50 protein-coding genes and 1 pseudogene (2 of these 51 running past the window's edge) are annotated in these 56,413 nt (G+C 67.6%); 30 read left to right on the forward strand and 21 right to left on the reverse strand.

The window, feature by feature from the left end; translation table 11 throughout:
* Together aspA and VXM69_RS06820 are read left to right on the forward strand one after the other, a co-directional pair.
* Positions 1-898, forward strand: the 3' portion of a protein-coding gene (gene aspA / locus VXM69_RS06815; RefSeq protein WP_034185910.1) for an aspartate ammonia-lyase. The gene continues 509 nt to the left of window position 1, outside the view; the window shows 898 of its 1,407 coding nt (coding positions 510-1,407); its start codon lies beyond the left edge, outside the window; it ends in the stop codon at positions 896-898.
* A 76-nt stretch (positions 899-974) separates the two neighbouring features.
* On the forward strand, positions 975-2,480 hold the full coding sequence (locus VXM69_RS06820) for an amino acid permease (protein ID WP_034185911.1): 1,506 nt from the start codon (positions 975-977) through the stop codon (positions 2,478-2,480).
* Between the two features lie 52 nt (positions 2,481-2,532).
* On the opposite strand, the gene VXM69_RS06825 is transcribed toward VXM69_RS06820, so the two are convergent.
* Entirely contained in the window at positions 2,533-3,216 is a 684-nt protein-coding gene (locus VXM69_RS06825; protein WP_124668965.1) for an alpha/beta hydrolase, read from the reverse strand.
* A 269-nt stretch (positions 3,217-3,485) separates the two neighbouring features.
* Between VXM69_RS06825 and VXM69_RS06830 the strand changes: the two genes are divergently transcribed.
* The 7 genes and pseudogenes from VXM69_RS06830 to VXM69_RS06860 all read left to right on the forward strand — a co-directional run bounded on the left by VXM69_RS06830 (position 3,486) and on the right by VXM69_RS06860 (position 9,621).
* Complete coding sequence (locus tag VXM69_RS06830; protein ID WP_049028908.1) at positions 3,486-3,728, forward strand: antitoxin; 243 nt, start codon at positions 3,486-3,488, stop codon at positions 3,726-3,728.
* Positions 3,725-4,118 (forward strand): annotated as a pseudogene (locus tag VXM69_RS06835) (type II toxin-antitoxin system VapC family toxin). The gene VXM69_RS06830 and the pseudogene VXM69_RS06835 overlap by 4 nt, the downstream one beginning before the upstream one ends.
* A gap of 400 nt (positions 4,119-4,518) precedes the next feature.
* Positions 4,519-6,906, forward strand: coding sequence for an MCP four helix bundle domain-containing protein (locus VXM69_RS06840; protein ID WP_367189192.1), 2,388 nt, complete (start codon positions 4,519-4,521; stop codon positions 6,904-6,906).
* Between the two features lie 10 nt (positions 6,907-6,916).
* Positions 6,917-7,657 (forward strand): methyl-accepting chemotaxis protein, encoded by a 741-nt coding sequence (locus tag VXM69_RS06845; RefSeq protein WP_124609801.1) that lies wholly within the window; start codon positions 6,917-6,919, stop codon positions 7,655-7,657.
* Positions 7,654-8,244, forward strand: a complete 591-nt coding sequence (locus VXM69_RS06850; protein WP_049028897.1) for a hypothetical protein — start codon at positions 7,654-7,656, stop codon at positions 8,242-8,244. Before VXM69_RS06845 ends, VXM69_RS06850 begins: the two co-directional genes overlap by 4 nt.
* Positions 8,245-8,266: 22 nt before the next feature.
* Positions 8,267-9,226 carry a chemotaxis protein CheX gene (locus VXM69_RS06855; RefSeq protein WP_059558246.1) on the forward strand — a complete coding sequence of 320 codons (960 nt, stop codon included), beginning with the start codon at positions 8,267-8,269 and terminating at the stop codon, positions 9,224-9,226.
* A gap of 29 nt (positions 9,227-9,255) precedes the next feature.
* Entirely contained in the window at positions 9,256-9,621 is a 366-nt protein-coding gene (locus VXM69_RS06860; protein ID WP_006486240.1) for a response regulator, read from the forward strand.
* 37 nt (positions 9,622-9,658) lie between these two features.
* Here the strand turns inward: VXM69_RS06860 and VXM69_RS06865 are convergent, their stop codons facing one another.
* Positions 9,659-10,180 carry a DMT family transporter gene (locus VXM69_RS06865; RefSeq protein ID WP_049028900.1) on the reverse strand — a complete coding sequence of 174 codons (522 nt, stop codon included), beginning with the start codon at positions 10,178-10,180 and terminating at the stop codon, positions 9,659-9,661.
* 90 nt (positions 10,181-10,270) lie between these two features.
* Here VXM69_RS06865 and VXM69_RS06870 point away from each other — a divergent pair, with 90 nt between their 5' ends.
* The 4 genes from VXM69_RS06870 (at position 10,271) to VXM69_RS06885 (ending at position 13,480) form a co-directional block, all read left to right on the forward strand.
* Positions 10,271-11,176: a LysR family transcriptional regulator gene (locus VXM69_RS06870; protein ID WP_059558245.1), complete on the forward strand. Its 906-nt coding sequence runs from the start codon at positions 10,271-10,273 to the stop codon at positions 11,174-11,176.
* Between the two features lie 154 nt (positions 11,177-11,330).
* Positions 11,331-11,912, forward strand: a complete 582-nt coding sequence (locus tag VXM69_RS06875) for a hypothetical protein (protein WP_059558244.1) — start codon at positions 11,331-11,333, stop codon at positions 11,910-11,912.
* A 10-nt stretch (positions 11,913-11,922) separates the two neighbouring features.
* Positions 11,923-12,375: a DUF3592 domain-containing protein gene (locus VXM69_RS06880; RefSeq protein ID WP_034185920.1), complete on the forward strand. Its 453-nt coding sequence runs from the start codon at positions 11,923-11,925 to the stop codon at positions 12,373-12,375.
* 151 nt (positions 12,376-12,526) lie between these two features.
* On the forward strand, positions 12,527-13,480 hold the full coding sequence (locus tag VXM69_RS06885; RefSeq protein ID WP_034185921.1) for a hypothetical protein: 954 nt from the start codon (positions 12,527-12,529) through the stop codon (positions 13,478-13,480).
* Between the two features lie 15 nt (positions 13,481-13,495).
* Here VXM69_RS06885 and VXM69_RS06890 read toward each other — a convergent pair whose 3' ends face one another.
* Positions 13,496-14,377: a LysR family transcriptional regulator gene (locus VXM69_RS06890; protein WP_034185922.1), complete on the reverse strand. Its 882-nt coding sequence runs from the start codon at positions 14,375-14,377 to the stop codon at positions 13,496-13,498.
* 136 nt (positions 14,378-14,513) lie between these two features.
* On the opposite strand from VXM69_RS06890, the gene VXM69_RS06895 reads away from it, so the two are divergent.
* Positions 14,514-15,923 carry an MFS transporter gene (locus VXM69_RS06895; protein ID WP_367189193.1) on the forward strand — a complete coding sequence of 470 codons (1,410 nt, stop codon included), beginning with the start codon at positions 14,514-14,516 and terminating at the stop codon, positions 15,921-15,923.
* Between the two features lie 117 nt (positions 15,924-16,040).
* On the forward strand, positions 16,041-16,835 hold the full coding sequence (locus VXM69_RS06900; RefSeq protein WP_367189194.1) for an enoyl-CoA hydratase: 795 nt from the start codon (positions 16,041-16,043) through the stop codon (positions 16,833-16,835).
* 93 nt (positions 16,836-16,928) lie between these two features.
* Here the strand turns inward: VXM69_RS06900 and alr are convergent, their stop codons facing one another.
* Positions 16,929-18,050 (reverse strand): alanine racemase, encoded by a 1,122-nt coding sequence (alr, locus tag VXM69_RS06905; protein ID WP_367189195.1) that lies wholly within the window; start codon positions 18,048-18,050, stop codon positions 16,929-16,931.
* A 299-nt stretch (positions 18,051-18,349) separates the two neighbouring features.
* On the opposite strand from alr, the gene VXM69_RS06910 reads away from it, so the two are divergent.
* On the forward strand, positions 18,350-18,721 hold the full coding sequence (locus VXM69_RS06910; RefSeq protein WP_226251792.1) for an MAPEG family protein: 372 nt from the start codon (positions 18,350-18,352) through the stop codon (positions 18,719-18,721).
* A gap of 39 nt (positions 18,722-18,760) precedes the next feature.
* Here VXM69_RS06910 and VXM69_RS06915 read toward each other — a convergent pair whose 3' ends face one another.
* Entirely contained in the window at positions 18,761-19,711 is a 951-nt protein-coding gene (locus VXM69_RS06915; protein WP_367189196.1) for a LysR family transcriptional regulator, read from the reverse strand.
* 118 nt (positions 19,712-19,829) lie between these two features.
* Here VXM69_RS06915 and VXM69_RS06920 point away from each other — a divergent pair, with 118 nt between their 5' ends.
* From VXM69_RS06920 to VXM69_RS06950, 7 genes are all read left to right on the forward strand, one after another.
* Positions 19,830-23,369 (forward strand): ABC transporter ATP-binding protein, encoded by a 3,540-nt coding sequence (locus tag VXM69_RS06920; RefSeq protein WP_059558237.1) that lies wholly within the window; start codon positions 19,830-19,832, stop codon positions 23,367-23,369.
* A gap of 395 nt (positions 23,370-23,764) precedes the next feature.
* Positions 23,765-24,517: a glutamine ABC transporter substrate-binding protein GlnH gene (glnH, locus tag VXM69_RS06925; protein ID WP_367189197.1), complete on the forward strand. Its 753-nt coding sequence runs from the start codon at positions 23,765-23,767 to the stop codon at positions 24,515-24,517.
* Positions 24,518-24,532: 15 nt separating this feature from the next.
* The gene (gene glnP / locus VXM69_RS06930) at positions 24,533-25,240 is read left to right on the forward strand and encodes a glutamine ABC transporter permease GlnP (protein WP_175027885.1); all 708 of its coding nucleotides are present in this window, start codon (positions 24,533-24,535) and stop codon (positions 25,238-25,240) included.
* Entirely contained in the window at positions 25,237-25,965 is a 729-nt protein-coding gene (gene glnQ / locus VXM69_RS06935; protein WP_034185930.1) for a glutamine ABC transporter ATP-binding protein GlnQ, read from the forward strand. The genes glnP and glnQ overlap by 4 nt, the downstream gene beginning before the upstream one ends.
* 20 nt (positions 25,966-25,985) lie before the next feature.
* A complete protein-coding gene (locus tag VXM69_RS06940; RefSeq protein ID WP_367189228.1) occupies positions 25,986-27,035 on the forward strand; it encodes a C45 family autoproteolytic acyltransferase/hydolase in 1,050 nt (349 codons plus the stop codon).
* A gap of 15 nt (positions 27,036-27,050) precedes the next feature.
* Positions 27,051-28,385: an aspartate aminotransferase family protein gene (locus tag VXM69_RS06945; protein ID WP_367189198.1), complete on the forward strand. Its 1,335-nt coding sequence runs from the start codon at positions 27,051-27,053 to the stop codon at positions 28,383-28,385.
* Positions 28,386-28,410: 25 nt separating this feature from the next.
* Positions 28,411-28,965, forward strand: coding sequence for a carboxymuconolactone decarboxylase family protein (locus VXM69_RS06950; protein WP_226193626.1), 555 nt, complete (start codon positions 28,411-28,413; stop codon positions 28,963-28,965).
* Between the two features lie 68 nt (positions 28,966-29,033).
* Here the strand turns inward: VXM69_RS06950 and VXM69_RS06955 are convergent, their stop codons facing one another.
* A complete protein-coding gene (locus VXM69_RS06955) occupies positions 29,034-30,053 on the reverse strand; it encodes a fimbrial protein (protein ID WP_367189199.1) in 1,020 nt (339 codons plus the stop codon).
* Between the two features lie 693 nt (positions 30,054-30,746).
* Here VXM69_RS06955 and lpxO point away from each other — a divergent pair.
* On the forward strand, positions 30,747-31,646 hold the full coding sequence (lpxO, locus tag VXM69_RS06960; protein ID WP_034185934.1) for a lipid A hydroxylase LpxO: 900 nt from the start codon (positions 30,747-30,749) through the stop codon (positions 31,644-31,646).
* A 159-nt stretch (positions 31,647-31,805) separates the two neighbouring features.
* On the forward strand, positions 31,806-32,564 hold the full coding sequence (locus VXM69_RS06965) for an extensin (RefSeq protein WP_367189200.1): 759 nt from the start codon (positions 31,806-31,808) through the stop codon (positions 32,562-32,564).
* Between the two features lie 86 nt (positions 32,565-32,650).
* On the opposite strand, the gene ahpF is transcribed toward VXM69_RS06965, so the two are convergent.
* The 4 genes from ahpF to VXM69_RS06985 all read right to left on the reverse strand — a co-directional run bounded on the left by ahpF (position 32,651) and on the right by VXM69_RS06985 (position 36,493).
* Entirely contained in the window at positions 32,651-34,249 is a 1,599-nt protein-coding gene (ahpF, locus tag VXM69_RS06970; protein ID WP_124609756.1) for an alkyl hydroperoxide reductase subunit F, read from the reverse strand.
* 119 nt (positions 34,250-34,368) lie between these two features.
* Positions 34,369-34,932, reverse strand: coding sequence for an alkyl hydroperoxide reductase subunit C (gene ahpC, locus VXM69_RS06975; protein ID WP_049035363.1), 564 nt, complete (start codon positions 34,930-34,932; stop codon positions 34,369-34,371).
* Between the two features lie 263 nt (positions 34,933-35,195).
* On the reverse strand, positions 35,196-35,561 hold the full coding sequence (locus tag VXM69_RS06980; RefSeq protein WP_049035366.1) for a type II toxin-antitoxin system VapC family toxin: 366 nt from the start codon (positions 35,559-35,561) through the stop codon (positions 35,196-35,198).
* A 35-nt stretch (positions 35,562-35,596) separates the two neighbouring features.
* On the reverse strand, positions 35,597-36,493 hold the full coding sequence (locus VXM69_RS06985) for a LysR substrate-binding domain-containing protein (protein WP_034185939.1): 897 nt from the start codon (positions 36,491-36,493) through the stop codon (positions 35,597-35,599).
* A gap of 178 nt (positions 36,494-36,671) precedes the next feature.
* Here VXM69_RS06985 and VXM69_RS06990 point away from each other — a divergent pair, with 178 nt between their 5' ends.
* Genes VXM69_RS06990 through VXM69_RS07000 form a run of 3 tightly spaced genes read left to right on the forward strand, consistent with a single transcriptional unit; the run spans position 36,672 to position 39,631 of the window.
* A complete protein-coding gene (locus VXM69_RS06990) occupies positions 36,672-37,838 on the forward strand; it encodes a branched-chain amino acid ABC transporter substrate-binding protein (protein ID WP_034185940.1) in 1,167 nt (388 codons plus the stop codon).
* 25 nt (positions 37,839-37,863) lie between these two features.
* Positions 37,864-38,388: an L-2-amino-thiazoline-4-carboxylic acid hydrolase gene (locus tag VXM69_RS06995; protein WP_226226744.1), complete on the forward strand. Its 525-nt coding sequence runs from the start codon at positions 37,864-37,866 to the stop codon at positions 38,386-38,388.
* On the forward strand, positions 38,381-39,631 hold the full coding sequence (locus VXM69_RS07000; RefSeq protein WP_367189201.1) for a Zn-dependent hydrolase: 1,251 nt from the start codon (positions 38,381-38,383) through the stop codon (positions 39,629-39,631). Before VXM69_RS06995 ends, VXM69_RS07000 begins: the two co-directional genes overlap by 8 nt.
* Before the next feature lie 82 nt (positions 39,632-39,713).
* On the opposite strand, the gene VXM69_RS07005 is transcribed toward VXM69_RS07000, so the two are convergent.
* The 11 genes from VXM69_RS07005 to VXM69_RS07055 all read right to left on the reverse strand — a co-directional run bounded on the left by VXM69_RS07005 (position 39,714) and on the right by VXM69_RS07055 (position 54,006).
* Positions 39,714-40,193 (reverse strand): GNAT family N-acetyltransferase, encoded by a 480-nt coding sequence (locus VXM69_RS07005; RefSeq protein ID WP_367189202.1) that lies wholly within the window; start codon positions 40,191-40,193, stop codon positions 39,714-39,716.
* A gap of 29 nt (positions 40,194-40,222) precedes the next feature.
* Entirely contained in the window at positions 40,223-41,059 is an 837-nt protein-coding gene (locus VXM69_RS07010) for a cytochrome c (protein ID WP_069705095.1), read from the reverse strand.
* Positions 41,060-41,229: 170 nt separating this feature from the next.
* Entirely contained in the window at positions 41,230-42,498 is a 1,269-nt protein-coding gene (locus VXM69_RS07015) for a hypothetical protein (protein WP_367189203.1), read from the reverse strand.
* Positions 42,495-44,318, reverse strand: a complete 1,824-nt coding sequence (gene glmS, locus VXM69_RS07020; protein WP_367189204.1) for a glutamine--fructose-6-phosphate transaminase (isomerizing) — start codon at positions 44,316-44,318, stop codon at positions 42,495-42,497. The genes VXM69_RS07015 and glmS overlap by 4 nt, the downstream gene beginning before the upstream one ends.
* Before the next feature lie 117 nt (positions 44,319-44,435).
* A complete protein-coding gene (locus VXM69_RS07025; protein WP_034185946.1) occupies positions 44,436-44,924 on the reverse strand; it encodes a hypothetical protein in 489 nt (162 codons plus the stop codon).
* Positions 44,902-46,173: a poly-beta-1,6-N-acetyl-D-glucosamine synthase gene (gene pgaC / locus VXM69_RS07030; RefSeq protein ID WP_124668986.1), complete on the reverse strand. Its 1,272-nt coding sequence runs from the start codon at positions 46,171-46,173 to the stop codon at positions 44,902-44,904. The genes VXM69_RS07025 and pgaC overlap by 23 nt, the downstream gene beginning before the upstream one ends.
* Entirely contained in the window at positions 46,170-48,263 is a 2,094-nt protein-coding gene (pgaB, locus tag VXM69_RS07035; protein WP_367189205.1) for a poly-beta-1,6-N-acetyl-D-glucosamine N-deacetylase PgaB, read from the reverse strand. The genes pgaC and pgaB overlap by 4 nt, the downstream gene beginning before the upstream one ends.
* A gap of 14 nt (positions 48,264-48,277) precedes the next feature.
* The gene (gene pgaA / locus VXM69_RS07040) at positions 48,278-50,980 is read right to left on the reverse strand and encodes a poly-beta-1,6 N-acetyl-D-glucosamine export porin PgaA (protein WP_367189206.1); all 2,703 of its coding nucleotides are present in this window, start codon (positions 50,978-50,980) and stop codon (positions 48,278-48,280) included.
* Between the two features lie 104 nt (positions 50,981-51,084).
* Complete coding sequence (locus VXM69_RS07045; RefSeq protein WP_367189207.1) at positions 51,085-51,891, reverse strand: hypothetical protein; 807 nt, start codon at positions 51,889-51,891, stop codon at positions 51,085-51,087.
* Positions 51,892-51,954: 63 nt separating this feature from the next.
* Positions 51,955-52,365 carry a hypothetical protein gene (locus VXM69_RS07050; protein WP_034185951.1) on the reverse strand — a complete coding sequence of 137 codons (411 nt, stop codon included), beginning with the start codon at positions 52,363-52,365 and terminating at the stop codon, positions 51,955-51,957.
* Between the two features lie 645 nt (positions 52,366-53,010).
* Positions 53,011-54,006 carry a LysR substrate-binding domain-containing protein gene (locus VXM69_RS07055; protein WP_124668990.1) on the reverse strand — a complete coding sequence of 332 codons (996 nt, stop codon included), beginning with the start codon at positions 54,004-54,006 and terminating at the stop codon, positions 53,011-53,013.
* Between the two features lie 586 nt (positions 54,007-54,592).
* Here VXM69_RS07055 and VXM69_RS07060 point away from each other — a divergent pair.
* Positions 54,593-56,008, forward strand: coding sequence for a circularly permuted type 2 ATP-grasp protein (locus VXM69_RS07060; protein ID WP_069245928.1), 1,416 nt, complete (start codon positions 54,593-54,595; stop codon positions 56,006-56,008).
* Positions 56,009-56,072: 64 nt separating this feature from the next.
* Positions 56,073-56,413, forward strand: the 5' end (the start) of a protein-coding gene (locus VXM69_RS07065) for an alpha-E domain-containing protein (protein ID WP_069245929.1). It continues 601 nt past the right edge of the window; 341 of the gene's 942 nt are visible here — the first part of the coding sequence; it begins with the start codon at positions 56,073-56,075; the stop codon falls past the right edge of the window.

Here is a 56,413-nt window from a genome sequence, read left to right on the forward strand (position 1 = left end):
GCGCGATGCGTTCGCCGAGCGCGCCGACGCGTTCGCCGGGCTGCTGAAGCTCGGCCGCACGCAGTTGCAGGACGCGGTGCCGATGACGCTCGGCCAGGAATTCTCGACCTACGCTGTGATGCTGACGGAAGACATCGCGCGGCTGCAGGAAGCCGGCTGGCTGATTCGCGAGATCAACCTCGGTGCGACCGCGATCGGCACGGGGATCACCGCGCATCCGCAGTATGCGGAGAAGGCGCTGGCCGCGCTGCGGCGCATCACCGGGCTCGACCTGAGCACCGCGCCGAACCTGATCGAGGCGACGCAGGATTGCGGCGCGTTCGTGCAGGTGTCGGGCGTGCTCAAGCGGATCGCCGTCAAGCTGTCGAAGATCTGCAACGACCTGCGGCTGCTGTCGAGCGGCCCGCGCGCCGGCTTCGGCGAGATCAACCTGCCGCCGGTTCAGGCCGGCTCGTCGATCATGCCCGGCAAGGTGAATCCGGTGATCCCGGAAGTCGTCAACCAGGTCGCGTTCGAGGTGTTCGGCAACGATCTGACCGTGACCTTCGCGGCCGAGGCCGGACAGCTTCAGCTCAACGCGTTCGAGCCGGTGATCGCGAGCGCGCTGTTCCGCAGCTTCAGCCATTTGACGGCCGCATGCACGACGCTGGCGGAGCGCTGCGTGAGCGGGATCACCGCGAATCCCGAGCGGCTGCGCGAAACGATGGAGCGCTCGGTTGCGCTCGCTACCGCGCTGAACCCGTACATCGGCTACAAGCGTGCGACGGCCGTCGCCGCCGAAGCGCACGCCACCGGCAAATCGATCCGCGAGGTCGTGCTGGAACACGCGCTGATGACCCCCGCGCAACTCGACGAGGCGCTGCAACCCGAAGCCCTGATCCGGCCGCGCGTGCTTTGACGCCGGCCGGCGCACGGCCGTACCGAAAGCGCCCCTGAGCGGGGCGCGACACACCAAGAAACAACGGAGACTCTCGATGAAACACACCAGCGAGCGCCCGGCCGATGCGGCCGGCGGCGCGGATTCCCGCCATGCCGATCCCGATGCGATGTTCGCGTCGCACGAAGCCGGCTATGCGAAGCAGTTGAAGCCGCGGCACGTGCAGATGATCGCAATGGGCGGCGCGATCGGCACGGGCCTTTTTCTCGGCGCGGGCGGGCGCCTGCAAAGCGCGGGGCCGGCGCTGGCGCTCGTGTATCTCGTGTGCGGCGTGTTCGCGTTCCTGATCATGCGCGCGCTCGGCGAGCTCGTGATGCACCGGCCGACCAGCGGCAGCTTCGTGTCGTATGCGCGCGAATTCATGGGCGAGCGCGCCTCGTTCGTCGCGGGCTGGATGTACTACCTGAACTGGGCGACGACCGGCATCGTCGACATCACCGCGGTCGCGATCTACATGAAGTACTGGGCCGTATTCACCGACGTGCCGCAATGGGTGTTCGCGCTCGGCGCGCTCGGGATCGTGTCGGTGATGAACATGATCGGCGTGAAGGTGTTCGGCGAGATGGAATTCTGGTTCTCGCTCGTCAAGGTCGGCACGCTCGCGGTGTTTCTCGCGGTCGGCGCCGTGTTCCTCGCGAGCGGCCATCCGGTCGCCGGCCAGGCGACGGGGCTTCACCTGGTCGCCGACCATGGCGGGATCTTTCCGCACGGCATCCTGCCGGCCGTGCTGATCGTGCAGGGCGTCGTGTTCGCGTACGCGAGCATCGAGCTCGTCGGCGTCGCGGCGGGCGAGACCGCCGATGCGCGCAAGGTGCTGCCGAAGGCCATCAACAGCGTGATGTGGCGCATTGCGCTGTTCTACGTCGGCTCGGTCGTGCTGCTGACGATGCTGCTGCCGTGGACCGCGTACAGCTCGCACGAAAGCCCGTTCGTCACGTTCTTCAGCAAGCTCGGCGTGCCGTACGTCGGCACGGTGATGAACGTGGTGGTGCTGACGGCTGCGCTGTCGAGCCTGAACTCCGGCCTCTATTCGACCGGGCGCGTGCTGCGCTCGCTCGCGATGGGCGGCTCGGCGCCGCGTTTCGTGTCGCGGATGAACGCGCGCGGCGTGCCGTACGGCGGGATCCTGATCACGGTCGCGATCAATGCGATCGGCGTGCCGCTGAACTACATCGTCCCGGCGCAGGCGTTCGAGATCGTGCTGAACATGGCGTCGCTCGGGATCATCACGACGTGGGGTTTCATCGTGATGTGCCAGATCCTGTTCCGCCGCGCGGTCAATCGCGGCGAGATGAAGGCCGTGTCGTTCCGGATGCCCGGCGCGCCGTTCACGTCGTGGCTCACGCTCGCGTTCCTCGTCGCCGTGCTGGTGCTGATGGCGTTCGACTATCCGGGCGGCACGTGGACGATCGCGACGATTCCGGTCGTGGTGCTTGCGCTGGTGGTCGGCTGGAAGCTGACGAAGCGCGGTGCCTTGCGCGAGCAGGCGGTTGCCGCGCCCACAGCCGCGCACGTCGTTGCGGATCCCGCGCGGAACGCGTGACGGCATCCGCCGGGAACGCCGGTCCGTGCTCGGGCCGGCGTCCCCGGTGCGGTCAGTTCAACCCGGTGCGCTCGCCGACCCAGCGGCCGAAGTCGCCCGCCATTTCCGCCGTCAGTTCGTGGCCGGCCGCGTACAGCCGCGTATCGTGCGCGACGCCGAGCGCCGTGAGTTTCGCATCGGCCGTGTCGGCCCAGGCGACCGGCAGCTTGTCGTCGAAGCGGCCGTGGACGATCAACGCATGGAGCGGGCGAAGCGCATCGCGTGGCGCGATCAGCGGATCGATTTCCGGCAGGATGCGCCCGCACAGCACGGCGAACGCGCTGACGTCGTTCGGCGAAGTCAGCGCGACGCCGGCGCTCATGATGCCGCCCTGGCTGAAGCCGGCGATCACGGTCGGCAACGCGGCATCCGCGCCATCCCGCGCACGGAAGGCGCGCAACAGCGTGATCAGTTGCATACGGCTGGCGTCGGCGCGGGCCGCATCGATTTCGGGGCCATTCGGGCCGAAGCGCACCGGAAACCACGCGTGCTGATTGGGGCCGAACGTCAGCGGCCCGCGCAGGAACGCGATTTCGATGCGCGGATCGATCACGCTGGCCACGTTCAGCAGGTTGGTTTCGTTGCCGCCGACGCCGTGCAGCAGCAACAGGCGCGCGGCGGGGCGGCCGGCAGCCGGGCGCAGCCGGTACTGGAGGCCCGAATCGGGGTCGGTGGTCAGCGGCAGGACGTCGGTCATCGCGTGAGTCCGGAAAGGGGAACGATGCGACAGTCTAGAGCGGCCGGCGCGGTGAGGGAATCACCGGGATGGCGATTGATTGTTTCCTGTTGGGAATGAATCGGGCCGAGGTTCGTGTTGCCGGCGGATCGTCGGCAGTGCGGCATCCGGTACGGGCCGTAGCGGGAAATCGTGCCCGATAACGGACCGGAAACAGGCCGATCGGATGGCTCGTCGTACTCAAGCACAGATGGAATAGATACATTCTGTAGATACGCGGGGGTATGGCGATGGGCACTGCCAAAATCTTCAAGCATGGCGGCTCGCAGGCCGTCCGGCTGCCGAGGGATTTCCGTTTCGACACGGCCGAGGTTCGGATTCGGCGCCACGGCGCGTCGGTCGTGCTCGAACCGGTGCCGCATGACTGGGCATGGCTGACGCCGCTGATCGGCCCGGTCGATGCGGACTTCGAGGCGGCCGCGGCAACGCAGCCGTTCGCGCAGGAGCGCACGAGTCTGGATGTGTTCGAATGAAATTCCTGCTGGATACCCACGCGGTGATTGCCGTTCTCAAAGGTGGGCCGCCTGCGTTCGTACCAGCCGGCTGATTTCGGGATGCCGGCGATCGTCGCGCACCAACTCTATTTCGGCGCGTACAAGAGCCAGCGAGCGGCTGCGAATGTCGCGCGTGTCGAGGCGCTTCAGTTCGAGGTCGTGTCCTTCGATGTCGAGGATGCTCAGCATGCCGGCGAGATTCGTGCGCACCTGATGGCGGCCGGTACGCCGATCGGTCCATACGATGCCTTGATAGCCGGGCAGGCACGCGCCCGGCATCTGGTGCTCGTCACGCACAACGTTCGCGAATTCGAGCGGGTACCGCGACTGCAATTCGAAGACTGGCTTGCCGGGCCGTGCGAACATTGAACGGCCGATCGTGGCGGTTCGACATTCACGAACCTGCGGCGCGAACGCGGCTTCGATTGCAAGAGCTGCCAAAACAAACAGGCTCGTAAATAATACGCAAACGTTTTACCGGCATTCAATAAAATCGATTTTGCGGATCATGAATAAAACAATGAATATCCGCCACTTCAAAAATTCGGCAAATCATGCAGCCATACCTGCATTGGCGGCGCGAAGTTAACGGCCAATCCGGAAAAAACTTTAGGCTTTTCCCGACGCAATTATTCATTGCAATTTCCTCAATGAACGATTGATTTACGGTCATCGGACAGTCATACACCATCCCCGATAATTCGGCGCTCACATTCTTTCAATAGACCAAAGGGCGATCGAAGCCGGATCGCTGCGGGGAGCTGGCCTCATGACCATCCGTCATCGCATTACGCTGCTAGTCGTCCTGACGTTCTTCGCGCTGTCCGCGATCGGCATCTATGCCGTGTACCAGACACGCAAGAGCGCGTCCGAGGTGCGTCAGGTCACCCAGGGCATCGTGCCGAGCGCGCTCGCGTCGGCCGATCTCGTCGCCGACGTGAAGAACATTCAGATCGCGACGATGACGCTCGTCTACGCGCCCGACGCGAACACGGCCGCGCAGGCGCGCGACGAGCTGAAGGCGAAGCAGGCCGCGCTGCGCGCCGCACTCGACGTGCAGGCGAAATCGGCGGTCGGCCATGCGCAGGAGGGCCTCGTCGCGCAGGCGAAGGACAGCGCCGCGAACTATTTCGCGGCGATCGACGACACCGTGAAGATGAAGGCGGACGGCAAGGCCGAGATGGCGCAGGCCTACCTGTTCGCGAACGTCGCGCAGTATCGCGACGAACTCGAGAGCATCGTCGGCACGCTGCGCGTCGAGAAGAACCGCCAGAAGGACGACGCGATCAGCGCGCTGAACGGGATGCTCGCGACGACGGCGACCGCGATCGCGGGCGTCGCCGGCACGGTGATCGTGCTGCTGACCGCGCTCGGCTTCGTGCTGTATCGCCAGATCACGCGCCCGCTGATCGGGATGCAGACGGCGATGAGCGAGATCGCGACGAGCCAGGATTTCACGCGCCGCGTGCCGGTGGGCCGGATGGACGAGATCGGCCATTCGATCGTCGCGTTCAACGGGATGATCGAGAAGATCCAGGAGAACGCCGCGCAACTCAAGCAGAAGACGGCCGACATCCAGGCGATGCTGCAGAACATGCAGCAGGGGATCCTGACCGTCGTCGAAGGCGGCGTCGTGCATGCGGAATATTCGGCGTACCTCGAAACCATCTTCGAGACGAACGACATCGCCGGGCGCGACCTGATGGCGCTCGTGTTCGACGATTCGGCGATCGGCGCCGACGCGCGTTCGCAGGTCGATGCGGCCGTGCATGCGTGCCTCGGCGAGGACAGCATGAACTTCGAGTTCAACGAACACCTGCTCGTCAACGAAGTCGCGAAGCGCATGCCGGACGGCCGCGAGAAGTGGCTCGACCTGAGCTGGTCGGCGATCACCGACGAGACCGACACGGTCGTGCGGCTGATGCTGTGCGTGCGCGACGTGACCGAGATCCGCGAGTTGACCGCGCAGGCGGGCGAGCAGCAGCGCCGCCTCGAGATGATCGGCGAGATCCTGTCGATCAGCCAGGACAAGTTCCACGACTTCGTGCACAGCGCGAAGGGCTTCCTGAGCGAGAACGAGCGGATGATCCGCCAGCACGAGCGCGCCGATCATTCGATCGTCGCCGCGCTGTTCCGCAACATGCACACGATCAAGGGCAACGCGCGCACGTACAGCCTGCAGCACCTGACGAACATCGTTCACGAGGCCGAGCAGGCCTACGAATCGCTGCGCCGCGCGGACGGCGGCCCCGAGTGGAACCGCGACGCGCTGATGGACGACCTCGCGCGCGTGCGCGATGCCGTCGAACACTACGCGACGATCAACGCGGTCACGCTCGGCCGCAGCGGTGACCCGGCGCAGGGCGGCGCCGAGTTCCTGATGGTCGAACGCGCGCACATCAGCGAAAGCCTGCGCGTGCTCGACGGCGCCGATCCGGCGAACGTGGCCGACTGGCACGCGGCACGCGATGCCGTGCGCCGCATGCTGAGCCAGCTCGGCACGCAGGGCATCGGCGACGCGCTCGGCGGCGTGATCGAGTCGCTGCCGTCGCTCGCGGCCGAACTCGGCAAGCCGGCGCCCGTCGTGCATGTCGACAGCCACGGCCAGCGCGTGCGCAGCGAGATCGCCGCGACGCTGAAGAACGTGTTCATGCACCTGCTGCGCAACGCGATCGATCACGGCATCGAATCGTCGGAGGAGCGGCGCGCGGCCGGCAAGCCGGCGTCCGGCACGATCGACATCGCGGTCGGCGTGGGCGGCGGCGAGCTGTGGTTCGTGCTCGGCGACGACGGCCGCGGCCTCGCGCTCGACCGGATCCGCGGCATCGCGCGCGAGCGCGGCTGGATCAAGGCCGGCAACGAAGCGGCGCTGTCCGACGAGGATGTCGCCGAGCTGATCTTCCGGCCGGGCTTCTCGACCGCGCAGACGGTGACCGAGGTGTCGGGGCGCGGCGTCGGCATGGACGCGGTGCGCAACTTCCTGAAGCGCGACGGCGGCAATATCGCGCTGCGCTTCACCGACGATCGCGCCGGCGCGCCGTACCGCGCGTTCGAGACGATCGTGTCGCTGCCGGCGCGCTTCGCGGCCGACGGCGCCGCGCACGACGCGCCGCACGAGCAGCGGGCGCGCATCGCGGATATCGGCGCGGCGGAGTGACGACGTGATCGTGCAGGCGTGGATGATTCAGGCGGCCGTCGCGCTGGCGGGCGGTGCGGTCGTCGCGGTGACCGCGGCGATCGTGTTTCGCGTGATGCGCGGGCGGCTCGTCGCGGCGATGGAACATGACGCGGACACGTTGCGCGGCGCGCTCGATGCGGCCGAAGCGCGTGCGCAAGCCGCGGTGTCCGCGCACGCGGCGGCAGCCGACGCCTGGGCGCAACGCGAGGCGCAGCTCGAGGAAGCGCTGGCGCGCGAGGCGTCGGTGGCCGGCGCGCAGCGTGATGCGCGGCAGGCGCTGTTTGCCGAGCGCGCGGCGCTCGCGCAGCATGCGATGAAGATCGCCGACGAAGCCGCGCGCCTGCGCGGGCTCGCCGGCACGTTCGAGCGCTGGCACGAGCAGATGATCTCGCTGACCACGCAGAACCACGACATGCGCGCGAAGAACCAGGAGCTGTCGGCGATCGTCGCGCACGTGTCGATCGTGTCGCTGAACGCGTCGATCGAGGCCGCGCGCGCGGGCTCGGCCGGACGCGGCTTCTCGATCGTCGCGAGCGAGGTGCGCGGGCTGGCCGCGCGTTCGCAGCAACTGTCGAACAGTTATCGCGACAGCCTGAACCGCAACGATCTCGTGACGGCCGCGACGTTCCAGGACATCCAGGCCGGCGGCAAGATGATCACGGCCGCGCTCGCGACCGTCGAGACGCTGGCGGGGCAGCTGCACGCGCGCATCGAAGGGGAGGCGGCGTGATCAGCGCGCAGGCCAGGGCCGGTTTCGAACGGATCTTTTTCGACGCGGCGCGCACGCGGCTCGCGTCCGGCGGCGCGTGCGACATCCGGCCGGCCGCCGGCCACGAGCACGACGAACACGACGGGCACGATCGCGTGCATGCGAGGTCGCGGTCGGCGCCGAAGGTGCCCGAGCATGTCGCGGTACTGACGATCTCGGCCTTGCATTTCCGCCTGCTGCTCGCGCTGCGCTTCAGCGACGACGACGCGACACGACGCCATTTCGCCGGCACGACGGCGGGCACGGGCAGCCAGCGGCCGCTGCCCGAAGCGTTCATGGAAGTCGCGAACCTGTGCTGCGGCGCGATCAACCAGGCGCTGACCGCGCCGTTCCCCGATCTCGGGATGTCGACGCCGTATTTGCTGAGCGGCGCGAGCATCGACTATCTGCCCGTGCTCGCACCCGATTACGTGGCCGCGTACGACCTCACGCTCGACGGCGACGTGCGGGTCGGCGCGACGCTGTGCGTGTGCGCGAACGCGCCGGTCGATTTCCAGGTGCCGGAAACGGCGGCGGTGGATACCGGCGGCGAGCTCGAACTGTTCTGACCGACCACGAGGAATCCGCGAGATGACCCAAGACCAACCCGTCAGCAAGGTGCTCGTGCTCGACGACAGCCGCGCGCACGCCGACGCGATCAAGCGCTTCTGCGGCGAGCACAACCTGGTCGGCCTGACCGTGCGGCGCAGCCGGCTGCTGAAGGTGCTGCGCTCGAACATCGACCTCGGCGCGATCCTGCTGGCCGAGGATTACGGCGGTTCGCCGGCCGAGAGCGCGATCATCGCCACGCAGATCGATGCGCTGCGGCCCGAACTGCCGATCATCCTGCGCCGCGAATCGCTCGCGTCGCGCGACGGACTGCCCGATGCGCTCGCGCGCGTGGCCTGCGCGGCCTACGTCGCGGACGACATGACGCCGCTCGAGCGCGCGATCGACGAATACCTGTTCGGCCGAGATTATCCGAACGCGCTCGTGCGCGGCATCTCGGAGATCACCGAGGCGCGCATCGACAGCCTGTTCCCGGGCATGGCGATCGAGCACGAAACGCCGTGCATCGTCCGCGACCAGATCATCTTCGGCGAGGTGTTCAGCCTGATCGCGCTCGAAAGCGCGTGGTGCCGCGGCTACATGCTGCTGCAGACGAGCGAGCAGCCGCTGCTCGACATGATCGGCGGCACGCGCGGCGAGGGTCGCGCGCCGGATTTCCGCGACGTGAACAGCGTGCTCGGCGAACTGACGAACCTCGTGTGGGGCGCGTTCAAGAACCGCTATCTCGGCGACGCCGAGGCACTGGCGCGCCATCCGGTGCAGGTGCCGCTCGTCGTCAACCACAAGCAGAAGTTCATCTCGTTCGGCGGCGACTGTCCGCAGCTTTGTTTCAAGTACCGGATGACCGATCCGCGATCGGGGCGCGCCGTCTGTCTCGACCAGCGCTTCGTGTTCAGCCTCAGCTGGTCGCCGGAGGATTTCCGCGAATCGGTGCAGGACGTCGGACCGATGGTCGAGTCGGGTGAACTCGAACTGTTTTGAAGTCAGCAACAACGAAGGAGGAATACGACATGGCAAAGATTCTGGTGGTCGACGATTCGGGCACGGTGCGCGACGAGGTCGCGGGTTTCCTGCGCAATCACGGGCTCGACGTCGCGACGGCCGTCGACGGCAAGGACGGGCTCGCGAAGCTCAAGGCGACGCCCGGCGTGCGCCTCGTGATCAGCGACGTGAACATGCCGAACATGGATGGCCTGACGATGGTCGAGAAGATCCGCGGCGAACTGGCGAACACGGCGGTCAACGTCGTGATGCTGACGACCGAAAGCAGCCCGGCGATGAAGGAGCGCGGCAAGGCGGCCGGCGTGAAGGGCTGGATCGTGAAGCCGTTCAAGGGCGACGCGGTGCTCGACGCGCTGAAGAAGCTCGCGGGCTGACGCACGGCCGGCCGCCGCGGGCCCGTGACCTTCGCGGTCAACGCTGCGGCTCGGGCCGCGCGGCCGCCGCGTTGCCTGCCGCAACCGGCGCGGGCGTTTGCCATTGCACGACGATCATCCCCGCGAAGATCAGCGCGACGCCCGCGATGCGGCCGGGCGTCGCCAGCCGCTGCGCGAGCCCCATCAGCCCGTAGTGGTCGATCAGCAGCGATGCGAGCATCTGCCCGGCGACGACGCAGACGATGAAGGTCGTCGCGCCGAGCCGCGGCGTCAGGATCAGCGCGAGCGTGATGTAGATCACGCCCGCGAGGCCGCCGAGCCACATCCACAGTGGGCGCTGCAGCGCGTCGCCGACGAGCGGTGCGTGCGCACGCGTCGCCAGCAGTACCGGCAGCACCGCGAGCAGGCTGACCGTCAGCGACGCGACGCTCGCCCACAGCGGGTGGCCGAGCGCACGCCCGAGCGCGGCGTTGCTGCCGCCCTGCAGCGGCACGAGCGCGCCGGCGACGAAAGCCGCGACGGCGAGCGGGAGCGTGGCGAAGGAAAGCGAAGTCGTCATCTTGGTCGGTCTTGAAAGGATGTCGAAAAGAGTGTCATCCATTAAGATGGTGAATGGAAATTCGTCTTTCGGATGTCATGTATTCGTGCAATGAATAATCTCGCCCGTATCGACCTGAACCTGCTCGTCACACTGCATGTGCTGCTGAGCGAACGTCACATCTCGCGCACGGCGCTCCGGCTGCACCGGAGCCAGCCGGCCGTGAGCCACGCGCTCGCGCGGCTGCGCGAGATCTTCGGCGATCCGCTGCTGGTGCGGCGCGCGGGCCGGCTCGAGCTGACCGCGCGCGCGAACGAACTGGTCGAGCCGCTGAACGACGTCCTCGGGCGGCTCGGCGCGCTGATCGAGCCGCCGGCGTTCGATCCGTCCGCGGCCACGCGCGTCTTTCGCATCGCGATGTCCGACTACGGTGCGCGGATCGTGCTGCCCGCGCTCGTGAAGACGTTGCGCGCCGACGCGCCGGGCATCGAGCTGATCGTGTCGCAGGGCACGCGCGAGGCGATGCGCATGCAGTTGATGGACGGCGAGGTCGATCTCGCGCTCGGCGTGCTGCCCGCATTGCAGCGCGACCTGCATGCCCAGCCGCTGTTCGTGGAGTCGTTCGCATGCGTGGCCGACGCGAGCCGCCTGCCGCGCCGCGGCGAACTCGCGCTCGACGCGTGGCTCGCGCGGCCGCACGCGCTCGTCGCGATGCGCGACGGGATGGACAACGAGGTCGATCGGGCGCTCGCGCGGCTGCGGCACGAGCGGCACATCGCGGTGATCCTGCCGTTCTGGAGTGTCGCGAACGACCTGATCGCGGGTACCGATCTCGTGCTGACCGTCGCGCGCCGCAACCTCGACCGCGTGCGCGACGACGCACGCCTGCGCGTGTTCGACCCGCCGTTCCCGATCGATTCGTTCGAATTCGCGCAGCACTGGCATGAGCGCCGGCATGGCGACGCCGCACACATCTGGCTGCGGCAGACGATCGCGCGCGTCGCGAGCGGCGGGTAGCGGTGTGGCAGTGATGTGGCAGCGGCGATTGCGGGCGCAACGATTTACAGCGTACCGCGATGTCCGTATCCTGCCGGAGGCCGAGGGCGGCGTGCCTGCGCATCGCGCGCGGCATGCCCGGCGTCTGCAACAATCGGGAACGGAATCCCTTCCAATGAAAATCGGAGTCGATCAGGCCGCGCGCGTGCGCGGCGCATGCGTGACGCTGATGGCCGCGCTGGCCGGCGGATGCGCAGGCACCGGGCAGCAGGCGCCGCAGGCGGACGTCGGCAACGGTTCGTCCTACACGTGCCATCCCACACCGGTCGACGGGCAGGCGACGGCCGGAAGGGGCGTCAACGGCTGCTATTTCGTGCTGTACGATCCCGCGACGAAACAGGCGCTGCCGAACACGCGCTATGCATTCGCGCTTTATACGAGCGCCGCCCAGGACAGCCGGGAACTCGAAGTCGAAGGCGCGACCGACGCGCAGGGGCGCACGATCTACATGCGTTCCGCCGCGCCGATCGATGCGTCGCGCATGATGCTCGTCCGCATGATCGGCGATGGCCCGACAGGGCGGATTCCGGTGCTGGTCCGGCCGACCGACGGCAAGCGCATCCCGTTCGCGCCGTACAAGGTCACGGGGTGCAACGGGCCATACGAAGGCGTGACCGACGAAACGGGGCGCGGCGTGATGTACCGCTGCAAGACGCAGTCGCGGATCGACGTGTCGTTCCATCAGTCGCGTCCGTAGCGCGAGACGCATGATGTCCGCATCCGGCCGCGCCGCAACCCAGCACGTCGAGACGCTGATCGCGAAGGGCATCGTCTTTACCGTCCTGGGCACGTGCATGCTGATCGGCGCCACGCTGGGCGCGCAGTCGACGCGCGAATTCCTGCGCACGTCGGTCGTCGTGCCGGGGCGCGTCATCAAGCTGAACGCAGGCCCGCATCATCCCGAGATCGCGTTCACGACACACGCGGGTGAGCATGTCGAATACGCGCAGGGCGGCGACGTCAGCGTGCAGGACGGCGCGACGGTCGAGGTGCGCTATGCGCCGGACGCGCCGAGGATGACCGCACGGATGAATACGTTCGGCGCGATCTGGGGCGATGCGCTGACAATCGGCGGGATGGGCGCGGTTTTTTTCGTCGTTGGCGTCGGTCAGTTGTGGTCGGGCGTGCGCGCATGGCGCAGCGGGCGCAAGCGGAGGTGATCACCCGCCGCGCGCCGAAACGTGTCGAACCCGGCAAGCAGAACATCATGGATTCCGTCATGAGGCCGCGGGCCGATCCGGTTGTCACGCACACGATTGCATGTACGGTATCGCAGTACGTCGCCTCGCTACTTCACAGGACTCTTCCAGCATGACAATTCGCTTGATGCCGTGGCTCGTCGCGATCGGCGCTGCATTTGCGGGCTTCGCCGCGCACGCGGCGGGTACGGCGCATTCGCTCGACCAGGTGCCCGGGACGTTCGATGCTCCCGAAACCCGCGCCGCGTATGCGCGCGACATGACCGGCGCGCCGGAAGGGGACGGTTTCGGTGTGCGCCTGCCGCCCGGCTTCACGAAGGAAGGGCTGGTGGCACAGCTTGTCCCGGGCCAGCCGCTTGCGCGTGTCGTGCTGGTCGGCGCGAAACCGTGGCCGCAGCGCCCCGGTGCGTTCGTTGCGATCGTTTGTGCGGCACCGACCGACGAGCTTGCGCGCGAGGCGCTGCGATTTCGTGCACCCACCGAGTGTGAAGGGTTCGAGCGCCACGCCGATGCCGACGACCAGAAGGAACGGGTCTGGCTGGGCGTGTTCGAGCGCGGTCCGGACGGCGTGCCGCGCCTCGTCGCGCGTACCGAACAGCCGCTCGAGCAGGCGACCGACTGGAGCAACACGAATCTCGACAGTCCCGACTACCTTGAGCAGACGACGCGACCGGGTGATCTCGCGTTACGGCCCGAGCGGTGGTCGCGGTTCGATCTCGCGCCGTATACGCTGCGGGCGGGCGATGCGGCGTTCGGGGTGCGGGCGGGCTGGTCGATCGGTTACTCGGGCGGTGGCGCATCGTTCGAGGCGCTGTACCTGTTCCGGATCGACGGCAAGACGCTGCGCGTCGTGTTCGCGCAGCCGATGATGTTCTACCGGGATATCGCCGGCGATTGGCATCGCGACGGCACGCGCGATCACGACATCACGGAAGGCAGCAATACGCTGAGCATGCTGCCGACTTCGACGGACGGCTTCCGGGACCTGCAGTTACGCGAGCGCGGCGGCAAATGGCGCCGGACGTTTCGATGGTCTGCCGCGGATGGCGAGTATCGGCCGCGCTGACGCCCGGGCGGCCCGTTACGGGGCAGTCGCCGCGGCGGTCGCGAATTCGTCGACGACGGCTTCGATCACGGCCTGCACGCGCGCGGTCTTGTAGAGATCGGCATGGGCGACGAGCCATACGTCGAAGTGATTGCAGCGCCGCGTCATCAGACGCACCAGTTCCGGCTCGGCATCGGCGCGAAAGCACGGCAGCTCCGCAATGCCGAGCCCCGCCAGCGTCGCTTCCACCAGCATCATCGTCGACGACGTCTGGAACATCACGCGGCCGCGCGACGTCGGTTCACCGCACAGCGCGTCCCACATCGTCGGCACGACCGGCTGCTGGTACATCACCAGGTCGTGCCCGTCGAACGCGCTGCCCGCGACCGGTTCGCCGCGCTCGGCCAGGTAGCGGCGCGAGGCATAGATCCCCGTTTCGAGATGCCCGAGCCGCCTGACGATCAGGTCCGGCGATTCCGGCCGCAACGTGCGGATCGCGAGGTCCGCTTCGCGGCGCGTGAGGTTGGCGATTTCCGCTGAAGTCACGCAGACGACGTCGATGCCGGCATGTTTGCGCCGCATGCGGGCGATGGCGGGCACCACGAAACGCTTGCCGAGCGAGTCGGTCGTGGCGATCCGCACGGATCCGGCCAGTTGCTCGTCGAGCCCCATCACGCGGCGTTCGATCGTGAGCGACGCCCGTTCCATCGTTTCGGCCGGTTCGAGCAGTGCTTCGCCGGCGGTCGTCAGCACATAGAGGGTTGGCGTGCGGAGAAACAGGCGAGCCGACAGTTCCTCCTCGAGCGCGGCGATCCGGCGTCCCACCGTCGCCTGATCGACATTCAACTGCGCCGCGGCGCCGCGCAGCGTGCCGGTGCGCGCCAGCGCGAGGAAGAAGCGGGCGTTGTCCCAGTTCATGCGGAGCGATTGTGTCATCGGGCGGGCGGCGGCGGACGGGAACGGGTGATGCAGATCTGCATCAGGCAAATGCGAAATTATCACTTTTCCGCATCGTGTGCCGTTCCTAGACTCCCGGCATCTGCCTGGAGGTGTCATGTCCGATTGCAATCCCGTGTCCGTTTCCGTTCCCCTGGCCGCCGCGAGCCGCCCGACGGCGCGCGAGCAGCGCTTCACGCTGGCGCTCGTCGCGATCGGCATGTTCATGGCGGTCCTCGATTCGACGATCGTCAACGTGGCGCTGCCCGCGTTGCGCGCGAGCCTCGGCGCGACGGTCGCCGAACTCGCGTGGATCGTCGACGCGTATACGCTCAGCTTCGCCGCGTTGATCCTCGCGGGCGGCGCGCTGTCCGACCGGTTCGGCGCGAAGCACGTGTATCTCGCGGGGCTGGCGCTGTTCGTCGCCGCATCGGCGGCGTGCGGCGTTGCGCCGTCCGTGGCGATCCTCGTGGCGGCGCGCTTCGCGCAGGGCATGGGTGCCGCGCTATTCTTGCCCGCGTCGCTCGCGGTCGTGCGCGGCACCTTCGACGTGCCTGCCGAGCGGGCGCGGGCGATTGCGGTCTGGGCCGGCATCGCATCGGTTGCGGTGGCCGTGGGGCCGGTGCTGGGCGGCATCCTCGTCGACGATTTCGGCTGGCGCAGCGCGTTCCTGATCAATGTGCCGACCGGCGCGATCGCCTTTGCCGGGGCGGCAACGCTCGTGCGGGCGTTGGGCGCGCGGCATGCGCACCCGTTCGACTGGGCCGGCCAGGGTATCGGTGCGGCGGCGCTCGGCGCGCTGTGTTTCGCGGTGATCGAATTGCCGACGCGCGGCCCCGGCGCGGGGGAAGTGCGCTGCGCGCTGCTGGCCGCCGCGCTCGCGGCAGCGATGCTGGTCGTCGTCGAGCGGCGTGCGCGCCATCCGATGGTGCCGCTCGCGTGGTTTCGCAATCGCGTGTTCGTCGCGATGAACCTGATGGGCAGCCTCGTCTATGTCGGCTACTTCGGGCTGCTGTTCGTGTTGAGCCTGTACCTGCACGGGCGCTTCGGCATGAGTGCGCGGCAGACGGGGATGACGCTGTTGCCGTTCGCGCTGAGCCTGTCGCTCGGCAACCTGTTGTCGGGAAAACTGCATGGCCGTGTGCGCCCGGTCACGCTGATGGCAAGCGGTCTCGGGATGGCGGCGCTGGCCATTCCGGCGATCGCCGTCGCGCTCGCGCTGCGTGCGCCGTGGCTGGTGGTCTGGGCGGCCATGGCCGCCTTCGGTACCGGCACCGCGTTGTCGGTCGCGCCGATGATCGCGACCGTGCTCGAACAGGTGCCCGCGGAGGCGGCGGGCGTCGCGTCAGGGTTCCTCAACGCGGCGCGGCAGGCCGGAAGCTTGTTCGGCGTGGCCATCGCGGGTGCCGCGACGATACTGTTGCCGGACTTGACCGACGCGCTGTGGGCGGTCGCGGCGCTTGGATGCATGGCGTATGCGACGGCCGCCCTTGCCGCACGGGCGGCCGGCATGACGAAAGGGGCATGACTGGACGTCACACGGAATGTGGAGGACCATTTCATCGACCGGCCGCGCACGCGCGGTTGCGCCGCCCGCCCGTCTGTGCCGAAACGCATCCTGCCGCCCTTCGTCGAGCGAAACACCATGGAACCCGATCAAGAGACTGCCGAGCCAATCCTGTTGCGCGATGCGCACGACGGCGTCGTCACGCTGCGGCTGAATCGCCCGCGGCAGTTCAACGCATTGTCCGAGGCAATGCTCGCGAGCCTGCATGATGCGTTCGAGGCGCTGGCGGCCGATTCGCACGTGCGTTGCGTCGTGCTGGCCGCCGAGGGCAACGCATTCTGCGCGGGCCACGACCTGCGGCAGATGCGCAGCCGGCCCGAGCTCGACTACTACCGCGCGCTGTTCGCGCAGTGCAGCCGCGTGATGCTCGCGATGCGCGCGTTGCCGGTGCCGGTGATCGCACGCGTGCACGGCATCGCGACGGCGGCCGGCTGCCAGCTCGTCGCCGCGTGCGACCTCGCGATCGCGGCCGATACCGCGCGCTTCGCGGTATCGGGTATCAACGTCGGGTTGTTCTGTTCGACACCGGCCGTCGCGTTGAGCCGCAACGTCACCGCGAAGCGCGCCTTCGACATGCTCGTGACCGGGCGCTTCGTCGATGCGACGACGGCCGCCGCGTGGGGGCTCGTCAACGAGGCCGTGCCCGAGGACGCGCTCGACGCGGCCGTCGCGCGCAAGGTCGCGGAGATCGTCGCGAAGAGCCCGGCCGCGGTGCGATACGGCAAGCAGATGTTCTATCGCCAGCGCGAGTTGCCGCTCGACGAAGCCTATGCGTATGCGGGCGACGTGATGGCGCGCAACATGATGGAAGAGGATGCCGGCGAGGGCATCGACGCGTTCCTCGAGAAGCGCAAGCCGGCGTGGCGCTCGTAGCGCGTTCCCGTTGACTCGCGCGGCGGCTCGCCGGAAAGCGAACGGGCCGCCCGAGGCGGCCCGCAATCCGGGCGGCGTGTACGTCGACGTCGGTCAGCGCCCGTAGCTTCCCGTCCGCAGGGCCGGCTGCACGGTCGATGCGCCGGGCGGCACGATCACGACCGGCACGCGGGGCGCGAGCGCGCACATCAGCTCGTAGCCGATCGTGCCGCTGGCTTCCGCGACATCGTCCACCTTCACCTGATCGCCCCACAGCTCGACGCTCGACCCGATACCCGCGTTCGGGCACGGCGTCAGGTCGACGGTCAGCATGTCCATCGACACGCGGCCGACGACACGCGTCATCACGCCGTCCACCGCGATCGGCGTGCCGGTCGGCGCGTGGCGCGGATAGCCGTCCGCGTAGCCGCATGCGACCACGCCGATCCGCATCGGCCGGTCGGCCGTGAAGCGGCGGCCGTAGCCGACGGTCTCGTCCGGCGCCAGCGTCTGCACGCCGATGATCCGGCTCGTCAGCGTCATCGCGGCCATCAGCGGCGTGTCGGCGATATGCCGCGACGCACCCGTCGGCGACGCGCCGTACAGGATCGTGCCGGGCCGCACCCAGTCGCGATGGGCGCGCGGATGCCACAGCACGGCCGCCGAATTCGACACCGAGCGTTCGCCGGGAATGCCGGCCGTCGTCGCATCGAACTGGTCGAGCTGCCAGTCGACCTGGCCTTCGTCGGCGTTCGCGAAATGCATCATCAGCGTGATCCTGCCGATCGACGGTGCGCTCGCCGCGCGTTCCCACGCGGCGCGGAACGCGGCGGGCCGGTAGCCGAGCCGGTTCATGCCGGAGTTCATCTTGAGCTGGATGTCGATCGGCCGTTGCGGCTTCGCGGCGATCAGCAGGTCGAGCTGCGCGTCGCAATGCACGCTCACCGTCAGCCGGTGGCGATCGGCCAGTTCGACGTCGGCCGGCTCGAAGATCCCTTCGAGCAGCAGCACGGGCTTGTCCCAGCCGAGTTCGCGCACGCGCACGGCTTCGTCGAGATCGAGCAGCCCGATGCCGTCGGCGGCCGCGAGGCCCGGATAGATCCGCTCGATGCCGTGGCCGTATGCGTTGGCCTTGATCACGGCCCAGATGCGCGATTGCGCGGCCGTGCGGCGGATGAAATCGAGGTTGTGGCGGACGGCGTCAGGGCGGATATGGGCGACGATGGGACGGGGCATGGTGATGGCTCGGGTCGATGTCGTTCGGCGCGCGGCGGCGCGGAGTGAAACGGCAGGCTGGCGCCGCAACGCGCCAAGCCAGTGTCGAGCGCTATCTTATTGGTGTTCGACCAGTTTTAATTAACGTATTTGTCGCCGATTTGGTGGAAATTTTGGCGGTCATGCCGATCGGCCGCGGCCGCCCGCGGCCCGTGCGGCCGAGTCCCCCGTCTAGAAAACCGGTGCGCGAACCGGGCGGCGCAATGCTAAGCTCTCGGCGATCTTGTCATTGATCAATGTAATCATAACGGAGGAGACTTATGACGACGTCCCAGCTGTGCCTGTTCATCGTGGCGCTGTTGCCGTTCCCGATGACGTTCCTGGCCAAGGCCCGCAAGGGTTACGACAACCGCGCGCCACGCGATTACCTGGCCCGGCTCGAAGGCTGGCGCGCTCGCGCGCAGGCCGCGCATCAGAACGCATGGGAAGCGCTGGCGCTGTTCACGGCCGCGCTGGTGGTGGCGTGGCACAACGGCGCGAACGTGCATCGCGTCGACCAGCTCGCGATGGCGTTCGTCGCGATCCGCGTCGTCTATGCGTTGATGTACCTGCTGAACTGGGCGTCGCTGCGTTCGCTCGTGTGGTTCGGCGGGATGGCGTGCGTCGTCGCGCTGTTCTTCGCCGCGCCGTAAGCGGCCGGTGAGCACGGGCGCCGGCGGCGCATGCCGGCGCTACGGCGCGCCGCCCGCGCCCCGTGCGTGACTGTCGTTGGATGCGGGCACAACCTTCTTTGCGACGAACGGCGGCACTTGCGCTTCGCTGCGCAGGAATCCGATCAACGGATCGAGCAGCCGGTGGCGCGTGGACGGATGGCGGCGCAGCACGAAGCGCCACGACGCCTCGCGTGCGAGGCCCGGCACCAGCGGCACCAGGCGCCCGCTGCGCAGTTCGGGCTCGATCAGCGGCACGCGGCCGAGCGCGATGCCCGCACCGCCGACGGCCGCGCCGATCACCTGGCTGAAGCTGCTGTAACGGACGATCTTCGTTTCGAAGTCGCCCGGCAAGCCGAATTCCGACGCCCAGTTGCGCCAGTCGATCTCGGGGCTGTTCTCGTGCATTTCCTGCAGCAGCCGCGAGCGGCACACGTACCCCGATGCGTACGGAAACAGTTCGGGGCTGCAGACCGGAAACACGGTTTCCCGCATCAGGATGTCGTCGTCGGCGCGCAGCCGGTGCGCGGGCACGTGCACGATCGCCAGATCGACGCCGCTGCGCGCGAAATCCGGCTCGTCGTCGAGCACGACGGCATGCAGCGGCGTGTCGGGATGAAGCGAAGAGAATTCCGCCAGACGGCGCGCGAGCCACATCGACGAAAACGGCGCGTTGGCGGAGACGGTCAGCCGTTGTGCGGTGCCGCGAATCTCCGCGCAGGCGTCGGTCAGGCGCGACAGCGCATCGCTGACGGCCGGCAGCAGGCGGGCGCCGGCCGGCGTGAGGCCGATGCCGCCCATGCCCGTGCTGCGTTCGAGCAGCCGTGCACCCAGCGCTTCCTCGAGCGAGCGGATCTGGTGGCTGACCGCGCTGGTCGACACGTTCAGCTCGACCGCCGCGCGCGCGAACCCGCCGAGGCGGACGGTCGCCTCGAAAGCACGCAGCGCGCTAAGGGGAGGAAGGTGCGACATGCCGGGTATTGTAGTTGACTCAACACCCGTTGAAAAATCATCTTTTGCCGCGCGCGGGAGGCGCGGGTAGCCTCGATCCGGTCAAGAAAAAAGCAACGCGTCACTGACTGGAGGCAACATGTATTTCGACCGACGACTATGGGCCATGATGGCCGGACTGCGCTGGCGGGTGGCCGCGGCAGTCGCGCTCGGGCTCGTCGCGATGGGTGTCGGCATCCTGCGTTTCGTCTTTCTCGGCCGCGTGCTGGCGCTGGTTTTTTCCGGTGCGCCGGTACGCAGCATCGGCGAAGCCGTCGCTGCAACGGCGGCCTGCGTGCTGCTGCGCGCGTGGCTCGATCATCGCCGCACGGTACTCGCGCAGCATACGGCCGGGCGCGTGCAGGCCACGCTGCGCGCGCGGCTGTTCGACCGGATCGCCGCGCTCGGCCCCGCGTGGTTCAGCGGCGAGCGCACGGGCGGCGTGATGCTCGCCGTCGTCGACGGCGTCGAGCAGCTGCAAACCTTCTTCGGCGTCTACCTGCCGCAACTCGTGATCGCCGCCTGCGCGCCGGTCATGATCTTCGCGGTACTCGCATGGTGGGACGTGCCGACGGCCGCGATCCTGCTGGTCGCGGCGCTCGTCACGCTCGCGCTGCCGCAGCTCGTGCATCGCGCCGACAAGCGTGCGGCGCTCGCACGCTCGGCCGCGTTCAAGGCGTTCGGCGAGGAGTTTCTCGACGCGGTGCAGGGCCTGCCGACGCTGAAGGCGTTCGGGCAGAGCAGCGCGTTCGGCGCGAAGCTGGCCGCCAAGGCGCGCGCGCTGTCCGACAGCACGTTCTGGGTGCTCGCGCTCGGCCTGCTGACGCGGCTCTTCACCGATCTCGGCACGGGCCTGGGCGCGGCCGCGGCGATCGCGGTGGGCGCATGGCGCGTGCGGCACGGCGACATGAGCCTCGAAGCGCTGCTGATCGTGCTGATGGCCGGCAGCGAAATCTTCCGGCCGTTGCGCGACCTGCGTGCGGTGCTGCACCAGGGGATGATCGGCCAGTCGGCGGCGAATGCGATCCATGCGCTGCTCGACGCGGGCAGCCGGGGGCCGGCCGCCGATGCGCCGCGCGTCACGGGCCTGCGGCCGGAGATCGCGTTCGACGACGTCAGCTTCGCGTATCCGGGGCGCCGCGCGGATGCGCATGCGGCGTTGAGCTTCACGGTTCGCGAAGGCGAGACGGTCGCCATCGTCGGGCCGAGCGGCGCGGGCAAGTCGACCATCGTGCGCCTGTTGCTGCGTCAGCACGATGCGCAGGGCGGTGCGGTACGCATCGGCGGCCACGACGTGCGCACGCTCGACGCCGACCAGGTGCGCGAGATGATCGCCGTCGTCGCGCAGGATGCGACGCTGTTCGACGGCAGTGTGGCCGACAACCTGCGGCTCGGCCGCCCCGAGGCGAGCGACGCGGACATGATCGCGGCCGCGCGCGCCGCCAACGCGCACGATTTCATCTCGGCGTTGCCCGACGGCTACGCGACGCGCATCGGCGAACGCGGGCTCATGCTGTCGGGCGGCCAGCGCCAGCGCATCGCGATCGCCCGCGCGCTGCTGCGCGATGCGCCGATCCTGCTGCTCGACGAGGCGCTGTCGTCGGTCGATGCGGAGAATGAAGCGCTGATCCAGCAGGCGCTCGACCGGCTCACGCGCGGGCGGACGACGCTCGTGCTCGCGCATCGGCTGTCCAGCGTGATCGGCGCTGACCGCATCCTGGTGCTCGACCAGGGGCAGGTGGTCGATGAAGGCACGCATGCGGCGCTGATCGCGCGCGACGGCCCGTATCGCCGGCTGATGGGGCCGCAACTGGAGGCGGTCGCCGAATCCGTCGGCGCGTCGGCGGCGGCCGGTGCGACCGCGCGCGCGTCGTCGGGCCCGCAGGTGCGGCCGCTGAACGACGACGCGGCGACGATCGGCTGGGCGGAAACGTTGCAGACGCTGCTGCGCTTCGTGCGGCCGTGGAAGGGCAAGGTCGTGCTGACCGTGCTGTTCGGGATCGGCCGCGTGCTCGCGTTCATCGGCGTCGGGGTGATCGGCGCGATGGTGGTCGGTGCGGTGTCGTCCGGCCGCGTGAGTGCGTCGCTCGTCGTCGCGCTGCTCGTGATCGCGCCGGTGGCGGCCGTGCTGCACTGGCTCGAATCGTGGCTCGCGCACGACATGGCGTACCGGCTGCTCGCGGAAATGCGCATCGCGCTGTTCGCGACGCTCGAACGCCTCGCGCCGGCCGGGCTGCTGCGCCGCCGTTCCGGCGATCTCGTCTCGCTCGCGACGCAGGACGTCGAGACCGTCGAGTATTTCTATGCGCACACGCTGGCGCCCGCGTTCGTCGCGGTCCTGGTGCCGGCCGGCGTGCTGGTGCTGCTCGCGTCGGTCGCATGGCCGCTTGCGCTCGTGCTGCTGCCGTTCCTGCTGTGGGCCGGGCTCGCGCCGGTGCTCGCGCGGCGCGATGTCGACCGGCTCGGCACCGGCGCGCGCGAAGCGCTCGGCCAGCTCGGCGCGCACCTGACCGAAACGATCCAGGGGCTCGCGGAGCTGACCGCGTTCCAGGCGATCGAGCGCCGGCGCGCAGCGTTCCTGGCCGAGGTCGATGCGTACCGCCTGCAGCGAGCGAAGCTGCTCGACGACCTGTCGACGCAAAGCGCCGCGCTGGAAGTCGCGAGCGGGCTCGGCGGGCTGGCCGTCGCGGCGCTCGGTGCGCTGCTGTGCGCACGCGGCTGGTTTCCGCACGAGTCGTTGCCGCTGCTGGTGCTGGTTGCGGTGGCCGCGTTCATGCCGGTGGCCGAAATCGGCCAGGTCGCGCGCCAGCTTGCCGACACGATCGCGTCGACGCGCCGCTTGCGCGCGCTGGAGAAGGAGCCCGTGACCGTGACGGACGGCACGCACGCGCTGCCCGGCAATCCGGCCGTGCGTTTCGAGGCGGCGTCGTTCACGTATCCGGGCCGCGGCGTGCCCGCGATCGACCGCGTGAGCTTCGAGGTGCCGCCGGGCAGCACGGTCGCGCTGGTCGGCGCATCGGGCGCCGGCAAGTCGACGGTCGCGAGCCTGTTGCTGCGTTTCTGGGATCCGCAACAGGGTCGCGTGACGCTCGGCGGCGTCGACCTGCGCGACCTGCGGCTCGACGACCTGCGGCAGCACATCGCGCTGGTTGCGCAGGATACCTACCTGTTCAACGACACGCTCGAAGCGAACATCCGGCTCGCGGCGAACGACGCGTCGGACGCGGACGTGCGGCGCGCGATCGACCATGCGGCGCTCGGCGACTTCGTCGCGCGGCTGCCGGACGGGCTGGCGACGCGCGTCGGCGAGCGCGGCGTGCAGCTGTCGGGCGGCCAGCGCCAGCGCGTGGCGATCGCGCGTGCGTTCCTGAAGGATGCGCCGGTGCTGATCCTCGACGAGGCGACGTCCCATCTGGACACGATCAGCGAGCAGCAGATCCGCGCGGCGCTGGAAGACCTGATGACGCAGCGCACGTCGATCATCATCGCGCACCGGCTGTCGACCGTACGCAATGCCGACCTGATCCTCGTGATGGAGCAGGGCAGCGTGATCGAGGCGGGACGCCACGCGGACTTGATGGCGCGGCAGGGCGCGTATGCGCGGCTCGTGTCGCATCAGGCGAGCGGGGTGGCGGCGTGATCGACGCGACACCGGCGCGTCGTCGTCCGGTATTGTCCCGCGCACCCCGCAACCTGCGTTGAGCCGCGCCGGCGGTTGCCGGCCTGGCGCGCACGGCCGGCCCCGCACGGCGCCGCCATTGTCTCCCGATGCGCCGCCATCCCGCGGCGGCGCGATCCGGCGGCGCGTCCTGCCCCGCCGTTTTCCCGTTTCCTCCGATCAATCCGGCCCGCGCGGCCCGGATTTGTCTCGATGAATTTATTCGTTGCGGACTTTTTTGTTGTCGTAGTATCGCCATTGACAACACTTGTTGCACTAAGGTCTAATTCGACATCGCATGTTGCGGTGCGGCTTGATGTCGTCGTTCCCGCCGGCCGGCTGGCCGGCCACATCGCTCAATCATGCGGAGAGAAACCATGAGTCGCCGTTCCTTCCTGAAAGCCGTCGCGGTTGCCGCCGCGCTCGGCGCAAGCATCGCGCACGCGGATACCAAGACGCTCGTCGTCGGGACCGATACGTCCTTCATGCCGTTCGAGTTCAAGCAGGGCGACAAGTACGTCGGCTTCGATCTCGACCTGTGGGCCGAGATCGCGAAGGACCAGGGCTGGAAATACACGATCCAGCCGATGGATTTCGCGGGCCTGATCCCGGCGCTGCAGACGCAGAACATCGACGTCGCGCTGTCCGGGATGACGATCAAGGAGGAGCGCAAGAAAGCGATCGACTTCTCCGCCCCTTACTACGACAGCGGCCTCGCGGCGATGGTGCAGGCGGGCAACACGTCGATCAAGTCGATCGACGACCTGAACGGCAAGGTGGTCGCCGCGAAGACGGGCACCGCGACGATCGACTGGATCAAGGCGCACCTGAAGCCGAAGGAGGTCCGTCAGTTCCCCAACATCGACCAGGCCTATCTCGCGCTCGAAGCCGGCCGCGTCGACGCGGCGATGCACGACACGCCGAACGTCCTGTTCTTCGTGAACAACGAAGGCAAGGGCAAGGTAAAGGTCGCCGGCCAGCCGGTCAGCGGCGACAAATACGGGATCGGCTTCCCGAAGGGCAGCGCGCTCGTGCCGAAGGTCAACGCGTCGCTCGTGAAGATCAAGGCCGACGGCCGCTACGCGCAGATCTACAAGAAGTGGTTCGGTGCCGAGCCGCCGAAGATGTGAGCGTGACGGCGCACCATGGCGCGGCCGGATGGCCGCGCCGGTCTTGATTCGAACGGGGAGCGACAAGTGAATTTCGATTGGTCGGCGATCTGGGCGGCGTTGCCGGACCTGATGGACGGGGTCCGGTTGACGGTGTTCATCGCATTTTTCGGGCTGGTGGGCGGCTTCATCGTCGGGATGATCGCGGGGATGTTCCGCGCATACGGACCGAAGGCGATGAACGTGCTCGCCCAGATCTATATTGAACTGATCCGCGGCACGCCGATCGTCGTGCAGGTGATGTTCCTGTACTTCGCGCTGCCGCTGCTCGCGCATATCCGCATCGACGGCCTGACGGCCGCGATCATCGCGATCACGGTGAATTCCGGCGCGTATCTCGCGGAAGTGGTGCGCGGCGCGCTGCTGTCGATTCCGAAGGGGCTGACGGAAGCGGGGCTCGCGATGGGCTTGTCGATGCCGCGCGTGCTGCTCAAGGTGGTCGGACCGCTCGCGTTCCGGCGGCTGATTCCGCCGCTCGGCAACCAGTGCATCGTGAGCCTGAAGGACACGTCGCTGTTCATCGTGATCGGCGTCGGCGAGCTGACGCGCAAGGGGCAGGAAATCATCGCGGGCAATTTCCAGGCGGTCGAGATCTGGACGGCGGTGGCGATCATCTATCTGCTGCTGACCGGCGCCATGACGCTGACGCTGCGGATCGTCGAGAAAAGGATGCGCATCTTATGAGCATGATCGAATTCCAGAACGTGTCGAAGAGCTTCGGCCACGTGCCGGTGCTGAAGCATATCGACCTGAAGATCGACGCGGGCGAGGTGGTCGTCGTGATCGGCCCGTCCGGTTCGGGCAAGTCGACGATGTTGCGCTGTATCAACGCGCTCGAGAAAATCACCGGCGGCGAGCTGCTCGTCGACGGCCAGAGCGTGCGGGGCAACGCGGCGACGATCCGCAACATCCGGCTCGAGGCCGGCATGGTGTTCCAGCAGTTCAACCTGTTTCCGCAGATGACCGCGCTCGAGAACGTGATGTTCGGGCCGATCCAGGTGCGCGGTGCATCGCGTGCCGACGCGCGCGACCAGGCGATGGCGCTGCTCGACAAGGTCGGCCTCGAATCGCGTGCGAATCATTACCCGTCGGAGTTGTCGGGCGGGCAGCAGCAGCGCGTGGCGATCGCGCGTGCGCTCGCGATCCGGCCGCGGCTGATGCTGTTCGACGAGCCGACGTCGGCGCTCGATCCGGAATTGCGCCACGAAGTGCTGAAAGTGATGCAGGATCTCGCAACCGAGGGGATGACGATGATCGTCGTCACGCACGAGATCGGCTTCGCGAAGCGGGTCGGCACGCGGCTGCTGTTTATGGATCAGGGCGGCATTGCCGAGGACGGCCATCCGGTCGACCTGATCGACCGTCCGCCGACGCCGCGCCTGAAGGAATTCCTGAAACACGTGTCCTGAACGAAACCGAAATGGCCGACATGCCGCTTTCCCTTTCTCCCGTCATCGCCGGTGCGCCGTTCGACATCGGCGTGCGCCTCGGCGAGCTTGCCCGCCCCGTATTCGACACGTACATGCGGCAGAGCAGCGCATGGCAGGCCGTGCGAGGCTGGCGCGGCCATCCGTTCGTCGATGCGCTGCGGCAGGCCGCGCTGGCCGCGTACCCCGATCTCGTCGCGGAACTGGACGGGATCGCGGCGGGCATCGGCTGGCCGGCCGAGGACGTCTTCCTGTGGAACTGCCGCGGCGAACTGATCCATCACGCGCCGGACGGCTGTACGACGCTCGCCGCGCGCGATGCCGACGGCACGCGCTGGATCGCGCACAACGAGGACGGCGATCCGTTCCTGCGCGAGCGTTGCCTGCTCGTCGACGTGCAGCCGGCCGGCAAGCCGGGTTTCGTCAGTTTCTATTACCCCGGTTCGCTGCCGGGCCATACGTTTGCCGCGAACCGCGCGGGCATCGTGCAGACGATCAACAATCTGCGCATCCGCACGCCGGCAACGGGCGTGCCGCGCATGATCCTCGCGCGCGCGGTGCTCGACGCGACATCGCTCGACGAGGCGGCCGACGTGCTGCGCGGGCATGCGCGCGCGAGCGGCTTTCATCACACGCTCGGTGCGACCGGCGACGAGCGCTTGCTGAGCATCGAGGCGAGCGTCGCGCGTTGTTCGGTCGTCGACGTCGCGCGACTGTCGGGCCATGCGAACCATCTGGTGCATCCCGGTTGCGACGCGCAAGCGCAGATCGTCACGCAATCGTCGGCCGACCGCCAGCGCCGCGTCGACACGCTGATGCCCGGCATCGACGCGGTCGACGAACGCGCATTGCGGCGCGTGCTCGGCGATCGCGCGCCGCAAGGGCTGCCGATCTACCGTGACGATCCGGCCGACCCCGACGGCGAGAATACGCTGGCAACCGCCGTGTTCGCGATTGGCTCGGCATCAATCGATTTCACCGTTCATCAACACGGCACGCGGCGCTTCGCGACGCGCATCGTGCCGTCCGGACGCGCGCCCGACGCGTCCTGATCCATGAGGCCACGCATGACGACCGTTTTCCATCGCGCTCCGCGCGCCACCTTGCCCGTTGCCGTTGCAGGCGACGGCATCGAGATCATCGATTCGACCGGCAAACGCTATATCGACGCGTGCGGCGGCGCGGCCGTGTCGTGTCTGGGCCACAGCAACCCGCGCGTGATCGACGCGATCAAGCGGCAGGCGCAGCAACTGGCGTACGCGCATACGTCGTTCTTCACGACCGACGTGGCGGAAGAACTCGCCGACCGGCTCGTCGACGCCGCGCCGGCCGGCCTCGAACACGTGTATTTCGTGTCGGGCGGATCCGAGGCGATCGAGGCCGCGCTGAAGCTCGCGCGCCAGTATTTCGTCGAGAAGGGCGAGCCGCAGCGCCGGCATTTCATCGCGCGGCGGCAGAGCTACCACGGCAACACGCTCGGCGCACTCGCGATAGGCGGCAACGCATGGCGCCGCGAGCCGTTCCTGCCGCTGCTGATCGAAGCGCATCACGTGAGCCCGTGTTATGCGTACCGCGACCGGCAATCGGGCGAAACCGACGAAGCGTACGCGCAGCGTCTGGCGGACGAGCTTGAACGGAAGATCGTCGAACTCGGCGCGGAAAACGTCGCGGCGTTCGTCGCGGAGACGGTGGTGGGCGCAACGGCCGGCGCGGTGCCGCCGGTGCGCACGTACCTGAAGAAGATGCGCGCGGTGTGCGATAAATACGGCGTGCTGCTGATCCTCGACGAGATCATGGCGGGGATGGGGCGCACCGGCTACCTGTTCGCGTGCGAAGAAGACGACGTCGCGCCCGACCTGCTGACGATCGCGAAGGGGCTCGGCGCGGGCTACCAGCCGATCGGTGCGACACTGGTGAGCGACCGCATCTACCGGACGATCGTCGACGGCTCGGGTTTCTTCCAGCACGGCCACACGTACCTCGGCCACGCGACCGCGTGCGCGGCCGCGCTCGAAGTCCAGCGCGTGATCGCCGAAGAGAAACTGCTCGACAACGTGAAGGCGCGCGGCGAGCAGTTGCGTGCATCGTTGCGCGAGCATTATGGTACGCATCCGCATGTCGGCGACGTGCGCGGCCGCGGGCTGTTCGTCGGCATCGAGCTCGTGCGCGATCGCGACACCAAGGCGACGTTCGATCCCGCGCTGAGGCTGCATGCGGCGGTCAAGCGCGAAGCGATGCAGCGCGGGTTGATGGCGTACCCGATGGGTGGCACGATCGACGGCGTGCACGGCGATCACATCCTGGTGGCGCCGCCGTTCATCAGTACCGCGCCGCAGATCGACACGATCGTCGAGCGGCTGTCCGGCGCGATCGGCGCGGCGCTCGCGTCGGCCGGCGCGTGAATCCCGACTTCATCGAATCCCGACCATGACAGACAGACTGCCTCCTTTCGATCCCGCATTGGCCACCGACGAGCAGAAGGCCGTGCTGGCCGACATCCTCAGTGGTCCGCGCGGCAACCTGAACGGGCCGTTCCTCGGCTGGATCGCGAGCCCCGAGCTGGCCCAGCACGCGCAGAAGCTCGGCGCGTTCTGCCGCTATCGCACGGGCCTGCCGCTGCGCCTGTCGGAACTCGCGATTCTCGTGACGGCCGCGCGCTGGCGCTCGCAGGCCGAGTGGCACATCCATCATCCGATCGCGCTTGACGCCGGTGTGCCGGCGGCGACGGCCGAAGCGATCCGGCTGGGCGTCGCGCCCGCATTCGAATCGGACGACGACGCACTGATATACGCGTTCGCCAGCGAGCTGTACGACACGCGCCGCGTGAGCGATGCGACGTTCGCGCGCACACAGGCGCGCTTCGGCCACGAGACCGTGGTGAATCTCGTCGCGCTGCTCGGTTACTACGCACTCGTCGCGATGACGCTGAACACGTTCGGTATGCGTGCAGACGGACAAACCGATTTGCCGTTCCCGGAATGAGGTGCAGTTGAACCGGCGCCCCCGAATCACGCGTCCGGCTTGAGACGCGGGTGTGAAGGCGCAGGCGGTTACTGATAGTCGACCAGGACGGACATGGCGCCCATGACCGTGCCCGGCGTGACGACGGCCTCCGTCTGGACATAGCCGGCAACCATCGGAAGCGTGTAGGTGCCGCCCGTCGAGGACGAGTATGCGCCAAGCCGCAACGAGGAATCGAAGGCGGCCGGCAATCCGGATGCGTCCGTGATCTTGATGGCGATACCCTTTGCGGTCGATCCGCCACGCAGCGGCAATGCACCGGGAATGGTGGACGACGCGCCACCGATCGGCGTGAGCGTGTAACCGATGCGCGTATAGCCCGGCGGGCAATTTTCGAATCGCAGATTGAAGCTCTGCGTGGATGCGTTGTTGCCGGTCGATCCGACACCTTTGAATTGAGCGGCGGCGGCACCCGGCAGCGTGATGGATTGGGTGGGCGTGCCGCAGGTGCCGTTGACCAGCTTGACCTTGGCCGCCAGCGCGATCGCAAGACCGTCGTACGACGAACCGCAATAGGATGTGGATGTTCCGCGAGGCGACGTGCAAATATAGAAGTACGAAGGATTTCCGCCGGCCTGGCCGGCAAGGCTGCCGGGCTCAAGCGGCCGCGAATCGCGCACGAGCTGGACCTCAAGAGATGACGAGACGGTAATCGGCATACCGGCAGATCCGTAGTCGGCCCGGGTGGCGGGTTGGCCGCCGATCAGCAGCCGCGCCGAAATGCCGGGGACGTTGGTGGCGATATCGGGGCCGGGCGCGAAGGCGCCGCCGCCGTTCGGCCATAACGAGATCGCGTAGACGTCGCACTTGGCAAGCGCGCCGCAAAGCTGATTTTTCGGAATGGCATGGCGACTCAGGACCGTTCCGGCCGCAGTGGTGCTCGGTACGTTCAGCGTCGAGCCGAATGCGGTGACCTGGGTGAGTGCCAACGCGTCATGTGTGACGAAGGCGGCCATGAGCGTCAGGACGACGGGCAGTGACGCGCGGCGGAATACACGTCTTGAACAAGCCGATATCGAGGCAGGATGAAATGGATTCGTGAGGTTCATGGGGATTTCCCGGCGAAATGTCGTCGTATGGAAGGGCAGATATGTCGAACTCCGATCAGATTTGGGATTTTCATCGAACGGGGCGGGATTTTTAATGGGACGAGTACGAAATTCAGGTTTAACCAATCGGAAAAGTGCGATGCGGTCTCCCTCACACGAACTGGTTCCTGCGTGTCAGGCATGCGCGCCCGGGGCCTGTCGGCCTGACCGCCCACGATGCCGCGCTTTGTCGGATGCCGTGCCCGCGCTCGGTGAAACCCTGTTGCGAATTCCGTCGTTCGAGGATGCGACATTCGCATGCCGTCCGCGCGGCGGTCGACCTGAACATGACTCGCGCGGCGTGCGACAAGAACGGTGTGCTGCCGACCGTCGACGCAATCATGCCGGGGATGGGGCGCACCGGTTGCCTGTTTGCGTGCGACGATGACGCTGAACGCGTTCGGTATGCGTGCAGACCGACAAACTGATTTGCCGTTTCCGGAATAATCGCCGGCGGCGCGCGCGTCGGCGGCATGCCGAATACGCACGAGGATGGCCCGAAAAGCCCGTATTCGCGGGCCTTTCGGCGTTTCGGCACGGTCGATCCGGCAACGCGCCGCGTCGTGACGACGCACGCCGCACGACCTGCGCGTCAGTGCAGGAATTTTTTCCCCTACCTAGAATTTCGGCAAACAGCTTACGGGGGAAATATCGATGCGCTGGGTCCTGTTGATCGTGTTCGTTGCGTGTGTCGTGTACACGCATCGGCGCGGCAAGGTTCGGCACAGGTTGTTCAGGCAACTATCCGATCACTCGACCTTCACCGCACCGCTGAACTGCTTTTCTTACGCGTTCTCGTCGGTGCCGACCACGCCGTTTCTCGATACGGATCACTTTCCGGAGCTCGCGGTGCTACGGCGCGAATGGCGCACGTTTCGCGGCGAAGCGCTCGCGTTGCGCGACGCCAGCCGGATCAAGGCGTCCGGCGAGTACAACGACATCGGCTTCAATTCGTTCTTTCGCCACGGCTGGAAGCGTTTCTACCTGAAGTGGTACGACGCGCCGCATCCGTCCGCGCAGGCGCTGTGTCCACGCTCGGTCGAGATCCTGTCGCGGATTCCGTCGATCAAGGCGGCGATGTTCGCGCAGTTGCCGCCGGGCGGGAAACTCGGGCTGCATCGCGATCCGTACGCGGGCTCGCTGCGCTACCACCTCGGGCTCGATACGCCGAACGACGACGCGTGCCGGATCGTCGTGGACGGCGAGTCGTATGCATGGCGGGACGGGGAGGCCGTGATGTTCGACGAGACGTACCTGCACTGGGCCGAAAACCGCACCGGGCACGATCGCGTGATCCTGTTCTGCGACATCGACCGCCCGATGAGATATCGCTGGGCGCAGCGCATCAACGATGCGTTCGGGCAACTGCTGATGCGCGCGGCGGCGTCGCCGAACGAAACGGGCGATCGCACGGGCGGCCTCAATCGTGCGTTCAGGTACCTGTATGCGATTCGCCGCGCCGGCAAGCGATTGAAGGCATGGAATCGAACCGTGTACTACATCGTGAAGTGGCTGCTGTTCGGCGGGATCGCGGTTGCAATTTTCTGTATCTGACGGGGACGAGCAGGCATTTTTCCGTCTGACGATAGGGCGCGCGGCATCGCATCGGCGGCCCTCGGCCGCCATCAATGCAACCAAATGTATTCATGCGGGATCAATGACCGACGGCCGCGTATGATGGCTTGTTCACGTCGAAATGATCGGTGAGCAAGCATGACGAGTACCCGCAAGACCTTGATGATCGCCGGTGCGCTCCTGGTAGCCGCGGCCGGCACTGGCTACGTGATGCTCCTGCGCGCGGACCACCGTGCGATCGAAGACGCCGGCATCGGCGATTCGGCCGCGCCGGTCGCCGCGGCACCCGCGAGCAACGATCATGCGGTGCAGGGCGCCATCGCGCCGCCGGCACCGGCTGCCGCGACGGCATCGAAACAGGTCGCGGCCGCGCTGCCTCCGTCCGCACCCACGCCTGCGCCGGCTGAAACCGCGCGGATCGACGCGGCGCCTGCGGCCGTGCCCGCGGTTCCGGTCGTCAGCGACAAGCCGCAACCGGTGACGAAGCCCGCCGCACCGCTGCCGAAAGTCAACGTGGTGACGGTGGATGCGCAGGATTCGACCCCGCCGGCGCCGGCCGTCAAACCCGCTCCATCGGCCGCATCCGCGCAGGACGCGCAACGTGCGCCGCGCAAGCGCGACGGCCTCGAACGCCATGCAGCCGCCGCGCCGGCCGCGACGAAATCCGAAACGCCGGAGACGGCCGCGCTGGTCCGGGAATCGGCGAAGCTCGATCCGTCGTTGCCGCCGCCGCCGATGTCGTCGATGTCGGCAAGCGCCGGTTCGTCCCGCCGGGGGAATTCGTCCGGCGCGAATCCGGTCGCCGCCGCGATGACCGAGCAACTGGTCCGTGCATCGAGCAACTTCAAGTCGACGACACCCGCGCCCGCGAACGGCGATCCGACCGCAACCAAGTAGCCGCGCCAACTTCCGAATAAAAAGGACCCCGCATGCCGACCAAAGCATGCGGGGCCAAGAGAGACAATCCGGTACGCCGAAGGGCGTTATGCGGCGACCGCTTCTTCCGCTTGCGGCTGCGGCGCGGCGGCCGGCGCCACGTCCTGGCGGATCAGGTGGTCGAACGCGCCGAGCGACGCCTTCGCGCCTTCGCCCACGGCGATCACGATCTGCTTGAACGGCACCGTCGTCACGTCGCCGGCCGCGAACACGCCCGGCACCGACGTCGCACCGCGCGCATCGACGACGATCTCGCCGTGCTTCGACAGTTCGACCGTCCCTTTCAGCCATTCGGTGTTCGGCACGAGGCCGATCTGCACGAACACGCCTTCGAGATCGATGCGCCGCGTGTCGCCCGAGCGCAGATCCTTGTAGACGAGCCCGTTCAGCTTGCTGCCGTCGCCGGTCAGCTCGGTCGTCTGCGCCTGCGTGACGATCGTCACGTTCGGCAGGCTGCGCAGCTTGCGCTGCAGCACTTCGTCCGCGCGCAGTTGCGCGCCGAATTCGATCAGCGTGACTTCCTTCACGATGCCGGCCAGGTCGATCGCGGCCTCGACGCCCGAGTTGCCGCCGCCGACCACCGCGACGCGCTTGCCCTTGAACAGCGGGCCGTCGCAGTGCGGGCAGTACGCGACACCGCGGTTGCGGTACTCGCGCTCGCCCGGCACGTTGATTTCGCGCCAGCGCGCGCCGGTCGCGAGCACGATCGTCCTCGCCTTCAGCACCGCGCCGTTCGCGAGGCGGATCTGGTGCACGTCGCCCGGAATCAGCGCGTCGGCGCGCTGCACGTCCATGATGTCGACGTCGTACTGCTTCACGTGCTGCTCGAGCGCGGTCGCGAACTTCGGCCCTTCGGTTTCCTGCACCGACACGAAGTTCTCGATCGCCATCGTGTCGAGCACCTGGCCGCCGAAACGCTCGGCGACGACGCCCGTCGCGATGCCCTTGCGCGCCGAGTAGATGGCGGCTGCCGCGCCTGCCGGGCCGCCGCCGACGATCAGCGTGTCGAACACCGGCTTGTTTTCGAGCGACTTCGCCGCGCGTTCGCCGGCGCCCGTGTCGAGCTTCGCGAGGATTTCCTTCACGCTGCTGCGGCCCTGGCCGAACGACGCGCCGTTCAGGAACATCGTCGGCACGGCCATGATCTGGCGCGACTCGACTTCATCCTGGAACAGTGCGCCGTCGATCGCGACGTGGCGGATGCGCGGGTTGATCAGCGACATCACGTTCAGCGCCTGCACGACTTCCGGGCAGTTCTGGCACGACAGCGAGAAATACGTCTCGAATGCGTAATCGCCGTCGAGCGCGCGGATCTGTTCGATCACGTCGTCGTCGAGCTTGATCGGGTGGCCGCCCGTCTGCAGCAACGCGAGCACGAGCGACGTGAATTCATGGCCCATCGGGATGCCGGCGAAGCGGATGCCGGCCGGCTTGCCGGGTTCGCCGATCGAGAACGACGGCTTGCGCTCGGCGTCGTCGCGGCGTTCCGCAACGGTCACGCGATCCGTCAGCGACGCAATCTCGTTCAGCAGCGCCAGCAGTTCCTGCGATTTCGCGCTGTCGTCGAGCGAAGCGACGAGTTCGATCGGGCGCGTGATTTTTTCGAGGTACGCTTTGAGTTGGTTCTTGAGATTGGCGTCGAGCATGGCGTTTCGGATTCCGTATTGATTATGCTGGTCGGGCACGTCGTGCCGGAGGAGGGTGCGGGCCGCGTGCCGCGGCGGCCCGCCATCGCGCGCCTCGTGCGAGGCGCGCGGCGCGATCGTCAGATCTTGCCGATCAGGTCGAGCGACGGGGTCAGCGTTTCCGCGCCCGGCGTCCACTTGGCCGGGCACACTTCACCCGGGTGCGCCGCGATGTATTGCGCGGCCTGCACCTTGCGCAGCAGTTCGCCCGCGTCGCGGCCGATGCCGTTGTCGTGGATTTCGCACAGCTTGATCTCGCCTTCCGGGTTGATCACGAACGTGCCGCGCAGGGCCATTCCTTCTTCCTCGATCAGCACGTCGAAGTTGCGCGACAGCGTGAGCGTCGGGTCGCCGATCATCGGGTACTTGATCTTGGCGATCGTGTCCGACGTGTCGTGCCATGCCTTGTGCGTGAAGTGCGTGTCGGTCGACACGCCGTAGATTTCGACACCCAGCTTCTGGAATTCCGCGTAACGGTCGGCGAGGTCGCCCAGCTCGGTCGGGCAGACGAACGTGAAGTCGGCCGGGTAGAACACGACGACGGACCACTTGCCCTTGAAGTTCTCTTCCGAGACGGGCACGAAATCGCCGTTGTGGTAAGCGGTTGCCTTGAACGGCTTGATTTGGGTGTTGATGATCGGCATCTGGAGAATTCCTTGTCTTCAGTGGTGAGTGGAGTGTTGCCAGTATCCGGGTTCACCCGGAGCTTGTGAAATTGCTTGTTTCAATCTGGGGCATCGGGATTTTCTATCTGCTTCCGGCCCTTGATTGTGCGGGCCTGTGGGAGCGGCTTGTCGAGTGCGGGGCGGATGGCTGTCGAATGCGGACGAGCGCGGGCGCTGGACGAACGTCTCGCGCGATCGTGTCCGGTGCGACGGGAGGGCAAGGTGTCGCGGTATGCGACGGCTCAGAGCGTGTAGGGAACGCGGACGTCGGGTTCGGTGGCGGGGAAGTCCTTCGTGTTGCGCGACACGAGCAGGAGCCCGTTGACTTGTGCCGATGCCCAGACAATTGCGTCGGGCAGGCGGAGGCGCCGCTCCTGACGGATTGTCATGACGCGATTCGCAACGGTGTGGTCGAGCGCGATGACATCAAACGACGAGAGCCATGCGCGGATGGGCGCCTCGTCCTGTGCGGGCGTACCGGCCAGCACCTCCATCCACGAGATCGTGCTGATCGCTCGATAGTCGTAGCGGCCCAGTTCCACGCGTGCCGATTCCACGCCGCCCAAATAGTCGATCAGGATGTTGGTGTCGAAGAGCGCTTTTACCATTCCGAGCGTCGTTCCGCCGGCGCGGCACGTTCCGCTCAGATCCCCGCCATCTTCCTCAGCCACTCGGCGAGCCGCCGCGCCCCGTCCGGCATGTCCGCGTCCTCGCGCGTGCACAGGTAGTAATCGCGCCCGTCGTCGAGCGCGTGATCGAACAGCTTCACGAGCTCGCCGTTCGCCAGTTCGCGCTCGACCAGCGGCGCGCGCAGCAGCGCCGCGCCGAGATCCGCACGCGCGGCGCTCAGCGTGAGCTGCCCATCCTCGAACATCGGCCCCACCGCGTGCGACACGTGCCGCACGCCGGCACCCTGCAGCCAGTTGACCCACGTGCTGCGATCCTCGTCGTGCACGAGCGGCGCCCGGGCGAGATCGGCCGGCGTGCGGAACGGCCCGTGGCGCGTCAGGAACGACGGGCTGCACATCGGCACCATCGCGCCCGGCAGCAGCCGTTCGCAGCGGTAGCCGGGCCAGTCGCCGGTGCCGAAGCGGATCGACAGGTCCGACGCGTCGCTTCGGTAGTTGCGGTGATGGGCGTACAGCACCGTGACGTCGACGTCCGTGTTGTCGGCGAGGAACGCGTGCAGCCGCGGAATGAACCAGCCGATGCCGAGCAGCGGAATCAGGCTGACGGTGATCTGCCGCAGCGACGAGCGGTCGCGCACGAAGCGCGTCGCGCTGCGCAGCACCGAGAACGCCGCGCTGATCGAGCGGTAATAGTCGCGCCCTTCGTCGGTGAGCGCGAGCAGCCGGCCTTCGCGGACCGTCAGCGGCGTCTGGATGAACGCTTCCAGCAGTTGCAGCTGATGGCTGACGGCCGACGGCGTGATGTCGAGTTCGCCCGCCGCCGCGGTGACCGACCCGAGACGCGCAAACGCTTCGAACGCGCGCACCGCGCGCAGCGGCGGATCGTGCGGTAATTGTTCGATATTTTTCATGTATCGAATTTTATCGAAAAGTCAGGGTAAGCGACAACATTAAAATATGCTTTATATACAGTCGTATACGTTAATGTTCCGGAAACGGCATAAGCATCCAACAATTGGGTATTTGGGGCTTGGGCGTTGAATATTTAATATTTTTCATGTTTTGATTCGACCTACCGATCCTCCACACATGAAAATCGCTTTCCTCTCCGCCAGTCTCGCATTCTCCGCGGCCGCCCTGGTCGCCTCCGTTCCCGCGTTCGCGCAATCCGCACCGCAGACGATCCTGATCGGTCTCGCCGCGCCGCTGACCGGCCCGTCCGCGCGGATCGGCAAGGATCTGCAGAACGGCGCGCAACTCGCGATCGACGACGCGAACGCCAAGCATCCGACCATCGGCGGCAAGCCGGTCGTCTACAAGCTCGTCGCGGCCGACGACCAGTCCGATCCGCGCACGGCCGTCGCGGTGGCGCAGCAGCTCGTCGACCAGCACGTGATCGGCGTCGTCGGTCACTGGAACACGGGCTGCAGCGTGCCGGCGTCGCGCGTGTACCGCGACGCGGGCATCCCGCAGATCGCGCCGGCGTCCACCGGCCATCAATACACGCAGCAGGGCTACGCGACGGCGTTCCGGATCATGGGCCACGACGATGCGGGCGGCAATTTCACCGGCGCGTATGCGGTGAAGACGCTGAAGGCGAAGCGCATCGCGGTGATCGACGATCGCACGTCGTTCGGCGCGGGACTGGCCGACCAGTTCATCAAGGGCGTGCAGGCGAACGGCGGCGCGATCGTCGATCGCCAGTACGTGAACGACAAGACGACCGATTTCAGCGGCGTGCTGACCGCGATCAAGGGCAAGCACGCGGATCTCGTGTTCTTCGGCGGCCTCGATGCGCAGGCCGCGCCGATCGCCCGCCGGATGCGCCAGCTCGGCGTCAATGCGCCGCTGCTCGGCGCGGGCGGCTTCGTGAGCCAGACCTTCCTGTCGCTCGCGGGCAAGGACGGCGACGGCGTGACGGCGCTCGAACCGGGCCTGCCGCTCGACCGGATGCCGGGCGGCCAGGCGTTCGACACGCAATACCAGGCACGCTTTCATGCACCGATCGAACTGCATGCGCCGTTCGCGTACGACGCGGCGGCCACGCTGATCGCCGCCGCGCAGAAGGCCGGCACGACGCAGCCGGCGAAGCTCGTCGCGGCGGTGCGCGCCATCGACCGGCCGGGCGTGACCGGGCGTATCGCGTTCGACCCGGAAGGCAACCTGAAGGACCCGGCCTTCACGATCTACCAGGTGCGCGGCGGCAAGTGGGCCGTCGTCGACGTGCTCGGCGGTTCGCGCACCGCGGCCAAGTAACCCCCACGAGACAAAGACGATCCCCATGACCGAATCCAGCCCGACATCCGCCGCCGCACCCGAGGACACGCGCCTCGGGATCCTCGCGCGGCGCCGCATCGAAGCGGAAATCATCAAGCCGATCTACGAGATCATGAAGCGCGAGTTCGGCACCGAGCGCGCGCAGGCCGTGATCGCGGAAGCCGTGCGCGGCGCGGCCGTCGACGCGGGCCGCACGTTCGCCGCGCAGGAGCCGGACGGCACGAGCGTGAAGTCGTTCATCGCGCTGCAGGTGCTGTGGGAGAAGGACGATGCGCTCGACGTCGAGGTGCGGCGCGCGGACGACACGCATTACGACTACGACGTGCATCGCTGCCGCTACGCGGAGATGTATCACGCGATGGGGCTCGGCGAGATCGGGCACCTGCTCAGCTGCGCGCGCGACAGCTATTTCATCCAGGGTTATGCGCCGGATATCGCGCTCACGCGCACGAGCACGATCATGCAGGGCGGCAAGCGTTGCGATTTCCGCTATGCGCTGCAAGGTTCTACGGAGCACGGCGATGCATGAGAACACCGTCAACGTACCGCGCGTCGACGGCGACCGCCTGTGGGCGTCGCTCGAGCGGATGGCCCAGATCGGCGCGACGCCGAAGGGCGGCGTCTGCCGCCTCGCGCTGACCGATCTCGATCGCGAGTCGCGCGACCTGTTCGTGCAATGGGCGCGAGAGGCCGGCTGCATGGTGCGCGTCGACAAAATGGGCAACGTGTTCGCGCGCCGCCCCGGCCGGAATCCCGATGCCGCGCCGGTGATGACCGGTTCGCACGCCGATTCGCAGCCGACGGGCGGCAAGTACGACGGCATCTACGGCGTGCTCGGCGGCCTCGAGGTCGTGCGTGCGCTGAACGACGCGGGCATCGAGACCGAGCGCCCGGTCGACGTCGTGATCTGGACCAACGAGGAAGGCTCGCGCTTCGCGCCGGCGATGGTGTCGGCCGGCGTGTTTTCCGGCGTCTATACGCTCGAATACGGGCTGTCGCGTACCGACGGCACGGGCCGGACGATCGGCGACGAGCTCGAGCGGATCGGCTATGCGGGCGCGGTGCCCGTCGGCGGTTATCCGGTGCACGCGGCGTACGAACTGCATATCGAGCAGGGCGCGATTCTCGAACGGGCCGGCAAGACGATCGGCGTCGTGACGGCCGGGCAGGGGCAACGCTGGTACGAAGTGACGTTGACCGGTGTCGACGCGCACGCGGGCACGACGCCGATGGCATTCCGTCGCGATGCGCTGGTCGGCGCCGCACGGATGATCTCGTTTCTCGACGAACTCGGCCGTCGTTACGCGCCGCATGCGCGCGCGACGGTCGGGATGATCGAGGCGCGGCCGAACTCGCGCAATACGGTGCCGGGCGGCTGCTTCTTCACGGTCGAATTCCGCCATCCCGACGATGCGGTACTCGACGAACTGGACGCGGCGCTGCGCGCGGAACTCGCACGCGTGGCGGACGCGTCCGGCCTCGGCGCGCGGATCGAGCAGATCTTCACGTACCCGCCGGTTCCATTCGCGCCGCGCTGCATCGACGCAGTGCGCGACGCGGCCGAGGCGCTCGGTCTGTCGCACATGGATATCGTGTCCGGCGCGGGCCACGACGCGTGTTATGTCGCGCGCGTCGCGCCGACCGGGATGATCTTCGTGCCGTGCGTCGACGGGCTGAGCCACAACGAGGCCGAAGCGATCACGCCCGAATGGGCGGCGGCGGGCGCCGACGTGCTGTTGCGCGCGGTGCTGCGAAGCGCGCAGGAAGCCTGAGCGTGACGCGCCCGGCCCGGCGGCAGGGTTTCGCCGGGCCGGGCAGGCGTTCGTCTGGCGTGACGCCAGCGCGCGCGTTGCGTCAGACCGACCGCGAATGCCGGCCGATGTAGCGGCGCATCACGTGGAACGCCGTATCGGTGCGGCCCGGCATCGTCGTCAACGCACCATCGGCCGCAAACCCGAGCTTTTCGTAGAACCGGTACGCCGCTTCGCGTGCCGTGCACCAGACGAGCGCGGCCCCGCGTTCTTCCGCGTGCCGCACGCAGACCTGCACCAGCACGCGTCCGAATCCCATGCCGCGCACGGCAGGGTGGACGGCCATTCCGCGAAGCCGCCACGCCGGCTGCGCGGGATCGTCGTCGCGCGGTTCCTCGCAGAGCGACGCGACGGCGACGATGCCCGACTGGTCGCGCACGCCGACATGCAGCGTCGTCGGCGCATGGTCGCCGGCCAGCTCGCATGCGTTCAGGTCGCCGTTGAGCAGGATCGTCGCCCTGAGCGGGTGCGTCTGCGCGGCGTCGATCGGCGCGATGGTGAACAGCGTGTCGCGTGATGTCATCAACGTCCCCTGGATGATCCGGCTGCCCGTTACTGGCCGGCCTTGCGCTTTGCCCGGTACGCGAGATACGCGACGATCTGGTCGAGTTCCCGGTCGCTCAGCTGGTCGGGCGGAAAGGCCGGCATGCGGCGGCCCGGCCAGTCGCGTACCGACGCCGGGTCGCGGATATAGCGGCGCAGCGCGGCCGGCTGGAAGTAGTCGACCGGATTCATCGGCGTGTTCAGGTCGGGGCCGGCGTGGCTGCTGCCCGCACCGTCGAGCCGGTGGCAGGCGAGGCATTGCGTGACGAACAGCCGCTGGCCCGCGCGGGCCGGATCGTCGGCGGGCAAGGCCGGATCGACGGCCAGCGACGGCCAGCGCGCGAGCGGCGACGATTCGATCGTGACGCGCACGACCTGGTACGGCCACTGCTCGCCGCGCACCGACGACGCGTCCGGCCCGAGCCACACGAGGTAGAACGGCCCGGCGCTGACCGGCTTGCCGGGCAGCTTCGGCCACGGATGGGCCGGGTCCTCGATCGCGAGCCACGGGACGGCGCGGGCTGGGGCGTGGGGGCGCACGAGATCCAGCGGCAGTTGCGCGGCGAAGCCGTCGGCCGCGCGCGTTTCGAGCACGCCGTCGGCCGGCAGCGGCGTGTCGCCGAGCAGCGCGGCGAACGGCACCGCGCGGAACGTCATCGGCCGGCCGTACGCGATGTCGCGCGGCACGTGGATGTCCGCCGCATCGGGGCGCGCGAGCAGCGTCTGCCGGGTGAGGGGGCGGGCGGTGCCGTCGGTGTCGAGTTCGAGCGTGGACTGCGCCGACGCGCGTTGTCCGAGCAGGCAAACCGTCAGCAGCACGAGCGAAAACCACTGGCGCTTCAGCATTCGTTCTCCGGGAAAGGACGTTCCGGCGGCAGCAGGAGTCGGGCGCCGCGGGCGATGGAAGGAATCGGGCGACAGTCTATCCGCTATGCGCGGCGCTGGCGAATTCCGCTGAGGAAAGGGGCGCGCGAGGCCGGCCCGCGCTGACGACATGACCGAGGGCCGGACTGTCGTCAATGACTCGAGCAACGCGCTGCGTCGTTCGGCATCGACGTGTCGCGCCCGGGTTCGAAATCGGCTTCGCGCGTGCCCGACGGCGTCAGCGACACGAAATGCATGGCCGACCCGCGGGCCGGGAATCCGGCGATGCCGGTCGAGCCCCACGGAATCGGCGAGCGCTGCACGCCGCTCGCGGTAATCGTCGAGGCCCCGAGCGCCAGTGTCAGCAGCCGCCCGTCGCGGGTCGGCACATACGCATGCGTGCCGGCGACCCCGATGCCGGATTCGCGCACCGATGCGGGCAGGCAGTCGAGCGTCGCCGTGCGGCGGCCGTCCGGCGCGATCAGCATCGCGATGCCGCGATCGTCGGCCGTCGTCGTGACGACGATGAAGCGGTCGATCTCCGGCACGTAGGCCGACGAGTACACGTAATACCGGATCCTGTCGTTCAGCGTCCCGAGCATGTCGAGCTTCGCCGTGACGGGATCGAACGTCGCGTATTCGAGCGTCGCGTCGGTGCTGTCTTCGATGAATTTCTGCCACACGAGCAGCGCGGTGCGCGGCGAGCCCGCGATCACGGGCCACCATTCGCGGCGGTGCGGCGCGACCGCGACGTGGTTCAGCACGTGTCCGGCCGCGTCGTAGGTCTTCAGGTAGACGCCGTTGCCGGAACCGAGATTGTCGACGCCGCCGCCGTCGACCCAGTCGGCGGAATAGAACACGACGAAGCGTTCGCCGACCGTCGCGACATGCCCCGAATGGCCGCCCGACTCGACGTCGTTCGGGTAGGGCTTGACCGGCTTCAGGTCGCGGCGGTAGATGCCGTAGCGCTGGCTGACCTCCTGCGGCGCCTTCCAGCCGTCCTCGAACGTGACGAAGATGTCGCCGCGCGCGTTTTGCGCGATCGATACCGGTTCCTGCGCCTCGGGGCGGCTGATGAACGTGTGAACGTGCAGCAGGCGCGGCTCGCCGGGGCGCCATTCGCCGACGTACACGTCGTGCGGCCAGCTGCCGCCGCGCAACGCGCCACGCGGCTCGATGCCCGAGCTGCTGAAGAACACCCAGCGCTTGCCGTCGCCGGCGTCGGCCACGCCGATGCCGTGCATGAAGCGGCGCGGGTCGCCGGTGGCCTGCGGCGAGGGCGAAGCCTGCACGGTGACCGTGTGAACGACCGGCGCGGCGGCGACGGCGGCCGGCGGCGCCGCGCCGATGCCGCACGCACCGCAAAGCGCGGCCGCGACGCATCGCGCGGCCGCAGGCACCGGGCGCGGGCGCCGTTTCATTCGACGGTCACCGATTTCGCGAGGTTGCGCGGCTTGTCGACGTCGGCGCCGCGCGCGCAGCCGACGTGATACGCGAGCAGTTGCAGCGGGATCACGTTGACGATCGGCGACAGCAGGTCGCCCGACTCGCGCACGCGGATCAGGTGCGTGTCGCGGTCGGCGTCGATTTCGAGCTGACTGCCCGCCAGCACGTAGAGCCGTCCGCCGCGCGCGCGCACCTCGGCCATGTTGGACTTCAGCTTCTGGAACAGGCGGTCGTCCGGCGCGATCGTGACGACGGGCATCGCGCTCGTGACGAGCGCGAGCGGGCCGTGCTTCAGCTCGCCGGCCGCATACCCTTCCGCGTGGATGTACGACACTTCCTTGAGCTTCAGCGCGCCTTCCAGCGCGATCGGGAAGTGGATGCCGCGCCCGAGGAACAACGCATTCTCGGTGCGCGCGAACTTCGCGGCCCAACCCATGACCTGCGTTTCGAGCGCAAGCGCATGGCCGATGCGGCCGGACAGCGCGCGCAGCTGCTTCAGGTGCATCGCGACGTGCGCCGCGTCGAGCCGGCCGCGCAGTTGCGCGAGCGTGAGCGTCAGCACGAACAGCGCGACGAGCTGCGTCGTGAACGCTTTCGTCGACGCGACGCCGAGCTCGATGCCGGCCCGCGTGAGGAACCGCAGCGGCGCATTGCGCGCGATCGTGCTGGTCGCGACGTTGCAGATCGCCAGCGACAGTTCCTGGCCCATCGCGCGCGCCTGCTCGATCGCGCCGATCGTGTCGGCCGTTTCGCCGGACTGCGAGATGCCGACCACGAGCGTGCGTGGATCGGCGACCGTGTCGCGGTAGCGGAATTCGCTGGCGATCTCCACCTGCGCGGGAATGCCGGCGATGCTCTCCAGCCAGTATTTCGCGGTCAGTCCTGCGTAGTAGCTGGTGCCGCAACCGAGCAGCAGCACGCTCCTGACGCTCGACAGCCGCGCGCGCGTGCCGTCGGTCGCGTCGAACAGCGCCGGCGAGATCGTGTCGATGCCGTCGAGCGTGCTGTCGATCGCCTTCGGCTGCTCGAAGATCTCCTTCTGCATGAAGTGCTGGTACGGGCCGAGCGCGGCGTCTCCCTCGCGCGCCTTCACCTGGCACAGCGGGCGCCGGGCATCGTGCCCGCCGGAGTCGACCACGGCGATGCGTTCCGGCGTGATCAGCGCGACGTCGCCGTCCTCCAGGTAGACGAAGCGGTCGGTCAGGTCGCCCAGCGCCGCGCAGTCCGACGCGAGGTAGTTCTGCTCGGCGCCGATGCCGATCACGAGCGGCGAGCCGGCGCGCGCGGCGACGAGGCGCTGCGGCTCGTGCGCACTGAGGACCGCGATCGCATAGGCGCCGTGCAGCCGCTTGACGGCGCGCACGACCGCGTCGAACAGGTCGTCGCGATAGACGCTGTGGATCAGGTGCGCGATCACCTCGGTATCGGTCTGGCCGCGAAACGTGTAGCCGCGCTCCCGCAGCTCCGCGCGCAGCGCGTCGTGGTTCTCGATGATCCCGTTGTGCACGACCGCGATCGTGTCGCCGGACATGATCGGATGCGCGTTCATTTCCGACGGGGCGCCGTGCGTCGCCCAGCGCGTGTGCGCGATGCAGGTCTGCGCTTCCAGGCCGAGCGTCAGCACGCGTGCCTGCAGGTCCGTCACGCGCCGCAGCGTGCGTTCGCTGCGCAGGCGGCCGTCGTCCTGCACGGCGATGCCGCACGAATCGTAGCCGCGATACTCGAGCCGGCTCAACGCATTGACCAGTTGCGGCACCTGATTGTTCAGGCCGCTTGCTCCGACGATTCCGCACATGATTCACCTCGTCCAGAAGAAGTTGCCGGCCTGCCGGCGATGCATGGCAGCGCGGCGTCTGGAGCGGCGCCGCGCGGCACGGGGGCGTCCGGTGCGCGGCGGCGCGTCTCCGCTGACTTACTCGCGGGGCGGCGGCCCCGCGTGGGCTACCCATTCGATGCCGGAAATCGAACCGTTCGCGTCATGCGACGCGACGAGAATGCGCGTCGTGCGCCGCGCGCCGCGCCGGCGGGCACCGGCCAGCGCGGTGGACGGCACCGAGCGCGCCTTCGCGCTGGCCGAGCGCCGCAGCATCTTCGACACGCGCAGCCGGTGGGCGAGCGGATGCACGACGCGCCCCGCGATCAGCCACGTGACGATCGTGCCCGCGATGAGCGCGATCGAGGTCGCGTAGAACACCATCTGCTCGATCGGCATCTCGGCTTCGTTGAACGGCAGCAGGTAGCGGTACGTATAGATGCAGATCGATGCCCACACGGCTCCGACCAGCGCCGGCCGCACGAGGCGGAACCAGACGACCAGCACGGAGCCGACGACGCGGCCGCGTTCGGTGATCATTTCGCGCGGCGTGCGCAGGGAAAGGTCAATAATCGGCGCGTTTTTCATGTTGAATGCCTCGGTCGGGGCTGACCCATACGGCCCGCTTGCCGCGGCCCCGCAGCACGACGGCCGGCAGGGCGACGACGGTGGTGATCATGCTGATCAGCCAGAAAGCAACGGGATACCAGATGGTGTCCAGGAAATACATCAGGAGTTTTTCGTCATACTGACGATCGATCATGCTGCCGACGATCAGCTGCAGGATGCAGGTCGCGACCAGCAGCATCCCGTGCCAGTGCGGCACGACCGATACGTGCCAGCTCGGCGGCAGCGGGTAGACGAGGTTCAGCAGCGCGAGCAGCAGGATGAACGACATCGAATAGGCCCACGCGATGCCGATCAGGTATTCGACGAACAGCGGCCACATCATCATCTGCGTCGGCCGCGCGAGCGTGCCCGCATATTTCATCAGGACCTGGATGCCGCCTTTCGACCAGCGCAGCCGCTGCCGGTAGAGCCCCTTGAGCGTCTCGGGCATCAGGATCCAGCTCAGCGCATGCGGTTCGTACACGACGCGCCAGTCGCGGCACTGCAGCTTCCAGCTGATGTCGATGTCCTCGGTCAGCATGTCCGAGCTCCAGTAGCCGACGTCGGCGAGCGCGGTCTTGCGGAACATCGTGACGACGCCCGACACCGTGAAGATGCGGCCGTACACCTGCTGCGTGCGCTTGATCAGCCCGACGATCGACGAGAATTCGCCGACCTGCATGCGGCCGAGCAGCGACGTGCGCGTGCGGATGCGCGGGTTGCCGGTCACCGCGCCGACGCCCGGGTCGGTCAGGAAGTGCTCGAGCATCCAGCCGATCGCGTCGTGCGCGAGCAGCGAATCGCCGTCGATGCACAGCAGGTATTCGGCGTTCGACACGGCCGCCGCGGTCGTCAGCCCGACCGCCTTGCCTTCGTTGCGCGCGTGGTGGATCACGAGCAACCGCGGGATCTCGACGGCCAGCGCGTTGAGGATCTCGCCGGTACGATCCCGGCTGCCGTCGTTGACCGCGATGATGTCGTAGTTCGGATACTGCATCCCGTTCAGGTGGCCGATCACGCTGCGCGCGTTCGCGGCTTCGTTGAAGCAGGGCACGACGATCGAGATCTTCGGGATGCCGCTCGCCGCGATCGTCCGGGTCGACAGCGTGCGGCCTTCTTCCAGCAGGAAGTAATGCACGACGCCGCCAATCATCCACAGATACGACATGAAGAACGGGTAGTAGAAAACGAAATCCTGCAGGCGCGTGATGAGGCTGTGGGTGGTCATGGCGTCTTCGTCCCCTGCGATTGCTGCATCTGCATCAGCGCGTTGATCGAGGTGGGGTCGAGGCGCGACTTCAGCGACATCACGTCGCGCATCGCGTCGAGTTCCGGCTGGCCGTTCAGGAAGTTGTCCGGGTAGTACCCGAAATTCACGGCGCCCTCGCTGCGCAGCCGCCGCATCTGCGTGAGCAGCGTGCCGGCCGGCACGTCCTTGTGCGCGCGCCAGTCGTACGACTGCAGTTCGAACACGGTACGCTGCAGCCCGCGCTGTTTCGCGCGCACGGCCCGCACGAGCTGGTCCAGCCAGCCCTCGGGGTCCTTCGCCTGCTCCATGTACGGCATCGCCATCAGCGCGACGTAGTCGTAGGCGGCGAGGAAGTCGTCGTAGTTCTGCGCATACCACGCTTCCGATTCGGGCTTGAGCACCGGCATCGCGAAGAGGTTGCGCGCGGTCAGCACGTCGCCGACGTTCTGGTGGGCCAGCACGATCTGCTCGAGCTGCCGGGTCAGGTCGATCAGGTAGCGCGACTTCTGGCGCGTCCAGCGCTTCATCAGTTCGGGGTTCTCGCGGATCTTGCCGATATCGGCGGGCAGCCCCCACTGCGCATAGATGCGCAGCGCATGCCGGCCCGCGTCCTCGTAGTCGTCGAGCACGGCGTCGTCGCTGAACAGGATGCCGCTGAACGACGCATGCTTGCTGAGATCCTCGTAGATCTGCTGGATCATCAGCCGCGCGTCCGGATCGAACGGACTCAGCCGGAACACGCGCGTGCCGTTCTCGCGGGCCGGCGCGCCGCCGTGGGCGCTGACGGCCTCGAGCCCGCGCTGCTTGTCGGCCGGCGGCCGGAACGCGAGCACCGGCATCCACGCGTACACCTGCACGTTGGAACGCGTATTGAGCTGCCACGCGGCGCGCGAGAACAGGTCGGCGCGCATCGGCAGGTGCCGGTTCGGGAAATACACCGATTCGGCCACGCCCGTGCCCTTCGGGTCCGCATAGGCCTGCAGGTACACCGATTTCGGCTGCATCCGGTAGATGCGCTCGATCAGCTTGCCGAGATTGGCTTCCTGCCGCGCGGGATCGGGATCGTAGACCTGGTCGAGATCGACCTGCACGATGCGCTCGGGCACGTCGACGTCGCCGCGGTTGGACGCCGGCTCGCGCATCGAGCGCTCGAACCCGCCGATGTCGACGTCGTACATCATCAGGACCCGTCTCAGCCGGTCCAGCGGCACGTCCGGCGTGTTCGGGCCGGCGTCGAGGCTGAACTGGATGTCCATGCCGAGCGACGTCGAGATCTGGCGCACGGGCTGGTTTTCCGCGCCGTACGGCCATACCATCGAGCGCGCGACGACGCCCGTGTGGTCGCGGATCTGCCGTACGCAGGTCTGCAGGTCGTTGTGCACGCGTGCCGCGAATTCGGCGTCGGTTTCATAGCGTTGCTGATCCTGCAGGTACAGGTGCGAGGTGGTCGCCGGCAACTCGTTGCCTTGCGGATTCGCGATCGCGCCATGATGGAGGTTGTGGGTGTGGCAGCCGAGTTCGACGAGACGGGACTGGCCGACCTGCTTCACTTCGTCCCACGACATGAAGTAGTCGCGCGGTACCTGGATCTTGTCGCTGATGCGGATCGGCGCATCCGGCGGCGCGTCGATCCACGCGGTGACGATGCCCATCACGGCCGGATACTTGAAGCGCTCGAGCAGCGGCAGCACTTTCGTGTAGTGGCTGCGGTAGCCGTCGTCGAACGTGAGCAGCACCGCGCGCGGCGGCAGCGGCGTGCCGCCGTGCCGCGACTCCTCGATCTGCCTGACCGTGATGGTGTGGTAGTTGTTGGTTTGCAGCCACGAGAAGATCGCGGTCAGCGTGCCGGTATCGACCGCGAACGGATCGACCATCGCCGACGGCGACGAAAACGACGCCATCAGGTTGTCGCGCACGTCGTGCATGCAGATCACGCGGAACGTCTTGCCGTCGGCCGGATCGGACGGCGGCAGCAGGTCGATCATCTTGGCGTTCGTCACGCCCGGGAACAACGAACAGGCGGCAAACGTGCCGAGGCATCCGCACATGAAGGTCCGTCTGGTGTGCATGAACGCTCTCCTTGCTAGAACGGCAGGTTGACCGACAGGAAGCCGGTTTCGGAGCGCTCGCGCTGGCCGTCGTACGCATGGCTGCTGACTTCGACGCCGTAGGTCAGCGTGATGTCGTGCTTGAACGTCCACGCGTGCTCGAGGCGCGCGCTCCACAGCGGACTGGTGCCGAAGCCGCGCTCGTTGTACGCGCCGCCCGACACCGACACGCGTTGCTGCAGCCCCATGTCGCCCTTCTTCCACAGCGTCAGCTGGTGCATGACGGTCGCCGCGGCCGCGTAGTCGCGGCCAGGGCTGAAGTAGGGCGCGTCCTGGCGCGTGTTGCTGTCCGTGCCGAGGTTCAGCGATACGTTGACGAGCTGGGTCGCGGTCGTGTACACGCGCTGCGTGCCGGTCGCGGAAATCTCCTGGTGCAGGTTCGAATCGCTGTAGCGGCTCACGCCGTAGCTCAGCCTGATCTCGCGGCGGTCGTTCTGGCGATACACGACCTCGACGTTCGCCGAGCGGCCCCAAATGTGCGCGGCATAGGCCTTCCACGGCAGCGAGTTGTCGTTGGTGTCGAGCCCGGCGCCGACCGTCCAGTAGTCGTTCAGCGCGTACGCGATCGTCCCGCGGCCGCCGGTCCGGCCGTCCGCGCCGAACGAGCGCGTGACTTCGCCCTGCACGGTGAGCGGGCCGTGCCGGTAGTCGCCGCCGACACCGGTGCGCGTGCGGCTGACGTTGCCGCCGTCGGTTTGCGCATGACCGAAGAACGTGTGCGAGAAGACGCGCCAGTTGTCGCCGAACGGTTGCGAATACACATAACTGTCCGACGTGAAGCTGTTGTCGGCCAGCGCGCTGTTGCCGTGCTCGAAGCTCAGGTCGGTCGTGAACACGGGGCTGCGATAGGCCTTGTAGTCGCGCTTGAAGCCGCGCACGGCGCCGCTGTCCGGGAACGTGTCGCCCAGGGTCTGGTCGACGGTCTTCGCGGTCGCGTAGTCGTCCGCCGTGAGCGACGCGCGGCCGAGGCCGGCAAGCATCTCGACGCTGTCCGGGTGATCGGTCAGCGACGCGCGATACATCGAGATCGCCTGGCGCGGGTGCGACTGGCCCGACACCGCGTCGGCATGCGCGGCACGGATCTCCGCGTTGAACGGCACCTGCTTCTCGAGCTGTTCGAGCGCGGCGATCCCTTCGTCGGCATGGCCCGTGAAGATCAGGTATTGCGCGCGCAGCCGGTAGTAGCGCAGGTAGTCGCCTTCCTCGGGGCCGACGTTGCGCACCTCCTTGACGGGCGGCAGCGACTTGCCCATCTCGTCGAGTACCTGCTTCGCTTGCGCCGCGCGCCCCTGGTCGACGTACGACCAGAACACGCCTTCGCGCAGTTCGATCTCGCGCGTGCGCACGCCGTACTGGAAGCCGCGGGTCGCGCGGTCGGTCGGCGACGCGGACGCCTGCTTCAGCGCGCGCAGGTAGACGACGTTCGCCTTGGCCGGTTCGCTCAGGTACAGGTAGGCGTCGCCGACGGCCGCCAGCGCGTCGATCGAGATTTCCGCGCTGGACGGAATCGTCTCGAACGTCGCGACGGCCGTCTTCATGTCGCCGCGTGCCGCGTAGGCGACCGTGCGGTCGCCCGCGAGCGCCGTCCTGACCGGCGTGTATTCCGGCGTGGCCGGCATCCGCTTGTCGAGGTCGTCGGCCGCGCGCAGCGCGCTGTCGAGGCCGTCGAAGCGGTCCGAACTCGTCATCGAACGCGACTTGTCGCGTCCGCCGCGCACTTGCTGGCGAATCGACAGTTCTTCCAGTTGCGCGATGTCGACGGCGGAGAACGCATCGGGCCGGGCTTTCGCTTCGTCGAGCGCCTTGATCGCGCCGCCGCTCGCCGCGAGGCCGAACACGTCGTTGCGTACCGTCGCGGCATCGGCGGTGCGGAGATTCGGCGCCTGCGCGTTCGGTGTTTCGACGTCGGGGCCCTGGGATCGCTGGATCGGTTCGCCAGGGAGCTGGGCGCCGGGCGTCGGTGCGTTCGGCGTCTGGGACGGCGGCGGTTGCGAGCCGGGCGTCTGCGGGACGGGGGTGGGGGCGTTCGGCATCGGGGTGCCGGATGCCTGGGCGGTCAGCGTCGGCGTGGTGGCCGGTGAGGCGGTTGTGGTCGGTGCGGCCCGCGGCGGGGCGCCCGACGTGGGCGCGATCGGTGCGGCCGTATTCGCCTGAGCGGTGTCGGATGCCTGCGCAAGCTGCATCGGGGCATGCGACGTTTGCGCGTGCGGTGCCGACGTATTCGGAAACGCGGTGCCGGACGCCCGCGCAAGCCGCATCGGCGCATGCGACGTCTGCGCGACCGAGGCCTGCGTATCGGCCGATGCCGCGCCAGGCCCCTGGTCAGCCGGCTGCGGCGCGTCCGGGTCCACCACGACCGTGGTCGGCATGGCCGGGTTCGGTGCCTGCGCGATCTGCATCGACGCATCCGATGCCTGTGCGATCGGGGTCGGCGCATGAGGGGGCAGCGTGCCCGAATCCGCGGCGATCTCCATCGACGTCACGCTCGCCTGCCGATCGGGCGCAGGCGCATCCGGCGCGGATCTGGCGATTTCTCTCGCGCCGCCCGATTCCGCGTCGCCTTCGGCGGAGAAGCAGGGGCCGGACGCGACGAGCAGCAACACCAGCGGCGCATGCAGGAGGATCCGCCGGTTGGACGGGGCGACGGTGGTGCATGGTTGTTTCCGAGGGTTGTCCACGGTGTCTCCTCACTCTGAAACGATCACATCGGTTGCACGCCCGACGACGCTCGTCGCCTGCGGTCATCCCCCCGGGCGGCGAGGCCCGGCGGCCTCCGACCGGCTCACAGGCGATTGCGGATCGCTTGTCCCAGCAACGCGCGCGATTCGCTGTTCGTCGGGTCGATCGCGAGTGCGCGGCTCGCGTTTTGCGCCACGCAGTTCCACTCGTCGATCACCGCGCACGAGCGGGCCTTCGCCAGCGCACGTGCGCCTTCAAGCGCCTCGTGCGTGACGCTCGCCGTCTGCATGCGCGCCGCGTCGGTGCCATACGGCGGCGCCTTCGGCGTGAAATCCAGGCGCCTTCGCGTGCCTGCCAGCCTCTCGGCGCGCGGTGCGCGATGTTCGGCAAGCGACCGTGCGGCGGCGCGGCCATGGGCCGGCGCGCCGTGCGTATCGGCTGCCAGTGCCGCGGGCGGTGGAGGGTAGGGCTGCCGATGTCGGGCGGCGGTGCCGGGCCGGACCCGCGACGCGGCTGGCGGTTCGACCGCGAGCGTGACCGGCGGCGCGGTCGACACCTCGCGCGGCGTCGATGCGGACGGCGCGGGAGTCGGCCCGGGCCGCGCGAGCGGTGCGGCCTGTCGCGCAATCGTCGATGCAGGCGCGGCCGCGATCGGAGGGACGGATGCGCCGCTCGCGCGGCCGGGCGCGGCCACGATGGATTGGCGGTACTGGCCGACCGCGGCGTCGATCGCGCCGGCGATGTCGTGCGTCACGCTCGCATGGCCGGCGGTCTTGTCCCGCTCGGTATACGCGAAGAGGCTGAAGATCGCGGCGAACGCGACGAAGCTGAGCGCCGCGTTCTTTCCAGGACCCCAGGAGGGTTTCGGCGGGCAGGCGGACGAGCCGTCGGGTCGTTCTGCACGAGTCATTCGAAGCTCCTCGATTCGATGCGTTGCGGTGGATGACGCGATCGGGATGGGGTCAGGCGGCGTTCACCATCGCAACTGCGTGGTGAGCGTGCCCGTTTCGACGATCGCGAACTGGGTCGCTCCCTGATAGGTCCCTTCGACCCGGTAGCTGGCGTCCGGCACGCTGAACAGGCAGCGCGATCCCGCGGCGTTGAATTCGACGAGCACGCGGCCATGTCGCCGCAGGCGGACCTGGACGTTGGCTAGCGGTTGTCCGGTGCGGCCGGAAGCAAACGACACGCCCAGGTTGTATGGCCGGCCGTCGGGAGGAAGCGGTGCCGTCCCGTCGATGCGTGCGTCGCCGCAGATATACGAAATCACGTAGCGGCCGGCATCCGGACCGGACGCCGGCGCCTCGGCCATCGCGTTCACGCAGAGCGAGGAAAGGAAGACGCTGAGGAAAGGGCGAGCAGGCAGTCGAAACGAAGAAGACATTGCAACCTCCCGTCCGGAATCAATGGCGAGCATTTATTCCGAGTCAGATTTGGCAGCGTTCTTTTTGCGACACGCTATTGATACACGATGGCTTTTGAATCAACAACCGCGTGTGGCTGGAATGGGACGAAGGGAAATATCCTATTTAAATAGGATAACGATGGATTCGTCTGATTCGTTTAATGCTGAAGAAAGTCGATATTGCCGAATATGATTATTGCTGGTCGGTAGCGATGATCGAGCACGCATTGAGTCACGTCGGAGGTATCGACGTTCGTGCCGAAAAGTAACGACTGATAAAAGGAATTCTTGCGGCTGTGTTCGACGCGAAACAATGAAGGTCAGGATACAGGTCGTGCGTCGTGAAAAGAGGGTGCGACGTTTTTGTTATTTTGGGTTGTTGCAGGTAAATGGAAACTTTTATTTTGTTCTGTAACAGGGTATTTCCGTCCGTTAAATCGGTCTTAATATTCGGGCGTAATGCCGTGCCAGTAAAAAATACGATATTGAATGCAAACGTTTGCGTTTCGTCTGATATCGATTGCAGATCGGGCACAGGGAGTTCACGGGCTTCGGCGGGCTTGGCGATTGCTGGCTGGAGAAAGCGCATTCGCACCGTGAACCCGCACGGCGCGAATGCAGGAATCAGCGGCTGCCGCCGGCGAGTCGCCGTGCGGTGCGCATCGTCGGCGCGGCGGCCTGTTCGGCATCGAGCGCGCCTTCGACCGCCGCGCGCGGCCGGTTCATGATGTAGGTCCACAACTGCTCGGCCGCGAGCCCGCGCTTGCGCGCCGATCGATACAGGCGGATCTCGAGTTCGGTGATCCAGTCTCCCGAGCCCGCGCATACGAGCGTGCCGTCGGCGAGCTCCTTCGCGACGCAGCTTTCCGGCAGCCAGCCGATGCCGTGCCCGGCCACGACCATGCCTTTCAACGCCTCGGACATGTGCGTCTCGAAGCATCGGTGCACCGCATACGGCTCGGTTGCGTTCAGCAGCAGCATCTCGACGATGTTGCCGAGAAACGCCCCCGACGAATACGCGAGCAGCGGGAGCGGGGCGTCCGGCGTGCCGGGCAGCTGAAACACCGGCTTGCCGCGCGCGTCGGGCGTCGACACCGGCAGGATCCGTTCGATGCCGAGGCTGACGAACGGGAAGTGGTTCGGATCGAGCACGATCGGCAGCTGCGGATGGTGATAGCCGAGCAGCAGGTCGCATTCGCCTTCGACCAGCTGCTGCACGCCTTCCGGCACGTTGACCGCGTTGACGCGGGCGGTCACGTGGCCGACTTCGCCATGGAGCTGCTTGAGCCATTCGGGGAACAGCGTGAACACGAGCGTATGCGCGACGGCGAACCGCACGACCTGGTCGCTGGCCGCGAACTGGTCATAGCCGTTCACGAGATTGCGCGCCGCATACATGCTGCGCAGGATGTCCGCGGCAAGCCCGCGAAACATCTGGCCGGCCGGCGTCAACGCAACCGGATTGATGCTCCGGTCGACCAGCTTCGCGTCCATCCACGTTTCGAGGGCGGCGATTCGTCTGCTGAATGCCGATTGCGTCAGGTGCCGATGACGTGCGGCCCGGGAAAAGCTCTTGGTATCCGCCAGGCTCAGGAAATCTTCCAGCCACTTTGCTTCCATTTCGATCTTCGCTTTTTATAGTCGGGCGCCTGAAAGGCGACAGCATCGCTGCGCCGCGCCAGTTTTCTAGCGTACCGCGCCTCGCGGGGCGGTCCGATGTTTTTTTTCGATCGGTGTCAGTCGAAATATGCATGAGCGTTGTCGGCGGGATTACGGCTACATAGCGTTGAGGTGCCGGACCCGGCTAACCGGATAGTTCACCGCGTCGAACGCCCGGCGTGCCGCAGACGGTACTTCCCCAGGGTCGGTTGCGCCGTGTGCGTGCCGGCCCGCCTCCCTTGCCGCGATCCGGTGCCCGGTCGCGCCATTTTTTTGTGCAGTGCAGATTGCACATTCGTGACACGCGGGGGAACTATGTTTGCAGGACGCGGCGCAGCATCGGCCGTGCGCGCTCGCGGCGCATGCGGGCGCACGCCGCGCCGGGTGATGCACCGTTATGGTGCGCGATGCCGTGCGGGCGTGCCCGGCGCGGCGCAAAAACGGGGGGATATCGGGGGGTAGCGCAAGGCACGTTCCTTGCAAAGCATTCATTACGCCGGTCCGGCATGCGCAATGCCGGGGAAAACGATCGATGGAGAAAAGATCGATGAAGCCATTCGATGAAATGCTGCAATCCGGCGACATGGTAAGGGCGCCCTACGCGCGCCTGAAGCAATGGCTCGACACGCAGAATCCCGCGAGCCTCGCCCAGAAAGCCCACGACGCGGAAGGCGTGTTCCGCAAGACGGGCATCACGTTCGCCGTCTACGGCGACGCGGAGGCCGCCGAGCGGCTGATTCCGTTCGACATCGTCCCGCGCATCATCTCGGGCGCCGAATGGAGCCGCCTCTCGCTCGGCATCGAGCAGCGCGTGATGGCGCTGAACGCCTTCCTCGACGACATCTACCACCGCCAGGAAATCGTGCGCGCGGGCATCGTGCCCAAGCACCTGATCGCGCACAACGAGGCGTTCATCCCGGAGATGATCGACTTCCGGCCGCCCGGCAACGTGTACACGCACATCATCGGCGTCGACATCGTGCGCACCGCCGAGAACCAGTTCTACGTGCTGGAGGACAATGCGCGCACGCCCTCCGGCGTGTCCTACATGCTGGAAAACCGCGAGACCATGATGCAGCTCTTCCCGGAGCTGTTCCAGCAGGTGAAGGTGCGCCCGGTCGAGACCTATCCGCAGATGCTGCGCCAGTCGCTGGCCGCGGTGTGCCCGCCGGGCGGCAACGCCGACAACCCGACCGTCGCCGTGCTCACGCCCGGCATCCACAATTCCGCGTACTACGAACACTCGTTCCTCGCCGACCAGATGGGCGTGCACCTCGTCGAGGGCAGCGACCTGCAGGTGATCGACGGCCGCGTCGCGATGCGCACGACCGAGGGCTTCCAGCCGATCGACGTGCTGTACCGCCGCGTCGACGACGCCTTCCTCGATCCGCTCACGTTCCGCCCCGATTCGGTGCTCGGCGTGGCGGGGATCATGGACGTGTACCGCGCCGGCAACATCACGATCGCGAACGCGCCGGGCACCGGCATCGCCGACGACAAGGCGATCTACTCGTACATGCCGGAGATCGTCGAGTTCTACACGGGGCGCAAGGCGCTGCTGGAGAACGTGCCGACCTGGCGCTGCGGCGAGGCCGACAGCCTGAAGTACGTGCTCGAGCATCTCGACGAACTGGTCGTGAAGGAAGTGCACGGCTCGGGCGGCTACGGGATGCTGGTCGGCCCGTGCGCGTCGAAGGCCGAGCTCGAGGCGTTTTCCGCGAAGCTGCGCGCGCGTCCGGCGAACTACATCGCGCAGCCGACGCTCGCGCTGTCCACGACGCCGATCCTCACCGACGCCGGCCTCGCGCCGCGCCACGTCGACCTGCGGCCGTTCGTGCTGGTGTCGGACCGGATCCGCATCACGCCGGGCGGGCTCACGCGCGTGGCGCTGAAGGAGGGATCGCTGGTCGTCAACTCGAGCCAGGGCGGCGGCACCAAGGACACCTGGGTGCTGGCCGACTGAGCCGGATGCGACCGCGCGCGCCGCAGCCGGCGCGCGAACCGAACGAAGACGGAGTGGACACGAGATGCTTCTGGGACGTACTGCAAGCGGGCTCTACTGGATGTACCGCTATATCGAGCGCGCGGAGAACATCGCGCGCATCGTCGATGCCGGGCTGCGGATGGCGCTCACGCGCACGTCCGACGCGCCGGCCGAATGGTCGTCGGTGCTCGTCAGCTCGGGCGCGGACGACGGCTACCGGGAGAAATACGACGCGTATGCGGCCGATACGGTGACCGACTACCTGCTGCGCGACCGCGACAACCCGTCGAGCGTGCTGTCGTGCATCGAGGCCGCGCGCTCGAACGCGCGGATGGTGCGCACGGCGCTTACGCGCGAGGCGTGGGAAAGCGTGAACGGCGCGTG

The sequence above is a fragment of the Burkholderia sp. Ed8 genome, assembly GCF_040761425.1.
Classification (GTDB): Bacteria; Pseudomonadota; Gammaproteobacteria; order Burkholderiales; family Burkholderiaceae; genus Burkholderia; species Burkholderia seminalis.

What these genes read in the sequence shown, in the direction of transcription:
- glmS (WP_367189204.1), bottom strand. Translation starts at nt 44,318, where the DNA reads ATGTGCGGAATCGTCGGAGCAAGCGGCCTGAACAATCAGGTGCCGCAA.
- VXM69_RS06915 (WP_367189196.1), bottom strand. Translation starts at nt 19,711, where the DNA reads ATGTCGCACCTTCCTCCCCTTAGCGCGCTGCGTGCTTTCGAGGCGACC.
- VXM69_RS06895 (WP_367189193.1), top strand. Translation starts at nt 14,514, where the DNA reads ATGTCCGATTGCAATCCCGTGTCCGTTTCCGTTCCCCTGGCCGCCGCG.
- glnQ (WP_034185930.1), top strand. Translation starts at nt 25,237, where the DNA reads ATGAGCATGATCGAATTCCAGAACGTGTCGAAGAGCTTCGGCCACGTG.
- ahpC (WP_049035363.1), bottom strand. Translation starts at nt 34,932, where the DNA reads ATGCCGATCATCAACACCCAAATCAAGCCGTTCAAGGCAACCGCTTAC.
- VXM69_RS06980 (WP_049035366.1), bottom strand. Translation starts at nt 35,561, where the DNA reads ATGGTAAAAGCGCTCTTCGACACCAACATCCTGATCGACTATTTGGGC.
- VXM69_RS06860 (WP_006486240.1), top strand. Translation starts at nt 9,256, where the DNA reads ATGGCAAAGATTCTGGTGGTCGACGATTCGGGCACGGTGCGCGACGAG.
- VXM69_RS07000 (WP_367189201.1), top strand. Translation starts at nt 38,381, where the DNA reads ATGCATGAGAACACCGTCAACGTACCGCGCGTCGACGGCGACCGCCTG.
- VXM69_RS06820 (WP_034185911.1), top strand. Translation starts at nt 975, where the DNA reads ATGAAACACACCAGCGAGCGCCCGGCCGATGCGGCCGGCGGCGCGGAT.
- VXM69_RS07005 (WP_367189202.1), bottom strand. Translation starts at nt 40,193, where the DNA reads ATGACATCACGCGACACGCTGTTCACCATCGCGCCGATCGACGCCGCG.
- VXM69_RS06985 (WP_034185939.1), bottom strand. Translation starts at nt 36,493, where the DNA reads ATGAAAAATATCGAACAATTACCGCACGATCCGCCGCTGCGCGCGGTG.
- lpxO (WP_034185934.1), top strand. Translation starts at nt 30,747, where the DNA reads ATGCGCTGGGTCCTGTTGATCGTGTTCGTTGCGTGTGTCGTGTACACG.
- VXM69_RS06990 (WP_034185940.1), top strand. Translation starts at nt 36,672, where the DNA reads ATGAAAATCGCTTTCCTCTCCGCCAGTCTCGCATTCTCCGCGGCCGCC.
- VXM69_RS06855 (WP_059558246.1), top strand. Translation starts at nt 8,267, where the DNA reads ATGACCCAAGACCAACCCGTCAGCAAGGTGCTCGTGCTCGACGACAGC.
- VXM69_RS06900 (WP_367189194.1), top strand. Translation starts at nt 16,041, where the DNA reads ATGGAACCCGATCAAGAGACTGCCGAGCCAATCCTGTTGCGCGATGCG.
- alr (WP_367189195.1), bottom strand. Translation starts at nt 18,050, where the DNA reads ATGCCCCGTCCCATCGTCGCCCATATCCGCCCTGACGCCGTCCGCCAC.
- VXM69_RS06865 (WP_049028900.1), bottom strand. Translation starts at nt 10,180, where the DNA reads ATGACGACTTCGCTTTCCTTCGCCACGCTCCCGCTCGCCGTCGCGGCT.
- VXM69_RS06940 (WP_367189228.1), top strand. Translation starts at nt 25,986, where the DNA reads ATGCCGCTTTCCCTTTCTCCCGTCATCGCCGGTGCGCCGTTCGACATC.
- pgaB (WP_367189205.1), bottom strand. Translation starts at nt 48,263, where the DNA reads ATGCACACCAGACGGACCTTCATGTGCGGATGCCTCGGCACGTTTGCC.
- VXM69_RS06870 (WP_059558245.1), top strand. Translation starts at nt 10,271, where the DNA reads ATGAATAATCTCGCCCGTATCGACCTGAACCTGCTCGTCACACTGCAT.
- VXM69_RS06920 (WP_059558237.1), top strand. Translation starts at nt 19,830, where the DNA reads ATGTATTTCGACCGACGACTATGGGCCATGATGGCCGGACTGCGCTGG.
- VXM69_RS06840 (WP_367189192.1), top strand. Translation starts at nt 4,519, where the DNA reads ATGACCATCCGTCATCGCATTACGCTGCTAGTCGTCCTGACGTTCTTC.
- glnP (WP_175027885.1), top strand. Translation starts at nt 24,533, where the DNA reads ATGGCGCGGCCGGATGGCCGCGCCGGTCTTGATTCGAACGGGGAGCGA.
- VXM69_RS07050 (WP_034185951.1), bottom strand. Translation starts at nt 52,365, where the DNA reads ATGTCTTCTTCGTTTCGACTGCCTGCTCGCCCTTTCCTCAGCGTCTTC.
- VXM69_RS06995 (WP_226226744.1), top strand. Translation starts at nt 37,864, where the DNA reads ATGACCGAATCCAGCCCGACATCCGCCGCCGCACCCGAGGACACGCGC.
- VXM69_RS07010 (WP_069705095.1), bottom strand. Translation starts at nt 41,059, where the DNA reads ATGCTGAAGCGCCAGTGGTTTTCGCTCGTGCTGCTGACGGTTTGCCTG.
- VXM69_RS06825 (WP_124668965.1), bottom strand. Translation starts at nt 3,216, where the DNA reads ATGACCGACGTCCTGCCGCTGACCACCGACCCCGATTCGGGCCTCCAG.
- VXM69_RS06880 (WP_034185920.1), top strand. Translation starts at nt 11,923, where the DNA reads ATGATGTCCGCATCCGGCCGCGCCGCAACCCAGCACGTCGAGACGCTG.
- VXM69_RS06955 (WP_367189199.1), bottom strand. Translation starts at nt 30,053, where the DNA reads ATGAACCTCACGAATCCATTTCATCCTGCCTCGATATCGGCTTGTTCA.
- VXM69_RS06965 (WP_367189200.1), top strand. Translation starts at nt 31,806, where the DNA reads ATGACGAGTACCCGCAAGACCTTGATGATCGCCGGTGCGCTCCTGGTA.
- VXM69_RS06890 (WP_034185922.1), bottom strand. Translation starts at nt 14,377, where the DNA reads ATGAACTGGGACAACGCCCGCTTCTTCCTCGCGCTGGCGCGCACCGGC.
- VXM69_RS06945 (WP_367189198.1), top strand. Translation starts at nt 27,051, where the DNA reads ATGACGACCGTTTTCCATCGCGCTCCGCGCGCCACCTTGCCCGTTGCC.
- glnH (WP_367189197.1), top strand. Translation starts at nt 23,765, where the DNA reads ATGAGTCGCCGTTCCTTCCTGAAAGCCGTCGCGGTTGCCGCCGCGCTC.
- VXM69_RS07055 (WP_124668990.1), bottom strand. Translation starts at nt 54,006, where the DNA reads ATGGAAGCAAAGTGGCTGGAAGATTTCCTGAGCCTGGCGGATACCAAG.
- VXM69_RS06885 (WP_034185921.1), top strand. Translation starts at nt 12,527, where the DNA reads ATGACAATTCGCTTGATGCCGTGGCTCGTCGCGATCGGCGCTGCATTT.
- VXM69_RS06875 (WP_059558244.1), top strand. Translation starts at nt 11,331, where the DNA reads ATGAAAATCGGAGTCGATCAGGCCGCGCGCGTGCGCGGCGCATGCGTG.
- ahpF (WP_124609756.1), bottom strand. Translation starts at nt 34,249, where the DNA reads ATGCTCGACGCCAATCTCAAGAACCAACTCAAAGCGTACCTCGAAAAA.
- VXM69_RS07025 (WP_034185946.1), bottom strand. Translation starts at nt 44,924, where the DNA reads ATGAAAAACGCGCCGATTATTGACCTTTCCCTGCGCACGCCGCGCGAA.
- VXM69_RS06830 (WP_049028908.1), top strand. Translation starts at nt 3,486, where the DNA reads ATGGGCACTGCCAAAATCTTCAAGCATGGCGGCTCGCAGGCCGTCCGG.
- pgaC (WP_124668986.1), bottom strand. Translation starts at nt 46,173, where the DNA reads ATGACCACCCACAGCCTCATCACGCGCCTGCAGGATTTCGTTTTCTAC.
- VXM69_RS07060 (WP_069245928.1), top strand. Translation starts at nt 54,593, where the DNA reads ATGAAGCCATTCGATGAAATGCTGCAATCCGGCGACATGGTAAGGGCG.
- VXM69_RS07015 (WP_367189203.1), bottom strand. Translation starts at nt 42,498, where the DNA reads ATGAAACGGCGCCCGCGCCCGGTGCCTGCGGCCGCGCGATGCGTCGCG.
- VXM69_RS07045 (WP_367189207.1), bottom strand. Translation starts at nt 51,891, where the DNA reads ATGACTCGTGCAGAACGACCCGACGGCTCGTCCGCCTGCCCGCCGAAA.
- VXM69_RS06950 (WP_226193626.1), top strand. Translation starts at nt 28,411, where the DNA reads ATGACAGACAGACTGCCTCCTTTCGATCCCGCATTGGCCACCGACGAG.
- VXM69_RS06910 (WP_226251792.1), top strand. Translation starts at nt 18,350, where the DNA reads ATGACGACGTCCCAGCTGTGCCTGTTCATCGTGGCGCTGTTGCCGTTC.